Origin of the sequence: Alteribacillus persepolensis (assembly GCF_900099605.1) — a bacterium.
Lineage (GTDB): Bacteria > Bacillota > Bacilli > Bacillales > Marinococcaceae > Alteribacillus > Alteribacillus persepolensis.
The window spans coordinates 1-55,819 of record NZ_FNDK01000010.1; the positions used below are offsets into that span (position 1 = coordinate 1).

Genomic DNA, 55,819 nt, shown 5'->3' on the forward strand with positions numbered 1-55,819 from the left:
AGGAAGTGGTGACTTCAACGCCCGCCACAGGACGTGCTTCCACAGGAAGTGGTGACTTCTACGTTGCACACAGGACGTGTGCGTTCTTAGTAGAAGTCCCTTCCCGAAGTCCCTTCCCCATATCCGAATGTCCCCCTTGCAAGGCGCTTGCGCTTTTTGTCCGGCGGAAGCAGGAAATGAAAGGTAGCCTCATGAAAACAGACGGAGAAAAAGAGGGCTGATAAGGCCGCCGTATGTTGCATTTAGTACGTAAAGATGAAATAGCTGGACAAAAAGTACAAAACAACAAGCAGCGCTGACGGCCACGTATATAAACGAAACAGCTGTTTGCGTCCTCGCAGGATCGAAAACAATGCAATGGCTGCAAGCAGTGTGACAGCTGCTGCGGTAACTTGATGAGAATTATTAGAAGCTGCGATAATCGGTCCAGACCTGTAGGCAATATCACTCAATCCGAGCAAGATAATATTAAAGAGGTTGCTGCCAAGTATGGAACCCAGTGCTAAGTTATGGTTTTGCAGCTGCAATGCAATGAGTACAGCTATGGCTTCTGGAAGAGAAGTAGAAGCCGCAATCAAGAAGCTTCCAACAAAACTCGATCCTAATCCAGTAACAAGTGCGATTTGATCACCAGTGACTGTCAGGATGGAGCCAGCAATTAAAATGATAATGGCTGCAATCACAAAACCAATTTGAGCGTGTCGAAGAGACAGCGCATAGGCTGGACTTTTTTCAGAGACGGTGTCTTCTTCCTCGGAAACGGGTGCGGCATTAGGCTGTTTGTTAATCCATGCCATACCCAGCGCATAAACAGCTAGAATAATGATAGTGTCAATTCCTATTCCGAAAATGGCTGTATCGGTTTTAACCAGCATGGCAAACCAGGCCATGAGTGCTAGAAAGATGCCTAATGAAGCTGTATACGTATGAGATATAGAAGTGCGGGAAAACAGTTGTTCCTTACGGTAGCACAAGTCAAAGACTGCAATAATTAATAAGTTAAACATATTGCTTCCAAGAACGTTTCCAACCGCAATATCCGGATTGTTTAAGCTTACTGCGGTAACAGTTGTTGTTACCTCTGGAAGCGATGTGGCACCGGCCAGCAAAACCGTACCGACCATCATGCCTCCCCATTTGGACTTTTCACTAATGACATCAGCGTAGGTCGATAATTTAACAGCAGCAGCAACGGTAATCGCTGCAGCGATGAAAAAATAAACGAATAACACATTCATCTCTCCTTTATCATTGCACAATTGCCTCATGCTGCACACAAAAAAAGACCTTTTTATGAAAATCCTGCTGAAGATACAGCAAGGTTCTCATAAAAAGGTCTTGCGTGCTTTATATAGCATAAAGCTAAACGAGCCGAGCACAAAATGTGCTGTCATGACGACTCATTTATCCTATTGGACGCTACTCCCCTTTTCTATGAAACTAGCTTATCAAAAGGTGAGGAAAAAAGCAACTGTATGTTATCCAAACAAAAGGCTGTATGTACAAGCCAATCATTCGTATACTGTCTATGAAAGGAATATTTAGTGGCAAAGGAGAGGAAAGACATGCAAAACAATTATAGTCAAGTGCTGTTAAGGTTTTCAGCTGTTTTTGCCGTCATAGGTGTGGTGCTGGGCTCTCATATGGCTGGTGCTGGTTCATATGCATTTCGACCTATCCACGCACATATTTTAGTCGTTGGCTGGTTAAGTTTGTTTGCCTGGGCTGTTTACTACAAAGTTTTTTACCGCGGGCAGAGCACGCTTGCCGCTGTACACGTTTGGACAGCGATTATTGGTTCGATTGGCCTGACAGCAGGAATGTGGCTGCACATGGCTGCGCCAGTTGAGCTTCCTGAGTTGTTTACGCTGCTGTTTTACATTATTGGCGGCTCCATTTTAATGATTAGTTTTCTTATTTTTTTGCTGATGACCTTTGTGCATAAAGAAGAAAGTTAAATGTTTTTAGGTAAAGGAAGGAATTTGCTGTTTTTTGTTGAAAGATGTTAAGTGGTGTACAAATAGCTGCACAAATGCAGAAAAGAAAGGACGAGACATCGTATGAAATTTTTCGCTGTTATTTCTCATATGAAAGACCAAGAATTAAGTCAAAAATACCGTCCCGAGCATCTTGATTTTCTGAAAAAGCACTACGAGGAAGGAAATGTTGCTGCTTACGGGCGTTTTGAAGATGGTACAGGCGGACTAGTTATTTATAAAGGCTCTACATATGAAGAGGTAGAGGAGCTGGTAAAACAAGATCCGTATATTCAAGAAGGAGCACGCGAATACGAGATGCACGAATGGGGCACAAAGGCTGAACACTTCGCTTAAGGAGGTATCACCATGACAACATTGGGCTTTATTGGGCTGGGCAATATGGGTATGCCAATGGCACATAACTTACTCAAAGCAGGTTATGATGTAGTGGGATATAACCGTTCGAAAGAGAAAGAAAAGACATTTGAGCAGTTGGGTGGACGTGCTGGTTTGGAATTCGAAGAGCTCGTGCAAAGCTCTGATGTCATCATGACATGCCTGCCTATGCCAGAAGATGTAGAACAAGTCATTCTCGGCCAAAATGGTGTATTGGATTATGCCAAGGAAGGTGCACTGGTCATTGATTTCAGCACCGTATCGCCTACGCTGCATGTGCGGATAGAACGACAAGCGGAAATGTCTGGTGTCATGTACTTGGATGCTCCAATCAGCGGCGGCACGACAGGAGCCGAAGCCGGCACACTAGCCATTATGGTTGGCGGAAGAGAACAAACATTTGAAAAAGCGAAGCCATATTTTGATGTTGTTGGTGCCAACGTGACGCATTGCGGTCCAATTGGACAAGGAACGAAAGTGAAACTGTTAAATCAATACATGGTTGGCCTGCACACCGCTGCTGTCGGGGAGACATTGCATATGGCGGAAAAATCCGGGCTCGACCGTGATCTTGTCTATAACGTATTAAGCAATGGATTTGGACAAAGTAAAATCTTTGACCGCCACTACAAGCAGTTTATCGCAGAAAACAAAGACGAACCTGGTTTTGCGCTTGAGCTGCTGCTAAAAGATTTACGGCTGGCAGAGGAAATGGCAAAAGACGCTGATGCCAGGCTGAGCGCAGGGCCTATTGTGCTGGATTTATTTAAAGCAGCCGAAGAAAACGGCTATGGGTCCAAAGATATGAGTGCGCTTTATCAACATGTAAAAGATAAAGAATGATCAAACGGCAAAAAAAGTGTTTCCTATGCTTGCAGCACGGGAAACACTTTTTATTTTTCTTATAAGGCGCATCTTCTAACAAACAAACTTTTATACTTCGCTTTTTTCATGCTCTTCGTTCACGGCTTTTGCTAATTCAGCATCAATCCATTCATCTAACTGTGCGATTTTTTTTCTCGCTTTCGTATCAGAAATTTTGCGGTAATGGTGCTTGCCAGAAGGCTCTTCATCCAGCTCATCAGCTTGAGCTACAATTTCTTGCAATGCATTTCGGTCAAGGTCTCCAGCAGGGAGATAAGAATCCGTATGCAAAAGAACGGCCAGAGCAATTTGTTTGGCGTTTTTTCTGTCTTCGCCAAGGCGAATGAGCAGTTTATGCGCTCGTTCTGCACCCTTAATGGCGTGAATATCATTCTCTTTATATAAATCAAAATCCCACTGTCCATTACGATACCATGTATAATGGCCCATATCGTGTAAAAAAGCGGCTTTGACAGCGAGATCTGGGTTAACTTGTTTTTGTTTCGCTAGCCGAAAGGCATGATAAGAGGTAGAAATCGCATGAGCAAGACCTGCTCTTTTTACATATTTTTGTGTAATCGGATGCTCAAACAACTGCATTAAGGTGACGTATCTCATTATCATCCCTCCTAGAATATCTATATCGAAATATATTCCCATTATTATAACGATTGTGAAAAAGAAAGACAAGAGGGATAATCGTCTATATTTGTCAATCCGCCGCTGCTGTCCTTGCTGAGAAGGATCTGTTTCCTGCTGTTATTTTTGTATAGTGCACTCGATGGATGCTGGCGGTGTCCTCAAGTCCCATTCCTTTTACACAAAGGATGCTCAAAGGTGAGCAGATAATACCGTTTTTTGCATACTGTTATTTATTATATGTCGAATCATCAGCTGCTGTTCTTTCACCTGTTGATAGGAGGATGCGTTTCTTTAAGAGAGTCTGGGGAAAATAATAAGATCATAGAGATACCTGCTTTATTTTTGCATAAGATGGTAATACATCCCTTTTTTAAAGGGAAATTCTTTTCCATTTTTTACTTGAAAGCTATTGGTGAAAATTGTAATGATATGTATAATTTAGATGTACTACATTGGTTTGGAAGGGCACATATATCTATAATGAAACGCTTTTTTACATATATAATAAAGAAAGAGAGCTGGGGGAAATGAAAAAATGGTTGGTGATGGGAGCTGCTGTTTGTGCAGCAGCCGGCGGTTTGTTATTTGCAGATGTTTCAGAAGGGGAAGAACATAAAAAGGTATCTTATCATTCGTACAAAGAAACGAGTGCTGAAACGAAAGAATTAGCAGATGGCCTCTCGCGTTTTTACTATGACTCGGGTTATGATTTTACATACCCAGAAGACGGGGTGAAAGGGATTTATGTCACGGGTCATTCGGCCGGTGGTGAACGTTTTCAAAGGTTAGTTGATTTAGTAAATGATACAGATTTAAACGCTATGGTGATTGATATTAAAGATGATCACGGTAATTTGACATTTAAGCCGACAGATGACATTGATCTTCCGGATATTGGAAAAAACATGATTGAAGATCCGGTGGAGTTAATGAATGCGTTAGAAGAAAATGATATTTATCCGATTGCACGTATTGTTGTTTTTAAAGATACTGTCTTAGCTGAGCAGAAACCGGAGTGGTCATTTACAGAAAACGGAAACGTTTGGAAAAATGGAAATCAAGAGGCGTTTGTGAATCCGTATGTGAAAGATGTTTGGGACTATAACATACAAATTGCAAAAGAAGCAGCCAAACTTGGGTTTAAGGAAATTCAGTTTGATTATGTACGTTTTCCAGAAGGGTTTGAAACACGCGATGAAAAGCTTGAATATTCGAGAGGGGACTTTGGCAAAGAAGGGAACAACGTACAGCAGCGGGTGAACGCAGTAACAAGCTTTGTTGAGCATGCTAGAGGAGAAATTCAGCAAACGTTTGATGTGGATGTCTCCGTAGATATTTTCGGCTATTCAGCTACATTAGATGAGGCACCAGGTATTGGACAGAATTTCTCCAAAATCGCCGATAATGTTGACGTGATATCATCGATGATTTATCCAAGCCACTGGACGCCGTATTTCGGTATTGATAAGCCTGACCTGCATCCATATGAACTGACGACAGAGTATGCGAAAGTTGAAAATGAAGTGCTGGATCATTTAGAAAATCCACCAACATCAAGGCCGTGGATTCAAGACTTTACAGCGAGCTGGCTCGGTTCGGGCAACTATAAACCGTATGGTGTGGCGGAAGTGGAAGATCAAATTCGAGCACTGCAAGAGCAGGACATTCAAGAATTTTTACTGTGGAATGCAGGTAATAGTTATACAGAAGGAGTCGACTATACACCGTAATAGAAAGAAGGCTGTCTTAAAAGAGGGGTTCCTGTTTCGACAGCCTTCTTTGCACGTTAGAAACGTTTTTCTTTGTTTATCGCCTCTGTTTAGGGGACCGCAGCAGGTTCTTTTCCAGTCAGTTGGAAAAATATTTTTAATGCTGTATTGCGATTGTGTCTGCATGCAATTAATAAAGGCAGGGAAAGCTAACAGTACATAATAGGACGAGACAAAGAGATACCCATTTATAAGAAGTGTTACAAATACCGGCAATCGTTTTATAATGAAAGAAAGCACAAAACGGAGGTTTGCATGACACACTTAAACTGGTACGAGAAGTTAAGCCAATACTTTCCGGTAGAAGAAATGAAATCTAAAGAGCACATGGATCTCTTATTAAAGGAAAAAGGCGATGTTTACCACAAAGATGAAGGGCCATACCACGTCGTAATGTATGTAGAAACAGAAGACTTTATTTTTATCGATTATTTATTTGTATCCAAAGAGGCACGCGGCAAAGGCATCGGCCAAAAGGTTATCGACCAATTTAAAGAAAAACAAAAGCCGGTTATTTTAGAAGTAGAACCACTCGACTATGATGATTCGGATTCGCAAAAGCGCATGCGTTTTTATGAACGCCATGGGTTTAAGCACGCAGCGTCGATTGGTTATACACGCCGGTCACTGGCGACGCAAGAAGAGAATACACTGGAAATATTGTATTGGTCTCCAGAAAATGAATCAGAAGAAAGTATTTATCAAAAAATGAAACACACGTATAAAAATATTCATACGTATAAAGATAAAGAACTATACGGCCAATCTTATCAAAAGGTCGATGAAGTATTGTCGTATGACAGTGAAAAAGAAGAGGTATAGAAATCCGCGTGTTTTCGCGTGTATGCAACTTATTTAAAAGGAGGGAGATCTTGTGAAAAACAAAGAAAGGCACAAGCGCAAAAAAAAGCGGGAAGTGTTAAAAGATCTGCTTCGCAAAAATTTAAAGGATTGGAATAAGTTGCCGACCCCTAACGGCTCTGCTTCATCTAAAACATCAGCATAGCAAAAACCTCGGCTTTATAAAGCCGAGGTTTTTGCTGTCGTATAGGTGGATAAGCCATGCGGCGGCAAGCAGTGCAAGTTTAAGAAGGCAGCCGCCTGCACCTGATATCACAGCGATGTCTGAGTTTTCTTTAGGCTAAAATCTATGTTTTGTTACAGCATAAAGAAATATGCTGGGTCAGCTGCTTGTTTGAATGCGCAGTCACAAATTTGTCATATTTTCAATCAAGATAGGCGTTTTATCAGTGAAAAATACAGGAATGAGAATGTTGAACCCAAAAGGTACGAAGGACAAAACATGCTAAGTGACAGGAAATACTTCTATATATTCGAACAAAGCGGATAAATGAGAGGCCGATAATTTGCGAATACATTCTTGAAAACTCTTTTCAAATTAGAATAATTATTGTATAATGAATGATGTGAATGAAGAGATTCATCTGATGTTACGTCAGGATAATGATAGATAGTTTTATGGGTTTGGATGAATGGGAAGGGAGAGAATGATTCATATGGTCAATTTGCTCACGTCTCCTAGCTGCACTTCTTGCCGGAAGGCAAAAGCGTGGCTGGAAGAAAACGATATTTCGTTTGTAGAGCGTAATATTTTTGCGGAGCCACTCAGCGTGGATGAAGTAAAAGAAATTATTAGGCTGACAGAAGACGGAACGGACGAAATCGTATCAAAACGTTCCAAAGTCTTTCAAGAATTAGATGTCGATCTTGAGAACCTTCCACTACAACGATTATTTGAACTAATTAGTGAAAACCCTGGGCTATTGCGTCGTCCAATTATTTATGATGAGAAGCGTTTGCAAGTGGGATACAATGAAGCTGAAATCCGCCGTTTTCTGCCGCGGAAAGTACGCACGTATAACTTAATGGAAGCTCAGAAGCTTGTAAATTAATCGACCGCTGATGATCACATGTGTATGACAGAAATATAAACTTCTACTCGCTTTATAGTAGAAGTTTTTCTATATTTTTTCATGTTTAATGCTTGTTATTCTTTGTATCGTATCATAAGATAGGATAAAACATGTATTTTTTGTTTAAGGTAAGGGGTAAGTTGTGCTATATGCTTGACAACATGCATGCTTTCCTTGAAAATGAACACTTAATAGCAGGAATAACCGCGTTTTCTCTTACGAACGCTCCGCTCCCTCAAAAATATTCGGCGGGATGAGCATTGGTCCTTAACAACCTTCATCTTATCGTATACAATGATAGTAATACCGACGATAAGATAATTGTTGCCCGTCTAAAGGGTATGTTTATAAAAAAAAGAGAGAACTTGGAAGCGGTATCCACCTTACCTTCAAAGGAGGGAGAAAATCGTGGAAATCGAAAGAATTAATGAGTCAACGGTCAAGTTTTACATTACCTACAAAGATATTGAAGACCGAGGCTTTGACCGTGACGAAATTTGGTACAATCGTGAACGAGGAGAAGAATTGTTTTTTGAAATGATCAACGAGGCGCACGATCGGGAAAACTTTGAGATTGAAGGGCCGCTGTGGATTCAAGTGCAAGCGATGGACAATGGCATGGAAATTGTTGTGACACGTGGACAAATTTCTGAAGGCAATGTCAAACTTGAAATCCCGGTTTCTCAAAAAGGAGAAGATTTGCCAGTTGATGATAATATCGTGGATATGCTGGATGAACAATTCCGTTCTTCGCAAAAGTCAAGACACAATCATGGGGACACAGAAGAACTTGAGATTGTTATTTCCTTCTCTGATTTAGAAGACTTATTATCACTTAGTCAAGCATTTGTCGTTGAACAGGTTAAAAACGAAATTTATCACTTTGAAGGTACCTACTATTTGTACCTGATGTTTGATGACTATTACAGTGAAGACGAACAAGATGATATGGTCAGCCATGTGTTAGAATATGGTGAAGAGTCAGATATGTCCATTCACCGCATTCGCGAGTATGGAAAAACGATTGCAAAAACAGACGGACTTCAAACGCTTCGTAAAAACTTCTCTTAAATAATAACACCAGCTTCCCTAAAGGGGCTGGTTTTTTGTTTTTGTATAAAACGTGCCCTTACATAAGAAGGATATTGTTGGCGGCGGGTCGAATAACGTTTCTGGAAAGGAGGTTCTCATGTTTACCGCCCGTACTCGAGATGGCCGCATCATTTCTCTTTTCCCTTCAAAAAATGAGGAAATTCCCTCCCATTATCCCCCGTATTTCTGTCCAGCCTGTTCCAAAGAAGTCATCCTAAAACAAGGCAAGCAAGTAAAAGCGCATTTTGCTCACAGGAAGAAACAAGCTTGTTCATACCAAGCAGAACCGGAGACAAATGAACATTTATCTGGAAAAGCTCTGTTATATGAATGGTTGTTAATGCATCACGTAAAGGCCAGAATGGAAGTGTATTTGTCTGCTATTCAACGTGTAGCTGACGTGTTATTTACATGGAGAAACAAAACATACGCACTGGAATTTCAATGCTCATCGATTTCCCCTTCTGCTCTTCTTTCACGCAGTTATGATTACCTCTCTATTGGTATTTTTCCTATCTGGATTTTTTCTTTCTCCCGGCTGCGTCCACGTGCTGGTGGTTCATTTTCCGTTCATGCATTGGAATGGGAAGGGATGCGAAATCGAAAAAGTGATGCTCGTTACGTACTCACTTATTTCGATGCAGAGAAAGCATCGTTTTATTATTTGTTTCCAACCGCATATGTTTCGCCACAGCATACGTATGCTGATTTGTATCAAGCCCCTTTATCCCGCTCCCATGTATCGCAGCTCGTGAATATACCAAGCACGTATGACAGTAAGAAGCGGCTGCGAACAGCTTGGCTGTCTCACAAACGAACGTGGCGTTTTTCCAAGAATCAGTGGAGACAGAATCCGGATAAAACGTATATGCGCCAAGTCTTTGCAAGCAAACGCTCCGATCTGCCGTTTTTCCCAATAGAAGCAGGCTGGCCGTCTTATGGAATGGAAGTGTTTTACAGTCCGGCTTATATATGGCAAAGCTGGTTTTTACTTTGTTTTCTCGAAAATATTTCGCTGTATCAACGCTTTTCAAATGCTGCATTAGAACAGGAGTCTGCGCTGTTTGCTGAAAGAAGAGTGTTAGGAACAAGAACCTTTCCGCTCATTACACAGCCGTTCGAACGTGCTTTATGGAATTATCTGGAATGGCTTGAGCGTCTTGGTGTCGTAAAATGGACCAATTGGGGCTGGCAAAAGCGAAAAGATATTCACTTGCCTGTATCGTTAGAGCAGGCTGATGCGATGGATAAAAAATGGGGGAAACACATATTGTAAGAGGAAATATATATCAATGATTGGTGTTTAGTGGGGAAGTTCGGTAAAATTGGCAGTAACAGTTGGAGGTGTTGTTATGAGTGAAAAAGAAACAAAACAAGTCCCAAAAAGAGATGAGATTTCGAAGGAATACACATGGAATTTAGAGGATATTTTTGCAACGGATGAAAAATGGGAACAAGAATTTAAGCAGATTCAAGAGCTGGTGCCGGAATTAACTGCGTATAAAGGGACATTAGCAGATTCCGCAGACACGCTGTATCAAGCGTTAAAAAAGCAAGATGAAATTGGAGAACGGTTTGGCCGTCTGTTCAGCTATGCTCACATGCGCTATGACCAGGACACCAGCAATTCCTTTTATCAAGGGCTCGAAGACAGGGCATCTGGTCTTGCAGCAAAATTAGGCCAGGCCATGGCGTTTTTGGTTCCAGAAATTTTATCCATACCAGAGGATAAGCTCGAGCAATTTTTGAATGAACACGAAGATTTAAAGCAGTACCGGCATGCGCTGCGCGAAATTAATGAACAGCGTCCGCACGTATTAAATGAATCGGAAGAATCGATTTTAGCGCAAGTGTCTGAGGTCACATCCAATCCAAGCAATACATTTGGCATGCTTAACAATGCCGATTTAGCTTTTCCGAGTATTAAGGATGAAGAAGGGAATGAAGTACAAGTTACGCACGGCCGCATTCTGCGCTTTTTTGAAAGCGATGACCGCCGTGTGCGCAAGGATGCATTTGAAGCTGTGTACGGAACGTATCAACAATATCGAAACACCCTTGCCAGCACATTGAATGGGCAAGTGAAAAAGAACTTGTTTAACGCCAATGTAAGAAAGTACGATTCTGCTCGTCAGGCTGCTCTCAGCAAAAATCATATTCCAGAAGTCGTCTATGACCAGCTTGTGGAAACAGTAAATAAAAACTTGCATTTGCTGCACCGCTACGTGCGTTTACGTAAACGAGTGCTCGGACTCGATGAAATCCATAATTATGATTTATACACGCCGCTTGTCAAAGACGTTGATATGAAAGTGACGTATGAAGAAGCACAACAATATGTTTTAAAAGCGGTGGAGCCGCTCGGAGAAGAATACAAACAAACCGTGCAAGAAGGCTACAACAACCGCTGGATTGATGTTTATGAGAATAAAGGGAAACGAAGCGGTGCTTACTCTTCTGGTGCGTATGGAACGATGCCTTATATTCTGATGAACTGGCAGGATAACGTAAACAACATGTTTACATTGGCTCACGAACTCGGCCACTCGATGCACAGCTACTTGAGCCGCAAGCACCAGCCTTATCACTATTCAGACTACACGATCTTTGTCGCCGAAGTAGCTTCCACTGTAAACGAAGCATTGCTTAACGATTATTTGCTGCAAACAACCGAAGATAAGAAAAAGAAAATGTACTTGTTAAATCATTTCCTTGAAGGTTTTCGAGGAACAGTTTTCCGTCAGACGATGTTTGCGGAATTCGAACAGCTCATCCATGAAAAAGCGGCAGCAGGAGAAGCACTCACGCCAGATTTGTTAGAAAAAGAATACTACGCGCTAAATGAAAAATATTTTGGTGAAGATATTACATTAGATGAGGGCATTGCTTTAGAGTGGTCGCGTATTCCGCATTTTTATATGAATTTCTACGTGTATCAATACGCAACCGGATACAGTGCAGCGGCGGCACTATCCAGGCAGATTTTAGAAGAAGGAGAGCCGGCGGTAAACCGTTATTTAGGGTTCCTAAAGTCTGGAAGCTCGGATTATCCGATTGAAATGCTGAAAAAAGCAGGTGTGGATATGACATCAAAAGAGCCTGTCCAGGAAGCCATGGCATTGTTTGAACAAACATTAGAGGAAATGGAGCAGCTGTTAGAACAATAAAGCAGCATGTTCTGTAAAAAAGCAGCAGTGTGATGTGGATACGTCTCAGTGCACTGTGCAAAAAGCGCCCCCGTCGTGTGAGAAAAGCAGCAGCTGAAAGCCAAAAGTGCTGCCCGCGGCAAGCAGGGCTGTCAACTGAAAAGAAGGAGCAGGAGTTACCTTCGACATATACTATAGAGCCTTTTTCATCATAAAAAAACCCGCCGGATGTGACGTGACATTCGAGCGGGTTTTGTATTGCTGTTATGAATGAATGCCTTTGAAACGTTTGCGTTCACTAAACGATAAAACAGTGAAAAAAATGGATAGAAACATAAACAAACCGCCGATGAAAACAGGAAGAAATTTCATCAGCCCAAGCATAAATAAAATAAAGCTAACGAATGTACAAAGGATACCGATAAGCACCTTTTTCACACCGTATACCCTCCCACCAGACGAGATAATGTTTATACCATCGTATGGAAGGAGGGACAGGTATATACCTTACTCGCCAATATAACGCCAAAAGGTGCCGTATTTGACAGGAATGCGTTTCAGTTTTCGCTGCAGCACTAACTTTTTAAGCTGTGCCTCTGCGTCCCGTTCCGCTAAGTCATACACAACGGCCACTTCTTTTGTCGCGACAAATTCATATTTTCTCAAGAAATTCTCCAATGGCAGTTTTGCAGATGGCTGTGGAACTTCTCCTAACATCTCTTTTAATATATCGACATAGACTTCATAAGGGTACACACCAGATATTTTTAAGCCGCCGTCTTCTACACAATCATTAAAAAATACAAACGTTGGTGCGCTTTCTACTTCCATTTCTTTCGATGTTTTGATATCACATTGGAGCGCTTTGGCCGTACAGTGGGAATGAATATCCTTTTTAAATTCATGAATATCAAGCCCGACTGTTTCTGCGCATGCTACTAAAACTTCTTCATTCGCAATGTTTTTCTTGTGGACAAACAGCATTTCACGAAGCCGGCGGAAAAATACACCAGCCAGCTGACGCCCTTGCATTTCGGCGGCTTTCATTGCGAGAGAAGGAAGGTAGGCCGAGGCAACGGGATTTTCCAGCCAGACATCACCATCACAACTCATCCCTGTGCGGCTGGCAGTTGCTTCGTATAGTTCAGCTAAATTCTTTTGTTCTTTGTTTTGGCGGGCTTCACCTTTGTTCCACGCTTCCAGATCTGCTGCTACAAAAAAGCGCATGGAAAAATAATGTCCATATTCCAGCACAAGTTTTTTCAGTGTCGGTTCAAACGCCCAGCATTCTGGACAGAGTGGATCAGTAAAAATATATAATTCTAATTTCTTTTTATATCTAGGATGTGTTAATGAGTCTTCAGGAGAAAGGCCGCAGATTCCCAGCTCGTCATCGCAATGTAGCTGTTTATCTTCTTTTGTCATCGTCCAAACTCCTTTCTACGTTAATCTTCTGGTGTGTTGACCATATGCTGTGCGGTAAAAGTCAGTCGTTGAAAGAAATTTTCACGCACTTCTCCTTCAAGTCCAATGTCATCCATTGCTTGTTCCATACAGGACAGCCAAGCTTTTGCTCTTGTCGGTGTGATTGGAAACGGGAGGTGTCTCGCACGCAGTCTTGGGTGGCCGTGTTCTTCTGTATAAAGAGCAGGTCCGCCTAAAAATTGAGTAAGAAACTGCTTTTGTTTACGGGCGGTTTCTGTTAAATCATCCGGGAAAATAGGATACAAATCAGGGTGTTCTTTAACATAGGAATAAAAGGTATCAACAAGGCGGTTTAGTACATCGTGTCCGCCTAATGCTTCAAAAGGGATTAGGTCTTTGTTCATCGATGCGTGCTCCTTTCTTTGCACATACGTTCGATCGAGTTCTTTATCATTCGCTTGATTTAACATAAACGAAAGAAGCGGAAAAATGCAAGAAAAAAGAGTTATCGTTCGTGTTAAGAAAGCTTTCTTTCATTGTAGCAACGCTGTTTTAGAACAGCAAATGTTTTGGTTTACCAGTCCAGTTGTTTCTTCCCAATGCTTTCCCTTGAAAAAAACTCCCAGCGAATCTGCTGAGAGTTACACATAGGTTTGCATTTTATTTAGAACACTTGGCACGTACTGTTCTGTTTCGGCAAACGGGGGAATTCCTTGATACTTCTCGACGTTGCCTGGTCCTGCATTATAAGCCGCTAATGCAAGTGTCTTGTTGCCATCGAAACGTTCAAGCATCTCTTTTAAGTATTTGGTTCCACCTTCAATGTTTTGGGCAGGATCATATGGATCATAAACATTCAAGTAATTGGCGGTAGCCGGCATTAACTGCATCAGTCCCATGGCACCGGCATAACTTTTTGCATGAGGGTCAAAGTTTGATTCCTGCTCAATAACGGCAGTGATGAGCGCAGAATCAACGTTGTATTTGTCCGCTGCGGCTTCAATCATCTGCTTGACATCGTTTTCGACAAGCGGAGGCTGTTGTTCAAAAGAAGCAGCAGATGCTGGTGTATGGTTTACTTGGTGATTAGGTTGAAAGTAAGAAGATGCAAGCGCTGGATATAAAAACAACGATTCTTTGTTTTCTTGAGAAGAACTGCTGATATTTGAGCCGCTCGTATGCAAGGGTGTGTTCAATTGGTTGTGAAGAATAGAGGCAAATGATGAACGAGCAGGCGAGGAGCTGTAATTCTCGTGGGCGGGCCAATAGTTCACCGCCGTAGAAGATAACAATGGAAAGTAAGAAGCAAAATTCAATTTGAACACCTCATCTATGTAACATCTGAAACTTTTGTCTGTTTCTCAGGTAGTTAAAATATACCAAAGAAACAGCGAAGCGGCAATCTCCGCTTCGCTCAATTTCTTTTTGCTTGGATTTCCTCTTGGCGCGTAAAAAAACGCTTGATTTTGTTCGGTGTCGTACGTGTGGGGATATGAAATTGGCTTAACAGCTCTTCTAGCCAATTGTTTACTTGTTCAAGAGAAGGTCCTTCCATTTCCACCTCATAATCTTCCACGTCTAAATATGTGCTGTGATCTAAAAATAACAGCCCTTGCCGATAAGGATGCTGTGTGCGCTTGGTCTTCAGTGTACCAAGGGGGGTGACTTCTTCAATGGAAAGATGTAACGACGTCTTCAGTTGTGTTTTTACTTCTCCGTCCGGAAAACGGGAAGCAGTGAGGGCGCTTTCTGCGGTTTCTTTTGATAGTGCCTGGTTCGTTTCAAGCAGCCCTTTACTGGCAGGTTGTTTTAACGTTAGTTCGTATTGGCCGTTTTTTTCACGGATACGAAGCGCCGCGCCTTTTTGTTTCAGCGCAAAATCCTTTGTGTCAAAATATGTATTCGCCTGCCAAAAGAAATCGTTTTCCTTTATATGAAATGCATCACATAACGCATCAAATTCCGTTTTCGTTAACAGGTTTTTTTTCTCCATTTCTATTTCCTGTCCCAAAGCAATCTTCCTTTCGCGGTGAATTTCTAAAAAATAAAAGACGGGCATTGTGGTTGTATGATACCATATCGTTTGGGATTCGTTTAGTAGTGAAATATCCAAGGTATGGTAAGATAGAGAAAGAGAAAGCAGGAAAAATGAGGTGTCAATATGGAACATATACTTACAGTAACGGAAACAAAAACAGATCATCACCATTTGTACTTAGTACCGATTGAACAGTGGCCGCAATCAGAATGGAATGCGCTCGAAGACGGCATGCGCATGCTGGCCGATTCAGATGCTTTAACGTTTGTGTATGTGCTCGACTCAGATGATGCGTTTGTACAGCTGCGTTTGCCAAAACAAGTATGGCCCGCTTTAAAAGAAGCTTATGAAAAGCAGTGGAACGTAAGTGTGCTTGGTCCATCGGAATTGCCGCTAGAGCACTTTCACACAGAAATGGCGTATATGCTTGATAACATTCCAGGCAACGGCAATTACGGCTCTCTGATGGTGGAAGCGGTCGAAGAGACGTTTGATGTCAAAGCATAACGTTTGTTTCACCGTTCGAAGGAAAGAATGAAATGCATACAGTTGACATCCACTGTATACAAATGAAACAGGTGGTGGCTTTTTATGAGTAATTGGGATACATTTTTGTCACCCTATAAACAAGCGGTGGAAGAGTTAAAAGTAAAATTAAAAGGGCTGCGTGAACAATATCAGCGTTCATCCAAGCATACGCCGATTGAATTTGTCACAGCCCGGGTAAAGCCTGTTACAAGCATTCTCGAAAAAGCTCAGCGGAAAAACATTCCTTTAGACCGCATCGCAAGAGACATGCAGGATATCGCCGGCGTACGGCTGGTCTGCCAGTTTGTGAATGATATTGATACGATTGTGGAACTTATTCGTTCGCGAAGTGATTTTGAAGTATTAGAAGAACGAGATTATATTAAACAGAAAAAAGAAAGCGGCTATCGTTCGTATCATATGGTGATCGTTTACCCTGTACATACGATAGACGGCAAAAAAGAGGTATTGGTTGAGGTGCAGGTTCGTACGATGGCAATGAACTTTTGGGCAACCATCGAACATTCATTAAATTATAAATACAGCGGTGAAATCCCTGCTGATATTAAAGAACGTCTGCACAGTGCTGCAGAAGCCGCTTTTAAACTGGATGAAGAAATGTCAAAAATTAAAGGGGAAGTGCGAGAAGCGCAGCAGATATTAATTAGAAACCGGGAACAAAACAATTCCAAATAACTGGAAATTCGTTGAAAGGAGGCGCTTCCCATGCATTTTGCGGTAACGTCGCGGGGAGATGATACATCCAACGCCCTGCAAAAAAAGATCATCGACTACTTGCAAGAATTTGGTCTTACTCATAACGAACAAGACCCGGAAATCGTTATTACGGTTGGCGGAGACGGTACGCTTTTGCATGCATTCCACCATTATTATGACCGGCTGGAAGAGACGAGTTTTGTCGGGGTTCATACTGGCCATTTAGGCTTTTATGCTGACTGGAAACCAGAAGAAGTGGAAAAACTGGTGATTCATATCGCAAAAACACCGTTTCAAGTAGTGGAATATCCGCTCCTGGAGGTCGTTGTCCGCTACCATGATGACATCCATTCAGAGCGCCACTTGGCATTGAATGAATGTACCGTGAAAACGATGGAAGGCTCACTCGTTTGCGATATCGACATCAAAGGAGATAAGTTTGAAACGTTTCGTGGAGACGGACTCTGTATTTCTACGCCATCCGGAAGCACCGCCTACAATAAAGCGTTAGGAGGCGCCATTCTGCATCCGTCTTTAGCATCTATGCAGTTATCGGAGATGGCATCCATTAATAACCGTGTCTATCGTACGGTCGGTTCACCACTGATTTTGCCGCAGCACCACACATGTTTGTTAAAGCCGTTAAATGACGTAGAAATGCAAATAACAATCGATCATAAATCAATGGTGAATAAGTCGGTAAAATCCATCCAGTGCCGGGTGGCTGAAGAAAAGGTGAAATTTGCCCGGTTCCGTCCATTTACGTTTTGGAAGCGGGTGAAAGAGTCGTTTGTCGGCGAATAACATGCACAAACTCCACTGGATAGTGCCCTTGCTAAAACATCCCAAGACACTGAAAGAGTTTTTGCGAGATGATAAAGGGATGTCATGGACGACGTTAAAAACAGCTAAGTTTGACGGCAGACTGCTTTGTGATGGAGAGGAAGCAACTGTGCGCCGCAAGCTTTATGGGAACGAAACCCTGCAAGTGGAACTGCCCCCAGTTTCGTTTCCAGCTGCCATTCCGCTGTATCCTCTTCCGTTAAATATTTTATTTGAAGATGAACATCTGCTGATCGTTAATAAACCACCCGGTCTCCCCACACTTCCTGGAAGACAACAAGAAGAACTTTCACTAGCCGGTGCTGTCGGGGCGTATTACAAAGAACAGGGAATTTCGGCTTCTTTTCATGCGGTGTCAAGGCTTGATAAGCACACGAGCGGAGTGCTGCCGATTGCCAAACATCCATATGCCCACCAGCGGCTCACTGCTTTTTTTCAGCACGGCAAAGGAGAAAAGCGTTATCTAGGAGTAGTATGCGGACAGTGGGAGCAGCAAACAGGATGCATTGATGCGCCGATTGCCAGAAACCCAAACAGCATTGTCGAGCATTGTGTTGCAGTACATGGAAAACCGGCTGTCACCGCGTATGAGAAAGTGAAAACTGTTCACGGCAATGACGTCACGCGTTTTACATTATATACCGGCCGGACCCATCAAATTCGGGTGCACACTGCTTATTGCGGGCATTCGCTGGTCGGCGACAGCTTATACGGAAAAGCGAGCACGTTGATAGAGCGGCAGGCGCTGCATGCAGACATGCTTTCGTTTTGTCACCCGGTCACCGAACAGCGGCATAATATTTATGCAGATCTCCCTCAAGATATCAAGCAGCTGGTTCAGGAAAAGTAAAAAAGAAGGCGTACAGATCAGCCTTCTTTTTTTGTGTCTTTTTGTGTATGTTCATCGTCAAACGTTCGGAATTTTTCTTTGACAAAAGGCATTGCAGAAGGTGTGTCGCTAAATGTCATTTCTGGATAATGAAGTGCAGTCAGTTTGCCGCCAAAGACACAGCCGGTATCAATATTAATCGTGTTGTTTTTTATACGCGGTTCATGTACAGGTGTATGTCCATAAACAATAGTGCGTTTTCCATTGTAATGAAGCGCCCAGTCTCGCCGAACGGGTGTCCCGTCTGAATGTTTTTCGCCGGTAATATCTCCGTACAATACAAATGTTTTGACGGCTTTGTTTTGTTTTCCAATGAGGTCACTGCGAATACCGGCATGAGCGGCAATGACTTGATCATGATCCAAGTGTTGGTACCAAGGTGCATGATCATAGAGCTCCATAAAAGCATGGCGGATTTTTTTATACTTTCGGTTTGGCAATGCTTCTAGTTCTGCCACGGTCGTTTCTAGTCCGTGTTTGATTTGGACATTGCGCCCGAGAAAATAACGATACAGCTTATCACAGTGGTTTCCAGGCACGTAATAGGCTGCCTTTTGCGCGACCATTTTGCTGACCAGTTCCATGACGGCAACCGATTTTGGCCCCCGGTCGGTAAGGTCTCCAATAAAAACCGGGATTCTGCCGGATGGATGTGTATAAATGGATTGGTCTTTGTGGTAGCCGATGTCTTTGAGTAATGTCGTTAACTCATCAAAACAACCATGAATATCTCCAATAAAGTCATATGCTGCTGTCATGACTATACCCCCTCCACCTAACAAACACTTATACTACTAAGCATCATACCAAACTGTGACAGAAAATAATAATGTCTGCCTGCTGATCAAGTTGGGTTCTTTATCACAGCATGATATAATAGGCACATTACTTGGTGATAAAAGGAAATAATACGCAGAAATGGATAAAAGGGAGCGATTAACATGAATTTATCGTTAGAAGGCCGTACATACGTTGTAATGGGGGTGGCCAATAAGCGAAGCATTGCCTGGGGCATTGCTCAAAGCTTAGCGAAAGCGGGAGCCAGGCTTGTGTTTACATATGCAGGGGAACGATTAGAGAAAAACGTGCGCAAACTTGCCGATTCTCTGGACCGCGACGATTCCATCGTCTTGCCATGTGATATTTCAGACGATGAAGCGATTCATACAGCATTTCGTCAAATAAAAGAAGAAGTCGGTGTAATTCATGGGCTTGCTCATTGTATCGCGTTTGCTAAAACGGAAGAGCTGGATGGAGATTATATGAACGCAACAAGAGACGGTTTTTTACTGGCTCATAATATCAGCTCTTACTCTCTTACAGGGGTGGCAAAAGCGGTCCATGAGCTCGGCCTAATGGCAGAAGGCGGATCGATTGTTACGATGACGTATCTTGGCGGCGAGAAAGTGGTGAAAAACTACAACGTGATGGGGGTAGCCAAAGCTTCTCTTGATGCAAGTGTCCGTTATTTAGCAAATGACTTAGGAAAAGAAAGTATTCGTGTGAATGCCATCTCAGCAGGGCCGATTCGAACCTTGGCTGCCAAAGGTATTGGCGGATTTAACGATGTGTTAAAAGAAATTGAAGAAAAAGCTCCGCTTAAAAAAGCAACAACCCAAGAAGAAGTCGGCGATACCGCCCTCTTTTTAATGAGTGATTTATCCAGAGGAATCACAGGAGAGATCATTCACGTCGATGGCGGCTTTAATACCATTGGCATGATGTAAGGGTGGCTTCAAAAACCGTGGTGTGAAAAAGCACCACGGTTTCATTTTTTGATGACAGACAGTATAAAAGTCAGCTCTCTTTTGACGCTGGGGAAAAGTATTAAGCTAAAAGCTCTTCCTTAGCCGGCCTTTCTTCTTTTAGGGAACCAGTATGTTTGCTTTAAAGCAGAATTAGTTGACGCTTGTTTAGATATTTCGTTAAGATGATAGACTGAAGCCACGAAAAAGTTGGGGTTAAGATATGGTCGTAAAAAAGGTTCTAAACAACAACGTGATTATCGCAGATGACAATGGAAATGAAGTGATTGTGACAGGAAAAGGCTTAGGGTTTGGGAAAAAGCAAGGAGAAACGGTAGATGAATCAGGCGCAGAGAAATTTTTTGTGCTTCAGGATAAAAAGGAACAAGAGCAGTACAAACAGCTTTTAATCGAAGTGGACGAAGCGTTTATCGGGTGTATGAATGAATGTATGACCATGTTAGAAAAACGTTTTCATGTCAAGCTTTATGAGCATATTCACGTCGCATTGACCGACCATCTATATTATGCCGTTCACAGGCAGAAGCAAGGGTTAGAGGTGCGTAATCCGTTTTTAACAGAAACAGAACTTGCCTATCCAGCGGAATTTCAAGCTGCGAGAGAGCTGCTTTTGCATGTCGAAAAGTGTACGAGTACCCCGATGCCAGAAGGGGAAGTCGGCTTTGTTGCGTTACACATTCACAGCGCGCTTACCAGCCGTTCGTTAGAAGAAGTGAATCAGCATACAAAGCTTGTATCGACATTGGCTGGTGTGATCGAGGACAACCTTGGTTTAACAATGAATGCAAAAGAATTGGATCATCAACGGCTGCTGCGCCATCTGCATCAAGCGATTGAAAGAATTCAATACAATGACGATAAAGAAGAGCCGGAGTCCTTAAAAAAAGTCTTGAAAGACGAATACCCGCTGTGCTACAATCTTTCATGGAAATTGATAAAAATCATGCAGCACGCACTGAAAAAGCCGGTTCCAGAGAGTGAAGCGGTTTATTTAACCCTTCATTTGCAAAGGCTTGCAAGACAAAGAAATGAATAATAACGGACCATCATATTCCGTGTTACTGGTAATGCAGGCATGAGAGAACAGAGTGGTTTTGCTGAAAGGGCCTAGGTGTGTTCAGACATCTAGTGTTTTTCGGCGAACCTGTTTCTCTCATGTCTTTTTTTATGGAGGAGGGTCTGTTGAAGGAAATAGCTGTTTTTCTGGAACCATACCTGCATGCAGCAAGATGCCTGCTTGACAGAACAAGCCATGACAACAACTGCAGCATGTAAAGGGTGCTGGATTATGACGGCGGCATCCAATGTGTGCGGCGTAACGAAAAAAGGGGGAAAACACAATGTTTAAAAAAGCGTTTGGTATACTGCAGCGTATAGGCCGGGCATTGATGCTTCCGGTAGCGCTGCTTCCGGCTGCCGGACTGCTTCTTGCGATTGGAACGGCTATGCAGGAGGACAATATGATTAATATCCTGCCATTTTTGGAAGCGGCACCAGCTCAGTTAATATCTGAACTGATGATGGAAGCAGGCGGGATTGTATTTGATAACTTACCCGTTATTTTTGCGATTGGTGTAGCACTTGGTCTGGCAAATGGTGACGGTGTAGCTGGTCTTGCAGCACTTATCGGATATTTTATTATTAATGTGACAATGGGCGTTATCGTCGGCGTGGAGCCGGAAATGGTGCAAGGAAACCCGGCGTATGCAGAAATGTTGGGTGTGCCGACACTGCAAACCGGGGTGTTTGGAGGTATCATCGCCGGGGCGCTCGGTGCATTTATGTATAATCGTTACTTTAACATTGAGCTGCCCCAGTATTTAGGTTTTTTTGCCGGAAAACGTTTTGTTCCTATCGCAACAGCATTTGGGGGACTTATCGTCGGGGCGCTTTTAACCATTGTATGGCCGCAGGTGCAAGAGATGCTAAACGCCATGTCTTATTTAGTGACTGAAGCGAATACGACGATTTCTGCTTTTGTATTCGGAGTGATTGAGAGAGCGCTTATTCCATTTGGGCTGCATCACGTTTTCTACAATCCGTTCTGGTATGAATTCGGTTCTTATGTTAATGCTGCCGGCCAGACGGTGACAGGAGATCAGCAAATTTTCTTTGCTCAGTATCGTGATGGTGTAGAGGAATTTACAGCTGGTACGTTTATGACGGGTAAATTTCCATTTATGATGTTTGGACTGCCAGCAGCAGCACTTGCTATCTATCATTGTGCAAAACCGGAAAACAAAAAATATGTAGCTGGTATTATGGGATCCGCTGCATTGACATCCTTTTTAACAGGAATTACTGAACCGCTCGAATTTAGTTTCTTGTTTGTAGCACCGCTTTTGTTTGCAGTTCATACAATTTTTGCCGGATTGTCATTTATGGTGATGCACCTGCTGGATGTAAAAATCGGCATGACATTCTCCGGCGGTGTGATTGACTATTTCTTATTCGGGATTATTCCAAATGCAACGCCGTGGTGGCTCGTTATTCCGGTCGGGCTCGGTTTCGCTGTTATCTACTATTTCGGCTTCCGGTTTGCCATTCAGAAGTTTAATTTAATGACGCCGGGGCGTGAAGAAACAGCGGATGTTGAGGAAAATTCAACAGCCGGAAGCGGCAGTGCCGGCGACTTGCCTTACAATGTTTTAGAAGCATTTGGTGGAAAAGATAACTTGAAAAACCTGGATGCATGTATTACAAGGCTGCGGATTACTGTAAACAATAAAGAAGAAGTAGACAAAGGACGCCTGAAACAGCTGGGGGCTTCTGGTGTAATGGAAGTTGGAAATAACGTGCAGGCTATTTTTGGTCCGCAGTCGGATGCCATTAAAACACAAATGGAAGATATTATCGCGGGAAGAACACCGGTATCATCGCATGACAATACACCGGAAATTGATCCGCAAAAAGAAGCCGAGCCTGCTGTTCAAGTGGACTCCGCTGCTATTGCTGTTGGCAGCCCGGGAAACGGCCGACTTATTGCTATCGAGGAAGTTCCAGATGACGTATTTGCAGGCAAAATGATGGGAGACGGCTTTGCGATTCACCCGGAAAACGGAGAATTTGTATCTCCAGTAAGCGGAAATATTACGACAGTCTTTCCAACCAAACATGCTGTAGGTATTACCTCAGAGGATGGGCTCGACATTTTAGTTCATATTGGTATTGATACGGTTAACATGAAAGGGGAAGGCTTTGAAGTAATGGTCGAAGAAGGGGAGAAAGTGACGCAAGGTCAGCCGCTTGTAAAAGCAGATTTGTCTCTCATTGAAGAAAAAGCAAAATCAACCATTACACCGATTGTGTTTACGAACTTGAATGAAAATCAAACCGTGGCATTGAAAAAAGAGGGTGCTGTGACAGCCGCAGATAAAGAAGTGGCAGAAGTCACATCTTGATAAAATAGGGGCTGTATCAAAAGGTCATGAAAAATAACCTTTTGACAGCCCTTTTTCGATTCTATAAGGTTTGTTGTTTGGATGAAATTATACTCTTTCGTATGACTGGGGCTTTCGGCTCGCCTGCCTCGGGAAGCGCTTGACGCTCATTGGGTAACATCCCCCACGGCTCTATCGCTGCTGCTTTTCTCAGAGGCGTTTCGCAGACAAAACCCTATCTCCTGTTCGCCGTAACATTTGTATGAGGGCCTAAAAGACCTGCCCGAACAGCCATGGCCAGAATCCACCGCCGTGGCCGGGACCGCCAGGCCCATACGGTGGGCGGGGACGCGGCGGTTGCCCGCCTGGACGAGGAGGAGTCGGACCGAAATATGGACTGACACCAACTAAATCACCATGATACACTTGCACGTATTGCCGGCGGTAAAAAGGCGGCTGATAAATAAACATCGATACCATTCCGGTACGTCGATTATAGTCGAGGACATAAGCAATCACTCGGCCATAACCTGGTATAAATGTTTGAATCCACTGGTTTACGTACCCTTCGATGACAACCGGCGGAATATATTGTACAGAAGGTTCTTGTTGACGATAAGGACCCGGCATGTTGGGATCTTGACCGTAATGCACGTTCATCACCATCCTCATTAATATAAAAGGCATATACCCTGTAACATCTTATGGGAAAGAGGAAAATATGTGCATTTATCCTGGGACAAAGGAAGAGAATGGGTAAATAACTGATTTAGACAATCCAACGCACTTATCTGGGTAAAGAGCATATAGCTATCATGAGAAGGATTTCTCAATCTTCCTTAGAAAGGGAGGAAAGGCAAATGTCCGGTTACTACAATAGCTTTACGCTTATTGTTGTATTGTTTATTTTGCTTGTCATTGTGGGCTCTGCATATGTTTGCTAAAAAGCAGACAGAACGTTCTGGCTGGGTACGGCCAGAACCTTTTTTATGTAACAGTACGAAATAGTGAAAGAACAAGCAAAACTGCGGATGCCTCTGTAAGGATTTGACGGCATGCCGCAGTTTTCTTTTATCTTCGGTCCTGTTTGCACGCTGCCGGCGGTGCTGTCTGTCATTTGCCGCTCCATTGGCTGTTTCCATGCTGCATGCAGCGTAAGCAATCATTTTTCACAGGGGTTGTTGTGAAACATGTACATCGTTTGCATGAAAGCGGTGATATATACTGGGACGGTCATGGAGATGAAAAGCGGTGGCCGAAGCGAAAATAAAACAATAGCGTAAAGAACAATAATTGCGTAAACAGCAGCAAAAATGGCGAGCGTCCTGCCATCTCTCCAAGCATCGGTGCCATAATGCCGGCCATTAATCCATTGCAAGCACCAACCATGGCAGAATCAAATGAAAAGAGACTTCCGTACAAAAGCCCGCAGCCAATCCCAAGTACACCCGCAGCAATACTTGTTTCAATCACATAGCCCGGATGAATGTACGTAAATAAAAAGCCGGAACAAAGCGAAAAGACTGTAACAGGTGTCATGACAGCATTCATTATAAACGAAGAGGAATGATGGCGTTTGTCTTTTCGTTCGTGCAGATACATGTATAAAGCAACAATAAGTAAAATGTTCCCTCCAAATAAAAACCAGAGCATAACATCTCCCCCTGATATGATATGTATGCGTACCGGTCAAAAAGATTGCCAGGAAATGAGAAGAATGATTTATGGCTGGAAGCATATAATGGTGCAGGATGCATTTTCAGTGAAGGGAGGTAGAAAAATACATGGAGAAAAACAAAGAGAAACAGTCCGAGCCATTGTATTATATCGAACAGCCTTCTTTTTCGAATATAGGCGGGAAACTGCAGACGGTGTCTGTGAGAAAACGGATTGGCCAAAAGCCGGAAGGAAAGCAAAATAAGAAAGAAAAAAGAGCGAGGCAGAAAAATAAACAAAAAAGAGATAAAGACAAATCACTAGAACAAGGTGAAAATGAACAACATCAGCCTGAAACTGATAACGAATCAGTGCATGCCGAACAAAGTGCAAGTGATGAAGAGAAAGCAGCGATTAAAAAAGAGCAGCCTTCAAATAAAAACATTGAGGAAATGCTGTCGTATGTGCTGTCTCTTCCGCATTTTATCCAGCCGGTAATTGCTTGTGAAACCAATTCCAAGCGTTATCAAGGCACGCTTTTACACAGAGAGAACGGAGAGGTTGTCATTCAAAACAGTATTAGCATGAACAAGGAAACGATTGCTGAACAGGAGATTACAGATATTTATATCGTTAGTTTATAAAAGAAAAAGAAAGAGGGAACAGGGATGATCCATTCCCTCTTTCTTTTCATAGAGCGGCTATTAACGGCACTTATGCTTATCGATGTCCCCGACAAGATTTGGGTCAAGGCATTGAATAGCACAGAAGCAGTCAAGATCTACTTCAATGCAGTATCTCGTACGCTCAAGCTCATCAACGTCACACAACGATATAGGGTCTACACAACACTTATCAAAGTCCAGGTCTGCATCCGGGCGCAGCAAAGAAAGTGTCGCACAGCAATTCTTTTCGTCAATATTTTCTACGCGGAAGAAAACAGTTTGAAAGCAGTCATCTCGGCCAAGAGCACCTGTTGCAAAGAAGTATCCACCGCTTTTGCTTTGCAGTGTAAATGGAACCGTGTCTAAGCCATTATTGTTATTTGTCGGGCTTAATAAATTGTTAAAACAACTGTTTCTGCAATCCACTCTATCATCGACTTGATCCTGCGCCTCTTTAATCGCCGCTACCGCATCGCAAACGCAGTTGCCAGTATCACTGTCATGTTTTTTACAACCCATGTCTTTCACTCCTTTAGCTTCTTTTCTTTACTATCATATATACGAATGACTAAAATGGTGTTAAATAATCGGCTAAAGTTGAAGAAATGGGCGTATGTCTGAAAAAGATTAAAATATGAAAAACCGGGTATACATAGAATATAAGTAAGCACTGCCATAATATGTCGCACACAACTCTTTGCGAAAAGAGGTGGACGTGGATGGGGTATGTAGCACCGACGAAAAATGAGCAAGCTGTTCAATATGGCAGTCGTGACGCTGCCAAAACGCATGCTGTTCAAAAAGTGTCTCGGATTGAACCGGCCAAATGGCAAAGGCTGCAGCGGCAAGAAGAGCAGAATGCGTATAAGTTGGAAGAACAAGAAGCGCTGCTTCGAAAACGAAGAGAAATAGAAAAAAAGCTGTATGGAAAAGGACATCGTTTTGACAGGAAGGCGTAATACGGCTGGATTGCGTGATGTTTTGGTATCGTCTGCATAATGGTGCAGCGGTACCGTTTGTTTTTTGCTGCACATACATAAGCTGGCGTGCGTTTTATTTGGATTTCTTTGTTAACGGAACGAAAAATCGTTGTTTCAAATGTGTGTGCTCTTGGCATACGATGATGGAGGGATAGCAATGGAACTGATACATATTAAAGAAGAGATGTATTATCTTCATCAGGCTGTAAATATTGGATATATCAAAAATAACGAGCAAGGTTTGCTGATTGACACAGGAATTGACAAGCAGACTGCCAAAAAAGCTGCGAAGCTCCTGAAAGAACAAGGGCTGCCGGTAACAGATATTTTTATTACTCATGCACACACTGATCATTTTGGAGGTGCCGCTTGGTGGAGAGAACATCATAACGTAAGGATTCACGCTTCTCCACTAGAAAAAGCGATTATCGAACAGCCAAAACTCGAACCGATTTATTTGTTTCAAGGTGTGGATCCCGTCGATGATATTCGAAACAAATTTTTAGAAGGACCGCCGGTGACTGTGGATACACAAGTATATGAAGGGAGGCAAACCATCGCCGGCATCGAGGGCGAGATTCTCTTTTTGCCAGGACACAGCTATGAACAGCCGGTTTTTTGCCGCAAGGGAGTTGTCTATGCTGCTGACAGCTATTTTGCAGTGTCTTATTTAAAAAAACATCGTATTCCGTTTATGGTTGATATTGAAAAAGCGTGTGCTTCGCTTCAGCAGTTGCTCTCACTTGAAGCAGAAGGAGCAGTGCCAGGTCACGGGGAGTATGAGCAGCAATTTCAGCAAACGGTTGAGGCTAACTTGAACTGGCACCAGCAGCTGTTAGACGAAATGGAAGACGAGCTGCACAAGCATTCTGTACAAACAATAGATGCGCTGACGACAGCGTTTCTAAACCGCAAGCATATTTCCATTACGCAATTAAGCATGTTTTTGCTGTACCGTACTGCTGTGTTGGCGTACGTAAAAGCGCTCGCAGGGCAACACAAAGCGCAGTTTGTTATACAAGACAATCAATGGCTGATAAAGCCGCTGTAAAAAGCACAAGCACCCGGTTGCGGGGTGCTTGTGCTTTCTTTATGATAACTGTTTTTTCATTTCGACATGCGGGATGCCGGCGTCCATAAACTCACCCGATGTTACGTCATAACTAAGTTTTTCGTAAAAGCCCGCAGCTGTTGTTTGGGCATGTAATTTCATTTTCTCCGCGCCTTCTTGTTGCGCTTTTTGCTCAATCGCATCCATGATCAGCTTGCCGGCACCAGTGTGACGATGAGAAGCGAGTACACAGATGCGCTCTACTTTACCATAGCCGTCCAAAAAGCGGAGCCTGCCCGTGCCAATCGGCTGGTCGTCTTCATAGGCGGCAAAATGCCAAGCGGTATCGTCGTACTCATCGATTTCTTCAGCTTCCGGTACATGTTGTTCTTTTACAAATACTTCAAAGCGCACACGGAAACAATCGTTTCGAGCGACTTGATCTGAAGGTGAAATCTCTTTTACTTCAACTGCCATGTTATTCTTCCTTTCCTAACAAAAACGTTTCATAAACGGTCCAAGTTCCATCTTCTAATTGATACAGCCAGTGTATGCGGTCAATCGTTTCTTCATAGTGAATATCTTTCATGTTTAAACGGCCGAGCACGTCAAAATGTTCGTCGTCCTGCAGGTCTTGTCCAATCGTTATGTGTGGTGTGAACTCTGCTTTTTCTTTTTGACTTTTGTCTTCATTCAGCGCTTCATACAAGGACTGCAGTGTTTCATGCTGTTTTATTTTAAAAAATATTTTATTTTCTTTTGGATGAAAGGTGTCGACCTTATATGCTGTCACCGGAAAAGGCGGAGTGTGTGCAGCAATCGTGCGAATATGATTTCGTTTTACTTTCCATTCACTCTCTTCTACTGTATAGGGCGGTTTTAACGTAATATGGGGCGGTATTTTCGAATAGTGTGTATCGTAACGTTTGCGCAGTCGATTTGCTTTATCTTGTAACGGTTTTGAAGGAAAACATGCAATGCCGTATTTCATGATGACCCTCCATTATGGTGCAGGGGGCTTGCCACCCCGGATAATTTCGCATTTTTGCTACTTCTTATTCCCGTTTTTTGTCGATATCAAACATAAAACGAAGCGCATCAGGAATATCTTTCTCCCAGTATTTCCAAAAATGTCCGCCGGAAAATTCGTGATAGTGGTAACGCGCATTTCCACTTTTTAAGACAGCATGCAATTGGCGGTTCGGTGTAAGAAAATCCTCGATGTCTCCAGCGGTCGTTTTCACTTCGGTTTCATCTGTTCCGATCGCATGATACATCTCAAATGCATGCCAGCTGTCACTTTGCCGCACCGTTTGAAGGACGTGGTTATTGACGTAAGGAGAGTGCATCATGACACGGGAAAACGTACGCGGGTATGTCAAAGCGGTGTACAAAGAAATCGTAGCCCCTAAAGAATCTCCCATTAACATTCGGCCATGAGGAAGTCTCCACGTGGAGTACTGCTGCTCTAAAAAGGGGAGCAATTCTTGTACTAAACATTTCATGTATATCTTGTGCATATTGCTGCCGGGATGATACCACGTGCGGCGCGTTTGAACCGAAGGATACGGAATACCGGCGACAATCGTAGGTCTTGCGCCTTCTTCGATGGCCGCGTCCATTTTCCGCCCGATTTTTCCTAGTTGAAAGTAGTCGCGCCCGTCTTGAGCAATCGCAAGATGGTATGTATGAAGCGGATTATAGTGAGGCGGAAGGTACACGAAAAGATCGAAAGTATGTTCTAACAGTTTACTATAAAAAGAGACAGATGTCATGCTTCCGTTCATGATGTTTAGCTTCCTTTCTTCATGGTAATATCGAATACGTAACGTGCTACATATAATAAACAATCAAACTGAACTTTATTGTATCACATGCAGATATGAAACAAATATCACTCGCATATGATAGAATGGAAACAGGAGGAGGCTTTTAATATGAAAAAACCTGTACCTTGTGACGTAGTAGAAGATGCTGCTCGTCAAGCGTTAAAAGACAGAGGCGTGGACGTAAAGGATATCGCCGATATCGTGTATGACATGCAAGTGAAGTATGCACCGAATTTAACAAAAGAAGATTGCTATGAAAGTGCTGATGCAGTCTTATGTAAACGAGAAATTCAACATGCGATTTTAGTAGGAGTTGAATTGGATAAGTTAGCAGAAAAAAACATGTTGTCTGAACCTTTGCAATCTTTGGTCGACAGTGATGAAGGCTTATTCGGGGTCGATGAAACAGTTGCACTGGGATCTGTATTTGGGTTTGGCAGTATTGCTGTGACAACATTTGGCTATTTAGATAAAGAAAAACATGGAGTCATCAAAAAGCTTGATGAGAAAAAAGACGAAGTGCACACATTTATGGATGATTTGGTTGCAAGTATTGCTTCAAATGCATCCGCACGGTTAGCTCACCGCATGAGAGATAAAGAAGAAAACCGCCGCAAAGACCAAATTAAAAAAAGAGAAGATGAAGAATTGATTGGTTAGTGTGAAAAATATTCCTGGGAAAAAGGGGTGCTCTTTCATGAGGCCTCTTTTTTCATGGAAAAAGACGGAACAAGGAAAGGGAAATGGGCAGGGAGCAGATTTTCGTTGAAATTACACAGATACCGTGATTTTTTTTCAGAAATGGGATAAAATAGTAAGGAAAATCATGCAAAGGAGTAGGGGATGGAGTGATGGCTTACAAACCACGTTGGATTTATTGGAAACAGACGTTTCGCTCCAAGTTTCAAGCAGGATGCCTAAAGGCAAAACTGGAGGAAAACTGGCACAATGGCTATGAAATCGGTCCTTTTGTAGAGATTCGTAAATTAAAAACAAATAAATATGTAGTGCGCTATACATATGATGAAGCATAGCGCCAGCAGATAGAAAAAGCTGACCGGACGACAACGACATCCGATCAGCTTTTTTGATGCTAAAACCGCTGTATGTAGACAGCCGGCACTGATAATCCTCTTATTCTTGAGGGGAAACCATTTTTGATGGATCGACGACTTCTTCAAATTGCTCTTCTGTTAATAAACCGCTCTCTAATGCTGCTTCTTTGAGAGTTTGGCCTTTTTCGTGCGCTGTTTTGGCAATTTTCGCTGCGTTTTCATAACCGATGTGCGGATTAAGCGCAGTAACCAGCATCAAGGAGTTACGCAGATGCTCTTCGATTTTTTCGTGGTTTGGTTCGAGCCCAGCCGCACATTTATTATTGAAAGAGAGCATCGCATCAGCTAATAAGTATGAAGACTGCAAGAAGTTATAAATAATTACTGGTTTAAAGACGTTTAATTCAAAGTTTCCTTGGCTTGCAGCAACGCCAATAGTTGCGTCATTACCCATTACTTGTGTTGCTACCATAGTTAGCGCTTCTGATTGGGTAGGATTTACTTTTCCAGGCATGATAGAGCTTCCTGGTTCGTTGGCAGGAATAGTGATTTCGCTGAGCCCGCTGCGTGGACCACTGGAGAGCCAGCGTACATCATTAGCGATTTTCATTAAGTCCGCTGCCAACCCTTTTAGCGCTCCATGGGCATAATTGATTTCATCATGACTTGTTAAAGCATGGAACTTGTTCGGTGCAGAACGGAATGTTTTTTCTGTTAATTTGCTGATTTCTTCTGCTACATACTCCCCGAACTTAGGATGGGCATTAATGCCTGTGCCAACGGCTGTGCCGCCAATCGCAAGGTCTTTTACATGGTCAATGCTTTGTACAATCATCTCACGGCTTCTTTCAAGCATACGGTGCCAGCCGCTGATTTCTTGGCCAAGTGTGAGCGGAGTTGCGTCTTGAAGGTGTGTACGGCCAATTTTAATAACGTCTTCAAATTGTTGTTGTTTTTCTTTCAGCGTATTTTTTAATACATCAATAGCTGGCAGCACGTCATCTTCTACTTTTTGTACCGCTGCAACGTGCATCGCAGTAGGGAATGTGTCATTGGAGCTTTGCGAGCGGTTTACATCATCATTTGGGTGAATGGTAACGTCTTCATCTTTTTCTTTTAGTATTTCAGATGCGCGGCGAGCGAGCACTTCATTCATATTCATGTTAGATTGTGTGCCGCTTCCTGTCTGCCAGACAACAAGTGGAAAATGGTCATCAAGCTTGCCGCTTAATACTTCATCAGCTGCTTCAACAATCGCATCAGCTTTTACTGCTTCGAGGTTATCGAGACGTTTGTTCGCTAGTGCAGCGGAGCGTTTCAGCACTGCAAATGCATGCACAACTTCAATTGGCATGACTTCTTTGCCAATTTTGAAATTTTCCAAGCTTCGCTGAGTTTGTGCAGCCCAGTGTTTGTCGGCGGGAACTTTCATTTCTCCTAGTGTGTCTTTTTCCATTCGATAGTCCATAACAGATGCCTCCTGCTTTGTTTTTATGGATCCAACCATTATTAAGAATTCGAAAGAGCTGTCGAATTCCCTCTTTATAGATTAGAAAAAAAACACGAAAAAGAAAACCCCTGTAAAAATTATTTTTTTACTGGATATTAATGGAATGCTGTCTATACTGTTTTCAATAAATTGTTGAGACTATTCTGTGGTGCTGTACTTTTGTCTCAAATTCGTTTGATGCTGACTGAAATGTTTGTTCTCTGCTATAATGGATGTGGAAAAAATGAACAGAAAGAGAGGAAAACACTATGTCGAAGCCATATGTGTACCTCACACGAAAAATGCCGCAGAATATTACCGATCAGCTTGCTGCTGCTTGTGATGTAGGAATGTGGGAAAAAGCAGAAGAACCGGTGCCGCAACATATTTTAAAAGAGGAAATGAAAACAGCGGATGCTGTTTTTTGCAACGTATCCGATGTGATTGATAAAGATATGATTGATGCAGCAGAACAGCTGAAAGTGATTGCCACAATGGCAGTTGGATACAACAATATTGATGTCAAAGCAGCTCAGGAGAAAAACATCTATGTTGCTCACACACCAGGAGTGCTAACGGAAACAACAGCAGATCTTACGTTTGCACTGTTAATGGCATCAGCCAGGAGAATTCCAGAGGGGATAGATGTCATCAAAAACAATGAATGGGGCGCGTGGGCACCATTCTTTTTAACAGGACAGGATATTTATCAAGCAAGGCTTGGCATTATTGGAATGGGACGTATTGGAGAGGCCGTTGCAAAACGCGGAACAGGTTTTGATATGGATATTGTTTATCATAACCGTACTCCGAAAAAAGAGGCGGAACAACGTCTTGGTGCGCGTCTTGTAGATATGGACGAACTTTTACAGACGTCAGACTTTGTTTGTGTGATGACGCCGTATACGAAAGAAACGCATCACCTTATTGATAAGCAGGCGTTTGATAAGATGAAAAGCAGTGCGATTTTCATTAATACATCGCGTGGAGGCACGGTAGATGAAGAAGCGTTGTACAACGCTTTAAAAAACGGGGATATTCGTGGTGCCGGACTGGATGTGTTTGAGAATGAACCAATTTCAGCCGATCATCCACTATTGTCGCTCCCAAATGTTACAGCGCTTCCTCACATTGGCAGTGCGAGTGAAACAACGCGCAAAAAAATGGCGGAAATGACCGCCAACCATATTTTACAAGCACTCCGGGGAGAAACACCGGATTATATTGTGAAGGAATAAAGACAGAAAACGCAGAAAAACCCTCCCTCTTGAGTCAAGAGGGAGGGTTTTGTGATCGAAGAAAAACGACAAGACGCTCAATGACAGAATAAATATGGTTCAAAAAAGCAGGAGCAGTGCCTGTTATTCTCGTTCAGGTGCTCGTTTTTGTTCTTCTTCTTTTTTTCGCTGCAAAAAGAAGGCAGTTTCTGCTACGACGACACTAGAAAGTCCAAGCAGTCCAATTAAGTTCGGGGCAGCCATGAGTCCATTCATAATATCGGCAATAGACCAAACCATATTAAGCTCTATCACAGCGCCAAAGAAAATCGCAATCACAAAGATAATCCGATATATCATAATGGATGATGGGTGTTTCGTTAAATAATACATACAACGTTCTCCGTAATAGGACCAGCCGAGCATAGTTGAGTAGGCAAAGAAGACGAGGCCAATCGAGACGATAAAAGCACCAGCCGGGCCTAAAAATTGTTCAAACGTGTTGGATGTAAGGGCCGCGCCCTCTACATCGGACTGCGCATTCAAATACAACTCTCCCATGACCAGTGATATCCCGGTGATCGAACAAATAATAATCGTATCAATAAAAACTTGTGTCATCGATACGAGTGCCTGGCGGCCGGGATAATCCGTACGTGCCGAAGCTGCTGCAATTGGTGCAGAACCCAGGCCTGCTTCATTGGAAAACACCCCGCGGGCAACCCCCATTTGGATGACAGCGCCAATGGCCCCGCCAGCTACCGCCTGCCCTGTAAACGCATCCGTAAAAATCAAGCCAACCGCAGACGGCACAAGATCAATATTCATCATAATAAGGATAAGTCCAGCTGCGACGTAAAGAACCGCCATAATAGGTACGATAAATGAGACGACACGGCCAATTGATTTAATGCCGCCAATGATGACAATACCAGTTAAAATCATTAGAATAATACCGGTTGCTGCATAAGGGAAGTTCCAGTTTTCATGAAGAACATCTGCAACCGAATTCGATTGAACAGTGTTTCCAATGCCAAATGATGCGCCAATGGCAAAGATGGCAAATAATACTGCCAGCCATTTCCAGCCAAGACCTTTTTCGATGTAATACATCGGACCGCCGGCCATTTCCCCTCGTTCGTCTTTGACCCGGTACTTCACAGCGAGAATAGCTTCTGCATACTTAGTGGCCATCCCAAACAATGCAGAAATCCACATCCAAAAGACCGCCCCGGGCCCACCGACGACAACAGCTGTGGCGACACCGGCGATGTTACCGGTTCCTACTGTTGCGGCTAATGCAGTCATCAGAGATTGAAAGTGGGAAATATCCCCTTCAGACTGCTTATCTTGATCTTTGGTAAAAACAAGTTTTAATGCATAAGGCAGTGTGCGAAACTGCAAAAACGTTAAACGCAATGTTAAGTAAATACCAGTTCCGACTAATAAAATAAGAAATGGCGGACCCCATACAAAGTCACTAATTGTGTCAAGAACTGCCGAAATATTCAATAACAACCCCTCCCAAACGCGTTATCGCATCAAGTAAACGATAATAATAGAAATAAAATCTTCTTCAGTATAGCAGATTTATAGAATATTGAACAAAATGTGGCAGGAAAGGAAAGAATAGCGAGCGTGTTTGATAGAGGAGAAAAATGGGAAAATAAAGGAGAAACGACTAAAAAGCAGGTGGTATAAGATGACAAAGATTGCGGGTATTTCCGGGAGTTTACGAAAAGGTTCGTTTAATACTTCGTTGTTACACTATATCGCAGAACATAACCTGCCTGAATGGCAAATAGATACGTTAGGCTTGGAGGACATTCCGCTATTTAACGCTGATCAAGAAGAAGGTGGAGACCCAAAAGCAGCAGCAGATTTTAAACAAGCCATTTCGCGGGCAGACGGATTGATTGTCGTTACCCCTGAATACAGCCATGGCATGCCTGGTGTGTTAAAAAATGCGCTTGATTGGGCGGCGAGTGTTACAAATGAAAACGTCCTGGAAGAAAAGCCAGCCTTTGTGCTAGGAGCATCTCCTTCCCCGTTAGGAACGGCTTTTGCGCAGGCACAAGTAAAGCAAACCCTTGCTGCAGCTGGTGCGTACGTACTGCAGCAGCCAGAAGTTTACATTGGAACGGTACAGAAAAAACTGGATGAGAATGGCAAGCTGCATGATGAAAAAACAGCTGAAATGATAAAACAGTCGCTGGAAGCTTTTCAAGAATGGATACAGGCAATGCAGCCAGGCTCATGATGTTTTTAGCTGGAAGCACTGCATGTTGCAGCCACAAGGAAAGAGATGGTTATTTGTAATGTCCGCCGATTTTTTGCGCGCGCAGATGAGCTTGGCTGGCAGCGGTGAGCGAAGAAGCATAGAGAATCGTGCCGCTGCCAAAACGGTCCTCGATGTCATCGATAGTTTGATGGAGTGCTTCCCGCTCTTGAAGCGGGTGAAATAAGCTCAGCTGGCGAAACGTATCGTTTGTGAGTTGATGAAGCGTCACTCCGATGCTTCGCACTGGATAACCGTCCCAATGGTGGTGAAAAAGCCGTGCAGCGGCATCATAAATAACTTTGCCGTCATTGGTGTCATGATCGAGTGACACTTGACGATGGAACTTGGCAGGGACCTGAACGTTACGGCTGCTTGCTTCAGCAGATATAACTTTTCCGGTACAGCCGTTTTTGCGGGCCCTCCGTGCAACTTCTTCGGAGAGTTCGCGCAGTACAACGCGAATTTCCTTCCATGAGTAATAATCACGAGGAAGTGTCATATGATGGCCGATTCCTTTACGGCGGATATGCGTATCAGCTGTTACCGGAGAAGGATCCCAGCCGTGAGACGTCCGCCAAAGCAGTTCACCATTAATACCCCAGCGTTTTTTTAGCGGTTCGAGCGGGAAGCGGGCGAGCTGGCCGATAGTGCGAATTCCCATGTTACGAAGATGGCGCTCCATCTGCCTGCCGACACCAAATAGATGGTCAATGGAACGAGGCCACAATTGTTCGCTGATATTGTCTTGCGATAGAGTGAAAACACCTGCGGATGATTGTTTCGCAAAATGATCACAAGCCATTTTTGCCAGTACTTTCGTTGGGCCGATGCCAATGCGTGCATGTACACCAAGCATGCGTTGAATGTGGCGTTTTATGCGGACTGCGGCTTTTTGCGGATCGCCATGAAATGGTTTTAAGGAGTGAGTCATTTCCACAAAAATTTCATCGATGCTGTAAGGCTCGACCGCATCGCTGAACATCTCGAGCACTGCTGCGATTTCAACTGACGCGTTGATGTATACTTGCATGCGCGGCTTCGCGACAACCAAGTACGGACATTTATTTTCGGCTTCCCAAAGCGTTTCAGTCGTTTTCACACCCCATTGTTTAGCAAGCGGACAAGCTGCAAGAATAACACCATTTCGAATGTCGGGGTTACCGGCTACGACCACCGGCTTGTTCTCGAGTTCTGGCTGGAATACTTTTTCAACGTTTGCGTAAAAGGACTGCATATCGACTAAAAAAATAACCCGATCCATGGCTGTCGCCTCACATAAAAAGATACTGCCTTTATTATAAGCGAACGCATGTTCTTTTTTCAAGGGACTGGAATCCAAATGAAGGATTGTTCGGAGAGAGGGAACAAAGGAAGCAGGAGGGGGAGAACCTATCATGATAGATGCTCATATTCATCTAGAACAATACGAACATGCAGATACTGCGATAGAAAACTGGATGAAAGCCGGTGTTAAAAAGGTAGTAGCTGTTTCCAATGACTTAGCGTCCTCGTATCGAACACTAGAACTAAAAGAAAAATACCCAGAATTTATTTTAGCAGGGGTTGGTTTTCATCCGGAGAAAGGGCTGCCGCATGAACGGGACGTAGAGGAGTGGGAAAACTTAATTGCACAAGAACGTGATCAGATTGCTTGTGTCGGGGAAGTTGGCTTACCGCATTATAAATTAGAGCATCTTGGTGAGCCGTTTGAAGAGCACATTGCCTTTTTGACACGGTGTGTACACACGGCCAGCAAGTATGAACTGCCGGTTGCGCTTCACGCGGTGCATGACAAAGCAAAGACTGCTTATGATATCCTGCAAAAAGAAGCTCCTGAGCTTTCTGCACATTTTCATTGGTTAAAAGCAGAAGCTTCTGTTGTGCAAAGCATCACGGACGCTGGTTATTACGTGTCATTGACACCGGAAGTTTGTTACCGAAAACGCGACCAAGAGCTTGCTAAGCGTTTACCGCATCGGCAGCTGCTTATCGAAACCGATGGTCCTTGGCCGTTTCAAGGGCCATTTGCGAGAAGACAAACGACCCCCTTGTTTTTGAAAGAAGTGGCTGCGTGTGCAGCGGATACAATCGGAGAATCAGCCGATTTCTTTTATAAACAAACCGTACGTAATACGCTGCGGCTGTATGGGGGATAAATATTACTGCTCTGTTTGACGAAGTTGTTTAAACCAAATATTCATAGACTCAAATCGTCCGAAAATATTACGATTTCGCACCATTTTTCCGCCATATCGAAAATTATGCGACACATTGATGCTGTTCATTGGAAGAGAAAGCGACGGAGCATAGGAAAATAATGTCGTTATTTTCTTTTGCTGCATGAGCCGAATGAAAAAGGAGTATTGGTAAGAAAGCAAGCCTTTATGGCGGTGCTGTGGAAGTGTGGCACAATGATTGATTTCAGCCGATTGAAAAGAAGGCATCATTTGAGCAGAACAAGCACTGACGATGTGCCCCTTATATTCAATCACTGTAAAATAGACGTTTTTGTTCATAGCGTTTTGGATAAAAGCAGGGTCTTGCGTTGGAGTGGGATGCTTTTGAAAGGCGGTGCGGTACAATTGAGACATTGCTGGAGCATCTTTTTCCAATGCACGCCGCATCGTGTAAGAAACCGGCAAAATTGAGCGCTGTACCGCCTTTTTGTGCGTGAACGCCTGTTGAATCACCCGTTTCTCACGGTCGTGATGCACCGTTTGGCTGCGTGCTGATTGTAAAAAAAGGGAATAAATAAACGCATCCTCTCCTTGAAAAAAGCCTTTGATGGCTCCTTCTAATTGAAAGGGCGACAGCGACTTGCGCGTCCGGTCTTTTCTTTTGACGTACAAAATGAGTTTGCTGCAGTGATTTCGGCGGGCGAGTTTTTTAAGTGATTCGAGAAAAACAGGCATGGCTTCTTCTTTAGGAAGAGCATAAATTTTAATGCGCTCGTTGAACGGTTCTATTTGCATGTCATTGTGAAACAACTCTGGAAAGCGGTTGGTGATAGAATTCATGATGGTCCCCCTCCCGGATTTCCGTCAAAGTTCTTCAAATAAGCAGGTGCTGTACTATGTATACGACACATACGACGTTTTAGAATCGTAGATAAACAGCTGAGCGTATCTGCTTGTGAACCTCGGGGTGTTGGCGGCACCTCTCTGATGAATGCATGGTTTTGGGTTTGTAATTATGTGCTGCGAAGGGCAGGAAATGTTTTTTCTCTTTATCTGCATGAACAGCGGATCGATGAGATGCCGGGGAAGGCATCGTCTATCGCAAGTGAATGCAGGCAGGAGGGGACGAACATGTCTATGCTGATGTTTAGAGAGCGTTTTTGTCGGCTTTGATCATAATGAAAAGCGCTTCGAAATTTTTTTCGAAGCGCTGGACATACAAAGTAGTTAGCTGCAGTGCACTTTCATCGGTTCTGAATCCTGTTTGGCAGGTTGAACGACTGCGTAATGCTGGACGGTGATTCCATGTTTTTGCAAAAGGCGGATGCTTAAGTTTTTAGATACTTTATCCGGCGCAATGAGAAACACATTGTCTCCATCAATGGTATCCGCATACCGTTTTAAGTAAGGGTATGGCAGCGTGTATGCTTCACGCACAGGGCTGCGGTCGGCGTCCTGGTAATCCCGGATATCAAGAAGCACTGTGTTAGAAGGGAGCGGCTGATTCGGAAGTGACGCGCACTTCACGCCAAACACCGGCATCCACCTTTTATACGCGCCAGCTAGTGTGAAAAGAAGCAGTAATAAGAAGATAATCAACCATGTCAACGCAATTTCCCTCCTTCATGATGTTTATTGTTACATTTGTTAAAAAACGTTTGTATATGCTTCATTGTGGCATGGCTCTGTGACATATGGGCTGCTGCTTTGGTGCGGACTTTTTGTCCACGTCGCGGCTGTTTCCAAAAGCCCAGCAAACAGCGTGTTCCCGCGCAGGTTTCACGCAGACATTGTTGCCTGTCACGTATGGCACGAATAGCTGGGAATACTTCATTTATTGAAATGAATAACAATCATCTTGCATAAAAAGTACATGTCACATAACAAAAAATAGTATACTACAGAAACCGATGAATGGTATAGGGAAAAACATTAGAAATGTGCAAAACAATTTCGACAAAGAGAAATGTTTGTTACAGTGAGGATAAGAAGCAGGAGGTGATAGCGTGTCAGAGGAAAAACAAGAAATGGTTGACCGGGTCTATGCCGAATTAGAGAAAGTAATTGATCCGGAATTGGGCGTAGATATCGTGAACTTAGGGCTGGTGTATAACGTAGATCTTGACGAAGAAAACAATGTTTTTATCCGCATGACATTAACAGCTATGGGGTGTCCGCTTGCCGGAACGATTGTGAATGATATTAAAAACGCATTAAAAGATTTGCAGGAATTTGGAGAAATTAATGAAGTTGATGTGGATATCGTTTGGAATCCGCCATGGGATAAGAGCATGATGTCTCGTTATGCAAAAATTGCATTGGGAGTTCCAGAAAACTAAAAGAGAAGCTGTCCGGCCAGATGAGGCCGGACAGCTTTTTTGTAAGGTACGAAAGTATAAAAGTTTTGCGTTTTTAATGTCCAGCACAAACGCCTGCTCGCTCGAGGTTCCTTCGGTCCGGCCATGGAAAACAAAGGTCAGTTTTCCGCGTGCCGGCCCTCCAGGACTTGTCGCGGGCTCCCAGGACGGGAGTCAGTTCGGCGTTGTCACAGGATGTGACGTTCTTAGCCGAACGTCCCTTTTTTTAAGGCGCTTGTGCTTTTCTTGTCCAGCACAAACGCCTGCTCGCTCGAGATTCCTTCGGTCCGGCCATGGAAAACAAAGGTCAGCTTTCTACGTGCCGGCCCTCCAGGACTTGTCGCGGGCTTCCCAGGACGGGAGTCAGTTCGGCAGGATGTGAAGCTCTTGGCCGAACGTCCCTTTTTTTAAGGCGCTTGTGCTTTTCTTGTGAATGTTTAAGAAGCAGGAAAATCAGGAATAGTAGTCGGTAAAAGGAGGCATCTTGATGACAGACGATAACAAGTCACAAGAAAGCGAGAAAGAAACAACTGAAAACATAGAAAAAAGTATGCATAAATCTCACGGGATGACGCAGAAAGAATACGAACAGAGTGTCGAAAAGAAAATTGAAGTAGAAAAAGAACGGGAAAAAGATTACGAAAAGGACAAAAAACTGCAGTCAGAAATCGATCGTCAATTAAGAAAATAAGCACCCGAAAGGAAGGGGTGTCCGTTTGTTGAAAAGAATCATTAAGACAGCTGTTATTGGATATTTACTCAAAGCAGGTAAACGTCTGTTGCAGCGAAAAATGAAACGATAGCGGTATCGCACTTTGCTTATAAAAGCAGAGTGCGATTTTTTTTTCGATTAAAAAATGAATTAATACAGAAAATACATAGAGAAGGATGTAAATTAACGAAAGGGCTGTTTGTATTGAAAGTAGCGGAATTGCTCGTAAAGTGTTTAGAAAATGAAGGTGTTGAATATGTCTTTGGTGTACCTGGCGAAGAAAACATCGATCTTATGGATGCATTTTTAGACTCCAGCATTGAATTTATTGTAACAAGACATGAAACTGGTGCTGCGTTTATGGCTGGGACGTACGGGAGATTAACTGGTAAGCCGGGTGTTTGCCTAGCAACGCTGGGTCCGGGAGCTACTAATTTGCTTACCGGTGTTGCCAACAGCAATATGGATTTAAATCCAATTGTAGCAATTACGGGGCAGGCAGGGTTGTATCGCCAGCACAAAATATCACATCAATATTATGACCTTGTGAGAGTGTATGACCCGGTAACGAAGTGGAGTACACAAATAAAGGCCAAAGAAAGTGTACCTGAAATTGTCCGCAAAGCTTTTCAAGTAGCAACCCAGCCGAAGACCGGGGCTGCACATATTGATGTACCAGAAGATATTGCTAGTTTAACGATAGATGCTAAACCGCTTGCCGCGATGAGACAGGCATTGTCTACCGCAGATGAAACAATCATCAATCAAGCGAAAGACTTGATCGAAAAAGCCAAACAGCCGCTTATTCTGGCTGGAAATGGAATTACAAGAGGGCATGCCCAAGAAAGTTTTCGCACACTCGTGAAGAAAATAAATATTCCCGTGGTGCACTCGTTTATGGGAAAAGGTGCACTGCCTTGGAATGACGGGCTTAGCTTGCTTACAGCCGGTATAGGCGGCAAAGACTATATTACGTGCGGCTTTAGCAACGCGGATTTAATTATTTCTATTGGGTTTGATATGGCTGAATATCCACCACAGAACTGGAATCCAGACGGGGCTGTTCCGGTGTTGCACATCGATGTAGAAGAAGCGGAAACCGATGCGCATTACCCGGTGTCACTGCAAGTGATTGGTGATATTCGTGAAAACCTTGAAAAACTTCAGCAGAAGTTTCAGTCGGTCGAACGAGATAACAGCTGGGTGAGTACGGTACGTAAAGAAGCATTAGATGAGCTTGAAGAATTTAAAAACGATACTCATTTTCCGGTGAAACCTCAAAAAATTATTGCTGATTTACGCACGGTATTAAAAGAAGACGATATCGTTATCTCAGACGTTGGTGCGCACAAAATGTGGATGGCGCGTATGTATCATACGTATGAGCCAAACACATGCTTAATTTCAAATGGCCTGGCATCCATGGGGATAGCAGTTCCCGGTGCCATTGCAGCGAAAATGGTGCATTCGGATAAAACCATTGTGGCAGTGTGTGGCGACGGCGCTTTTCAAATGACAAGTGCCGAATTAGAAACGGCAAAACGTTTGAAGGTGCCGATTATCGTGCTGCTATGGAGAGACGGCGGATACGGTTTAATTGAGTGGCATCAAATGAAACATTTTGAACGCTCCGCTTACATTGAATTTGGTAATCCCGACTTTATGCAGCTGGCTCAATCATACGGATTTGAAGCTTTACAAGTAGAAAAAGCAGAAGAACTAAAACCGATATTAGAAAAAGCAATCGCCATGCAAAAGCCAGTACTGATTGATTGCGCTGTTGATTACAGCGAAAACATGAAATTAACAGAAAAACTTGGTGATATCATTTGCTGAAAACAGGCAGAAAGGAGGAATAGAATGAGGATAGGTTCGATTATTAACGGGGTAGAAAGAAACGAAGCTACAAGAGAAACAATGGAAGTGTATGATCCGTACAATCAAGAGAAAGTAACGGAATTAGCACTTGCCGAGACAGCTGACTTAGAAGAAGCGGTAGAAAGTTGTTATGACGCTTTTCATTCCGTGATGAACCGCATGCCAGCCCATGAACGCTCTGATATTCTGCGAAAGGCAGCAGATCTATTAGAAGAGAGGACAGAAGAGTTTGCCCAGACGATTGTAGAAGAAGCCGGCAAGCCCATTACGTTCAGCCGGGGAGAAATCGAGCGTTCGGTTCAGGTGCTGCGTTTTGCGTCTGAGCATGCAAAGCATATAACCGGTGAAGTATTGCCAATGGATGCAGCGGTTGGCGGAGAAAACCGCATGGGAATTGTCAAGCGCAGGCCGCTTGGGGTGGTGGGCGCAATTACGCCGTTTAATTTTCCTTTAAATTTGTCGCTTCACAAAATTGCTCCAGCAATCGCTGCGGGGAATACGATTGTGTACAAGCCCGCAGAAAAAACACCTGTTTCTGCATATAAACTAGTCCGCTTATTTCAAGAGGCTGGTTTGCCAGATGGTGTATTAAATTTGCTGCTTGGTACTGGAAAAGATGTCGGTTCTCCGCTTGTGGAGCATGACAAAGTACACAAAATTACGTTTACAGGCAGTTTGCCGGTAGGAAGGGATATTCGCCAAAATGCCGGATTTAAAAAAGTGACCTTGGAATTAGGATCGAATTCCCCAAACCTTGTGTTTGCTGATGCCGATCTTCAAGTGGCGGTGAAAGAGCTGGTAAGAGGTGCGTTTGCCTTTTCGGGGCAAGTGTGTATATCCGCGCAGCGTGTGTATGTACAAAAATCGATTTACGAGACATTTTTAAAAGCATATGTGGCACAAACGGAAGCCTTGAAAACGGGAGATCCACACAACGAAGATACAGATATCGGTCCAATGATTAACGAAGATGAAGCAAAACGAGCGAAGACATGGATTGATGATGCAAAAGAAAAAGGAGCAGTTATTGAAACCGGCGGTGAACGGATAGGAACGACGTTAACACCAACCATTATGACCAATGTCCAAGATAATATGAAAATCATTGCCGAAGAGGTATTTGCTCCGATTGTATCAGTGATTCCGTTTGAAACAGAAGAAGAAGCAATTCACGCTGCCAATGATTCCATTTACGGTCTTCAGGCTGGTGTATTTACAAAAGATATTGACCGTGCCATGCGAGTAGCGGATCAGCTGGAAACAGGAGGGGTATGGATTAATGAAATCTCGACATACCGCCAGGACAATCATCCTTACGGGGGAGTAAAGCAAAGCGGAATGGGGCGTGAAGGTGTGAAATATGCGATTGATGACATGACAGAGATGAAATTTATCGGTATTAAACTGCACCATGATAAAGAAAACATGTAACGATGGTGCCGCAAGACAGCAGCTGGCGGGAAAAATATGCATACAGATTAAAAAGCCAAAGTGCCGTATGAGACGACGCTTTGGCTTTGTTTATACGTTCGGTACGTTTTTTTTCAAGGCACTTGCGCTTTTCTTTGGCTATCTTTTATTGAGTGATTTAATCCAGCCGCGGGCCTCTAGTGCATGAGCGATATGCTTAATGCCGACAGTGTAGGCTGCATTTCGCATGCGGATGCCTCTTTCTTCTCGAATCTTTGCCACATTTTCGAAACCAAAAACCATGCGCTCTTCTAGTTTTTCGTTAACCTCATCTTTTTTCCAGTAATAATTCATTTCGTTTTGGACCCATTCAAAATAGGAAACGGTAACACCACCAGCATTACACAAAATATCAGGTATAACAAATATTCCGTTGTTTTCTAAAATCTTATCACCAGCTGGAGTGGTCGGGCCGTTTGCTGCTTCGGCCACAATTTTTGCTTGAATGGAAGGCGCTGTTTCTTCTGTAATTTGATTTTCAAGGGCAGCAGGAATCAAAATATCAACCGGCAAGCCGAATAATTCTTCGTTTGATAATGGATCTCCCTTTTGATAATCGGACAGGGACTGACCGCTTTTTGCGTGCTCTAAGAGTTCGGAGATATCTAACCCGTCCTCCTTATAAACGCCGCCTGTTGCATCAGTAATGCCAATGATTTTCACGCCCAGTTCATGCAGAAATTTAGCAGTCATGCTGCCGACGTTGCCAAAACCTTGCAGTGCGGCAGTGGCGTTTTCTAAATTAATATTTAATACTTTTGCCGCTTCACGAATAGTAATAACAACGCCTTTGCCGGTAGCTTCGAGCCGGCCTTTGGAACCGCCGATAATGAGTGGTTTTCCGGTTAACATGCCAGGGATATTGTAGCCGCGCAGCTGGTCATATTCATCCATCATCCAGCCCATGATTTCAGGACTTGTGTTTACGTCTGGAGCTGGAATATCTTTTTGCGGGCCGATAATCGGTGTGATTTGTCGGATGTATGTTCGGCTCAGCTCTTCGACTTCACTTTCTGACAACTCATCGGGGTCAACAATGACACCGCCTTTTCCGCCGCCAAGCGGCAAATCAAGAATTGCTGACTTGAGCGACATCCACATCGACAACGCTTTTACTTCATCGATATTAACGTTTGGGTGAAAGCGAATCCCGCCTTTTGTTGGTCCAATAATATCAAGGTGCTGAGAACGATAGCCGGTGAAATTTCGAATCGTGCCGTCATCCATGCGGACAGGCAGAGAAACTTCGAGTACCCGGTTTGGTTTTTTTAATATGTGGTAAATGTTTTCGTTCAAGCCAAGCTCAGCAACAGATTCTTTTAACAAATCTTTGACAATCTCATAAGGATTTTGGTCATGCGTGGTAATGTCCGCTTCCGCTTTATCGTTTCTGCGTGTCATTGTCATCCTCCTATCACCATTCCTGTGCATTTAGTCTTCCACAAAATGATGGAGCTATGTGCAGGAAACGATAGGAAGCAAGTTGAATTACTTAAAAAGTCTGCGCAGCAGTTTTCCAGTTTGGCGGCCAGCAGCGCGGCGTGCAATACGTTTTCCCATTGTCCCGCGCTTTGCGGCATTAATGTCGCCGAGGATGCGCGCTGTTTTATAAAGAATGCGGCGAAGCTGGTGAATGTTCACAGAATGTCCCTCCTTTTTGACCGGAAGTCGTTGGCATGATTGGTTTTCTGGCCATACCAGCATAGGTAAGTAATATTAGTGTAACATGTATTTTTATGGTTCGGAGCGCAAAAAAATCAGCAATAGTGCTGTTGATACTGATAAAGCCAAAGGAGGCAGAGGATGAACCGCTATCATTGCTGTGCTACGTGTAAGTGGTATGAAGTAAGAAAAGAAAACAACAAAAAGCCAAGCTTTCACTGCGTACGACTCGGTTATCAAACCGAGCCTCACTATGTGTTTCATTGCTGGAATCCAAAAGAGAATGTCCAGAAAAAAATGAACAAACAGCGAGAGGAGCGCTAGTTTAACCAGGTCGTCCGTTCGGTGATATCCGCTGCATTTATTTCGTTTAGCCAATCGTAAGCCGGAATTGTTTTTTTAGTGCTTTGCCGGCGTTTTTGCAGACGGCGCTTCGCTGCTTCGCGTTTTTCGTATTCTGCGAGCAGTGTATGTACGACTTTTTCCATATACGCAGAGCCGCAGCGTATCGTTTGATCTTTCCATTTGAGTTTAATTAATGTGCGGAAATGTTGTTCACTAATATTTCTTTTATTATCTTGTTTTATATTTTTTTCTAAAGAGACAGATTCGCTGCTTCGTTTTTTAGGGAGAGTTTCTGTTTCAGCACGGGATGTTGTGTTTGTGCGCCCGGACATTTGCGCCCGGTCACCCGAACCATGAGCTGATTCTGCAGGTAATATCACGAGCAAGTTGCTCGTGTTTCCACCGTTTGTTTTTTTCATAACAGGAACACGTTTAATAACATAATACTTTTCCAAGGCAGCTACCGTACGCCGAACGGTACGGATGCTTTTGTGCATTTTTTCTGCAATGGTTTGAAGCTTCAGCCAGCTGACTCCTGGATAGGTCAGTGAGTGCTGGGAGAGGATGCGCAGGATAAGATATTCGTTTGCTGTAAAACGGTGCGTTTGATGATGCAACATGAGATGGTGGTCCATCTCTTTGACAGAGGCAAATGCAACGTGCTGTTTTGCTGCTTTGTGATGAACAGCAGATAGGATGGCAGTCATGGGTATCGTCCTCTTTCTTCATTTATAAAATATTCGTCATATTCTATATGAAAAAGAAGAGAGAAAACGGAGGAGAAGGGGGATTTTCTTTTCGAGAAAATCTGCACACAAAAGCAAGGGCAGCCGTCTGCATCTGAGAATTTACCGTCAGCTGCTTTTCTTTGGAAAGCGCTCAGATATGGTATGATAACAATAAACGTACAGGAGAGGAGCTGTTTTATATGGAGACATATGCGATTGAATATCTCGCCGCGGGACGTCCGAAAATGCTGACCTATGCAGAGGGGAAGGAAATGGAAACAGGCATTGTGAAAAAACGTGCAGAGCGGCTGTACGCAGCGGAAAATGGCTGCCGGCATGATGATGTTGCTGATAAAAAAAACCACGGCGGCAAAGACCGTGCAATATGCATCTATCCGCATGACCATTATCCTAAGTGGGAAGAAGAGTTTTCGGTCACACTTGATCGAGCAGCCTTTGGTGAAAATATTACAGCAATGGGTATGACGGAAGAGAACGTCTGTATCGGTGACACGTATCGAGTAGGAGAAGCGGTTATTCAAGTGACACAAGGACGAATTCCGTGTGACACGATTAATAAACGGACTGGCCTCAATGGTTTGCTTGCGCGGATTATCGAGACGGGATATGCCGGCTTTTTATGCCGTGTCCTGCAGAAAGGAGAAATCCGCCAGACGGACAAGATACAATTAGTCGAGAGAGATCCGCATGAAGTTAGTGTTGCGTTTGCTCTGCATACGTATTTTCATCACCCGAAAGATCAAGAGGCTATGCAAACGATTCTAGCCGTTGATGCGTTAGCGCAAAGATGGCGTGACAAGCTGCAGGCAAGGCTGGCGCGTTTAACGGTCTAACTGCTGCTGCCGGTGCAAGATGGCATTTAATTCACCGCCTATAACGAGCGCAAGCCCAGTGAGAAATAACCACAGCATCAAAACAATCACACCGCCTAAACTGCCGTATGTGGCAGAATAATTACCAAAGTTGCTGACGTAAAAAGAAAATCCAAATGAAATCGCCTGCCACAAGATGGTAGCTGTAACAGCTCCGGGAAGTACGTAACGAAACGCAATCTTTTTGTTTGGAGCAAAATAATACAAACAGCAAAGAATGGTAATCATCACGATAACAGTAAGGACCCAGCGAGCAAATCCTGTAATTGCCTCGGTTTCAACAGGTACCATGAAGAAAGCAGAAGCAGCTTGAATGAGCACTTCCCCAAAAATAAATAAAGCAAAAATAAGCAAAAAGGAAACCATCAGCCCAATAGTAAACAAAATGGACAAAAGCCGATTCATAATAAAGGACCTGGGTTCGGGTGCATTAAAAGCTTCATTTATGGCACGTATAAAAGCATTTAATCCACTTGATGCCGACCATAATGTTCCAATAATACCAAATGTAAGCAGTCCACCGTTTGGAACGGTAATCACATCGAGGACATTTTCTTGCACCATTCGGGCAGTGTCTTGCGGAAGTGCCGATTCAATCAGCATCATGACTCGTTCTGCATCAATAGATAAATAAGGAAGAATCGATAACAGCAATATCATCATCGGAAAGAGCGCGAGCATATAAAAAAAAGCTTGTTCTGCTGCAAGCCCCGCCACACGGTCTTCTTTCATTTCTTCTTTTAAGGTTTTGCCAAACGTGACGATGTGTTTCCAGTCCATAAGTACCCATCCCCGCTATTCCAGTGATTGCATCGTACTACTCTTTTTCCCTTCTTTCTGCAGAAAAAACCTCTTTCTCCTAAAAGTTTCACGCTGAATGGTACATGGGAAGGATTCTTTTCGGTAAAAGTAAGAAAGAGGGGGGAGGAGCATTGGCAGACAAACAAGCGCAGCAGCAAAAACGAATCAAACGGCAAGTAGAGATTGAACACCCCGATATTCAAGAAATAGAAGAGCAAACACCTCATCCTGACACAGCCGCGGCAGAAAGCCAGGCGGAACAGCTTCGTTACCAAAACGCTGATCATATTTACGGATAACATGTTGCGCGAACTGTCCTGAAAATGACGGGGCAGTTCTTTTTACAATGTTTTGATTGCACATAACAGGGGAAAGGGACCGTTACAAAAAGAGGAGAGGATGATATCGATGATTCGTACCATTTTAATGATTATTGGACTAATTGTTGTTATCAGCGCGATTTTGAATTTAGCATTTTAGCAGAGCAAGGCGCCAGGCACATTGCTCTATGAAAAAGGAGGCCGCTTCTGTGACGGCCTCGTTTTTTTTAATGGGTTGCTTTTTCAAATGTTTTACAATCAGTTTCGTGTTCGTTTGACGCTTTTTCGCCTTTATGGCTGACAACGTAAATTTTATCAGCTGTACAGAGGTTGCCTTCTGCCCAATATTCACAGTTGTTTACTTCACAAAGGACATCTTGTGCCATCGTGAATCCCCCCTCACGGTTTAATTTCTGCAAAAACGAAAAAAACATACAGAGAAATCCACGGTGCAGATGTTTGAGATGATATGGACAGAAAGAATGGCATTTTTAGATGCTTGGGCCTTTCTTAACGATGACAACTTTCGTAAATGTCTGCGCTATCTATTTTTTTTTCGGCGAAAGCATGAGAAAATAAACGAAAGTAACAGTTGCTATCATAACAAATAGGAGTAGTGTGGAATGTATCGTCAATTAGAAGATTGTATTAATGATTTGGAACAAGCCGGCCACCTCGTCCGTATTAAGGACGAAGTAGATCCTGACCTTGAAATGGCTGCGATACATAGAAGAGTCAATCAACAAGACGGTCCAGCGCTCTATTTTGAAAACGTCAAAGGGTCACGTTATCCAGCGGTATCGAATATATTTGGCAACGTAGAGCGAAGTAAGTTTATTTTCCGAAAAACCTTGGATAAAACCCAGGATGTCATCCGGCTTCGAAATGATCCGATGGCAGCATTGAAAAGTCCGTTGAAGCATACACAAACAGCACTTGCTGCCTCGAAAGCATTGCCGTTAAAAAAAGGGAGAAGTGCCTTAAACGAGTTTGAAGAAGTAAATATCAGCGATCTGCCTTTGATTAAACACTGGCCGGAAGATGGCGGGGCATTTGTGACACTTCCACAAGTATACACAGAAGATCCAGATAGACCAGGAATCATGAACAGCAATTTAGGAATGTACCGCGTGCAGCTGACTGGCAATGAGTATGACATGGATAATGAAGTTGGCCTGCATTATCAAATTCACCGCGGTATTGGTGTTCATCAAGCCAAAGCAAACAAGCTCGGCAAACCGCTTAAAGTAAGTATTTTTATCGGCGGCCCGCCGGCGCATACGCTAAGTGCTGTCATGCCACTTCCTGAAGGATTAAGTGAAATGACCTTTGCGGGCCTTCTCAGCGGCAGACGTTTCCGCTATACATATGATGATGGCTACTGCATCAGCCTGGATGCTGATTTTGTCATTACTGGCGATATTTATCCGGAAGAAACTAAGCCGGAAGGCCCATTTGGTGATCATTTAGGTTATTACAGTTTGACCCATGAATTTCCGCTCATGCGTGTTCGAAAAGTGCTGGCCAAAAAGAATGCCGTCTGGCCATTTACCGTTGTTGGACGGCCGCCGCAAGAAGATACTGCGTTTGGCGAGATGATTCATGAATTAACAGGAGATGCCTTGCAGCAAGAAATACCAGGTGTCAAAGAAGTTCATGCTGTTGATGCAGCAGGGGTTCATCCACTATTATTTGCGATTGGAAGCGAACGCTACACGCCATTTGAAAAAGTGGAGCAGCCAGCGGAGTTATTAACGATTGCCAACCGCATATTAGGCACAGGGCAGGTCAGTCTTGCTAAATATTTGTTTATTACAGCAGAACAAGACAAGCCGTTAGATACGCATCATGAAGCAGACTTTCTTACGTATATGTTAGAACGAATCGATTTGCGTCGTGACCTTCATTTTCAAACGAACACAACAATCGATACGTTAGATTATTCTGGAGAAGGCTTGAACAAAGGAAGCAAAGTCATTATAGCGGCATATGGCGATAAAAAACGCAATCTGTGTGAAACAGTGCCGGCATCGCTTGAGCAGCACACTCATATCAGAAATCCACGTCTTGTCATGCCGGGCGTGATTGCATTTGAGCATGCCAGCTTTTCTAGTTACGAAGAGGCAGAAGACGACATGCAAGAAATTACGGCACAAATCGCGAAGAGCAGTGATATCCAAGGGTGTCCGCTCTTTATCCTAACCGATGACAGCAACTTTTTAGCGGAAACATTAGCCAATTTCTTATGGGTAACTTTCACACGAAGTAATCCATCACACGATATCTATGGAATCAACAGTTTCTATAAAAACAAGCACTGGGGCTGCGACAATATGATTATTGATGCCCGCATCAAAACACATCACGCACCGCCTTTAGTGCCGGATGACAATGTGGAAAACAACGTGGAGCGCTTTTTCCAAAAAGGAGCAAGCTTATATAATGTCGATGTTTAACATAGAAAAGGAGTTATTCGAGCTGTACAGCTCGAATAACTCCTTTTTAAGCATTTGCGCTTTTCGCGTGTATTACACAAACCTGCCGTGGTCGGGAATGGCGATTTCATCAAAGCGGCGGACAAGCGTATCCAATGCGCCGCTTAACTCTTCTCCTTCCATTGGCAGACCATGGCCGGTTACCGCTATGGCTGGATGGAGTGCCTGAAGTGTTTCTACCGACGTGCGGGCTTTTTCCCAATCCGTCGTTAAATAGCGCGGCGGTCCGCTGATTTCTTTTTCCTGCATCATCACTTTAAATAAAGATTCTTGTTTGACGGTCACAAATGCATCTCCAGCAACTAACAGCCGGTCCTGCTCATGAAAAAATGAAACATGGCCAGGTGTATGTCCAGGTGTGTGCACCCATTTCCAGCCTTCCATGAAAGGAACGCTTTCGTCTTCTGGCAAAGGTTGTACGCTTGTTCCAACGTCAATACCTTCATTTGGAAACATGCGCGACATTTTGGCAACGAGTCCGCCTTCGACACTGTTATCGGGCTCGGGATAATCTTTTTTGCCAGTGAGATACGGTAATTCTTGTTCATGTGCATAAACAGGGACGTTCCAAGCATCAATAAGTTCTTCCAGCGCACCAACGTGGTCAAAATGGCCGTGTGTTAACACGATTGCTTGCGGCTTGTGATCCTCTCCGAAGTGCTCTTTGGCAGTTGCTTGAATAATATCAGCAGAAGCCGGCATGCCAGCATCTATTAATATCCACTCTTTTGAGCGGTTTGGAATCTCATAAAAACAAAGGTTCACGACTTGGTTCGTCAAGAAAAACAAATGCTTGGTTACGTCTTTTTCCATTCCGTTGGTAACAGATGTAACAGGCAGTAATGTATCGGTCATAATCATCTCCTCCAACAATCAAGATAGTATTACTGTTTGTAGGAATGCATGGAATTAATCGAAAGCAGAAAAATAAATAAATGCGCCAAACTGGCACAAAGTAAAAAAGAGACATACAAAGGAGAGTGGTAAAAATGATACGACGTACATGGAAAAAAGGCATCGGGGCACTGCTTGCGGTTTGTCTTCTGTTCGGTGCAGCCGGGTACGCAGAAGCAAATGAAATGCATGGGGAAGTTAGAAATGTTGAATTAACCGAAGAGCAAAAAGAAGCACTTGCAGATTTGCACAAAGATATCATCGAAAAGAAAAAAGTGCTGATCGACAAATACGTAGAATATGGAATGATTCCAGAAGACAAACAGGAAAAGATAAAAGCTCATTTGGATGACCGATACAATCGTCTGTTAGAAAATAATTTTCAGCCGCTGCGTGTACGAAAGCATGGCTGAATGAAAAGCGAGCACGGCCGTTTGACGGTTGTGCCCGCTTTTTTTTAAAAGATAGGTAAAGCTATAAAAGTTCGGCGCCTTCATGGTCCAGAAAAAGCGCCTGCTCGCTCGAGGTTCCTTCGGTCCGTCCATGGAAAGCAAAAGTCAGCTTTCCATAAGCCGGCCCTCCAGGACTTGTCGCTCGTGAGTACGGCGCTTGCGCTTTTCGTTAGTCATCATATGAAATGACGATAATTTCTCCTGTTTGTGCATCCACTTCTACTTCAGCTTCGCCGCGTTCGGTATGAAGTTCTACTTCATAATAGAACATGCCATCATCTTCATCTCGTTCGATTTCATCAATAGTACCGCCGACTTCGTTTAGAGCAATTTGTTTTGCTTCTTCTATACTGATAGCAAACCGGCTTTGCAAAGAAGAACTTTCGTTTGCATCATCAGTCGATGACGTCTCGTTTTGGCTGTTTTGATCGGTTTCCCTTTGTTTGCTGGTGCGTATTTTTTCTTTTTCATCGAGTTTTAATACGTCGCCGCTGGCTGCATCAAGTTTTAATTCATATTTATATTCTTCACCGACGATCTCCATTTCATAGACGTCTTTTCCATTTTCACGTTCACGTTCAATTTCTGTCACTTCTCCAGGATATTGTGTTTGAATCTGTTGTTTTGCTTCTTCTACATTCAAATTGCTGCCGCTTTGATGTGCATCGTCCGCGGAAGCAGAAAACTGCTGCACACCAACCGCCACGAGTCCGAGTACCGTCACACAAGCCGTTGCAATAACAAATTTTTTCATGGGGAGCTCCTCCTTTATTGTGTACAGCTTCATCATACCCGTGCGAGATGAAAAGCTTCTTAAACGAAGATTAACATTTGATGAGAAAATCATAAAAAACGGATTATTTTGGGAGGTCGATAATAAATGATGTGCCGTTAGGCGGTTCGCTTTCAATTGAAATAGTCCCTTGATGCGCATGAATGATTGCCCATGCGATGGAAAGGCCTAGGCCAGTGCCGCCGGTAGTGCGGCTGCGTGCTTTATCCAAGCGGTAAAAGCGGTCAAAAATTTTGGGCTGTTCTTCTTTTGGAATGCCTGGTCCGTGATCGTCCACCGACAGCTCGATGTTCGTATCACCTTCCATTACCCGAACGGTCACGTCACTATCGCTGTATTTTAACGCATTATCGAGCAAAATGTATATTACTTGTTTTAATTTTTCTTTATCCCCATGATAAAGAAGAGAGTCTTCACGGCTTTGTACGGTGATATGACGCTCATACGAACGAGAAAACGAGGTAACAGCAGTTCTTGCCATAGCAATGACATCAAAAGTTTCTCGTTCCATCGCTCCGGTGGATTCGTCTTTAGCAAGCATCAGCATCTGTTCGGTGATTTTTTTCATGCGCTCACTTTCTGATAATATCGCTTGTATCGCTTCTGCCATAACGTCTGGTTTGCTCGTTCCCCAGCGTTTTAACAACCGTGTATAGCTGTCAATAATAGACAACGGTGTTTTCAGTTCATGGGAAGCGTCTGACACGAAGTGTTGCTGTTTTTCAAAGTTTTCTTCCAAGCGGTCAATCATACGGTTAAATGTTGCATTCATTTCATATATCTCATCTTTAGACATATCTTCGATGTTTATTTTTTTCAATTCACCGCGCTGTTCAATGTCTTGCATAGTACGGGCAGTAGATCGGATAGGCCGCAAAAATAATTCACTCAATAACCGCCCGCCCAGGAAAGTTGGCAGCAAAATAAATAACGAAGCCAAAAACAAGACGAGCTGCAGCGTTTCCATGTTATTTTCCAATGCTTCGAAATGTTCGCTTACCTCAAGTGTGACCACCTGCCCGTCACTCCAAATGACTGGCTCGTATATAATGCCAAATCGTTCCCCTTCATCGGTTTGAACGAGACTGGCTTGTGCTTCTGTGGTGAATGTATAAGAGATTAATGAGGGGAAGCGGTTTTCTTTTGTCAATGTAAAAAGTGTCGTTTCATCCCTTGTAATTACCCGGATCATCCCATTAGAGGGTAAATAGGCATTTAAAAGATTTTCCACATCAACATGTTCATCTGTTTGGTGCAGAGCCTCAACTAACGCATTCGTTTGTGTTTGCAGTCTGTTTAACTCTGAGTCAGAAGAAACTTGGTTAAAGAGAACATAAATAGCTGTGTTCGCAGCCATTAATACGAAAAACATAGCAATGGCCGCATACAGCTGCATTTTTGTTTTAATTTTCATGTTATGTACCTTTCATTTGATAGCCGACGCCGCGAACCGTATGAATTAAGGGAGTAGAAAAACCGGTGTCGATTTTTTTGCGCAAGTAGCGAATATACACGTCAACAACATTTGTATCACCTGCATAATCAAAACCCCAAACACTTTCAAGCAGCTGATCACGGGTTAACACTTGATTTTTATTTCGTAAAAAATATACTAAAAGGTCAAATTCACGCGGGGTGACTTCAATGTGCCTGTCTTCGCGTATAATGTCACGCGTGTTGACATGGACGGTCAACGTGTCGATTGTCAGTACTTCCACCTTTGCTGAGTGGGCTGTATTTGCAGTATTTGTGCGAAGCTGGGCACGAATGCGTGCGAGCAGCTCCTCGGTTTCAAACGGTTTTGTTACATAGTCGTTGGCACCAAGGTCAAGGCCGCTGACTTTATCGGACACTTCATCTTTAGCGGTCAGCATAATAACTGGCGTATGTTGATGGCGGCGGCGAAAACGGCGGAGGATTTCCATTCCGCTCATTTCGGGAAGCATCACATCTAAAAGCAGCAAATCATATGAACCAGTTAGCGCTTCTTCTAAGCCATCTTTTCCGTTGTATGCAGCCTGAACGGCATACCCTTCATATTCAAGCTCAAGCGTTAACACACGAGCCAGTTTTTCTTCGTCTTCGATAACGAGAATGGTGTGTTCTGGCATCTTTCTCCCCCTTATAGTGAATACAATTGTTACCCATATCTTACAAGAAATTCATTTGCTTGAGTATGGAAAAACAAAAGCAGGAAAGGAGTTTTTTCTA

Annotated in this window: 63 protein-coding genes; 35 read left to right on the top strand and 28 right to left on the bottom strand. The window is 43.4% G+C overall.

Annotated elements, in window-relative coordinates; genetic code table 11:
- Positions 1–242: 242 nt before the first annotated feature.
- Positions 243–1,232 carry a sodium:calcium antiporter gene (locus tag BLT18_RS09285; protein ID WP_091273325.1) on the bottom strand — a complete coding sequence of 330 codons (990 nt, stop codon included), beginning with the start codon at positions 1,230–1,232 and terminating at the stop codon, positions 243–245.
- A gap of 333 nt (positions 1,233–1,565) precedes the next feature.
- Between BLT18_RS09285 and BLT18_RS09290 the strand changes: the two genes are divergently transcribed.
- From BLT18_RS09290 to BLT18_RS09300, 3 genes are all read left to right on the top strand, one after another.
- Complete coding sequence (locus BLT18_RS09290; RefSeq protein ID WP_091273338.1) at positions 1,566–1,958, top strand: hypothetical protein; 393 nt, start codon at positions 1,566–1,568, stop codon at positions 1,956–1,958.
- Between the two features lie 102 nt (positions 1,959–2,060).
- Positions 2,061–2,333, top strand: coding sequence for a YciI family protein (locus BLT18_RS09295; RefSeq protein WP_091273339.1), 273 nt, complete (start codon positions 2,061–2,063; stop codon positions 2,331–2,333).
- Between the two features lie 12 nt (positions 2,334–2,345).
- Positions 2,346–3,218 carry an NAD(P)-dependent oxidoreductase gene (locus BLT18_RS09300; protein WP_091273340.1) on the top strand — a complete coding sequence of 291 codons (873 nt, stop codon included), beginning with the start codon at positions 2,346–2,348 and terminating at the stop codon, positions 3,216–3,218.
- Positions 3,219–3,308: 90 nt separating this feature from the next.
- Here BLT18_RS09300 and BLT18_RS09305 read toward each other — a convergent pair whose 3' ends face one another.
- Positions 3,309–3,857, bottom strand: coding sequence for an HD domain-containing protein (locus BLT18_RS09305; protein ID WP_091273341.1), 549 nt, complete (start codon positions 3,855–3,857; stop codon positions 3,309–3,311).
- A 551-nt stretch (positions 3,858–4,408) separates the two neighbouring features.
- Here BLT18_RS09305 and BLT18_RS09315 point away from each other — a divergent pair.
- The 7 genes from BLT18_RS09315 to pepF all read left to right on the top strand — a co-directional run bounded on the left by BLT18_RS09315 (position 4,409) and on the right by pepF (position 11,843).
- The gene (locus BLT18_RS09315) at positions 4,409–5,611 is read left to right on the top strand and encodes a putative glycoside hydrolase (protein WP_091273345.1); all 1,203 of its coding nucleotides are present in this window, start codon (positions 4,409–4,411) and stop codon (positions 5,609–5,611) included.
- Between the two features lie 294 nt (positions 5,612–5,905).
- A complete protein-coding gene (locus BLT18_RS09320) occupies positions 5,906–6,472 on the top strand; it encodes a GNAT family N-acetyltransferase (RefSeq protein ID WP_091273347.1) in 567 nt (188 codons plus the stop codon).
- A 52-nt stretch (positions 6,473–6,524) separates the two neighbouring features.
- Positions 6,525–6,656 carry a hypothetical protein gene (locus tag BLT18_RS18665; protein WP_281242350.1) on the top strand — a complete coding sequence of 44 codons (132 nt, stop codon included), beginning with the start codon at positions 6,525–6,527 and terminating at the stop codon, positions 6,654–6,656.
- Between the two features lie 511 nt (positions 6,657–7,167).
- Positions 7,168–7,563 carry a transcriptional regulator SpxA gene (spxA, locus tag BLT18_RS09325; RefSeq protein ID WP_091273524.1) on the top strand — a complete coding sequence of 132 codons (396 nt, stop codon included), beginning with the start codon at positions 7,168–7,170 and terminating at the stop codon, positions 7,561–7,563.
- Between the two features lie 429 nt (positions 7,564–7,992).
- On the top strand, positions 7,993–8,655 hold the full coding sequence (gene mecA / locus BLT18_RS09330) for an adaptor protein MecA (protein ID WP_091273348.1): 663 nt from the start codon (positions 7,993–7,995) through the stop codon (positions 8,653–8,655).
- Positions 8,656–8,773: 118 nt separating this feature from the next.
- On the top strand, positions 8,774–9,952 hold the full coding sequence (locus tag BLT18_RS09335) for a competence protein CoiA (protein ID WP_091273350.1): 1,179 nt from the start codon (positions 8,774–8,776) through the stop codon (positions 9,950–9,952).
- 76 nt (positions 9,953–10,028) lie between these two features.
- Positions 10,029–11,843: an oligoendopeptidase F gene (pepF, locus tag BLT18_RS09340; protein WP_091273351.1), complete on the top strand. Its 1,815-nt coding sequence runs from the start codon at positions 10,029–10,031 to the stop codon at positions 11,841–11,843.
- Between the two features lie 243 nt (positions 11,844–12,086).
- Here the strand turns inward: pepF and BLT18_RS18185 are convergent, their stop codons facing one another.
- The 5 genes from BLT18_RS18185 to BLT18_RS09360 form a co-directional block, all read right to left on the bottom strand.
- Positions 12,087–12,260: a hypothetical protein gene (locus BLT18_RS18185; protein WP_175487447.1), complete on the bottom strand. Its 174-nt coding sequence runs from the start codon at positions 12,258–12,260 to the stop codon at positions 12,087–12,089.
- A 69-nt stretch (positions 12,261–12,329) separates the two neighbouring features.
- Complete coding sequence (locus BLT18_RS09345; RefSeq protein ID WP_091273353.1) at positions 12,330–13,247, bottom strand: ClpXP adapter SpxH family protein; 918 nt, start codon at positions 13,245–13,247, stop codon at positions 12,330–12,332.
- A gap of 20 nt (positions 13,248–13,267) precedes the next feature.
- A complete protein-coding gene (locus tag BLT18_RS09350) occupies positions 13,268–13,651 on the bottom strand; it encodes a globin domain-containing protein (RefSeq protein WP_091273354.1) in 384 nt (127 codons plus the stop codon).
- Positions 13,652–13,888: 237 nt separating this feature from the next.
- Positions 13,889–14,563: a lytic transglycosylase domain-containing protein gene (locus BLT18_RS18545; RefSeq protein WP_245705232.1), complete on the bottom strand. Its 675-nt coding sequence runs from the start codon at positions 14,561–14,563 to the stop codon at positions 13,889–13,891.
- A gap of 98 nt (positions 14,564–14,661) precedes the next feature.
- Positions 14,662–15,258: a CYTH domain-containing protein gene (locus tag BLT18_RS09360; RefSeq protein ID WP_091273356.1), complete on the bottom strand. Its 597-nt coding sequence runs from the start codon at positions 15,256–15,258 to the stop codon at positions 14,662–14,664.
- 150 nt (positions 15,259–15,408) lie between these two features.
- Here BLT18_RS09360 and BLT18_RS09365 point away from each other — a divergent pair, with 150 nt between their 5' ends.
- From BLT18_RS09365 to BLT18_RS09380, 4 genes are all read left to right on the top strand, one after another.
- A complete protein-coding gene (locus BLT18_RS09365) occupies positions 15,409–15,792 on the top strand; it encodes a UPF0738 family protein (protein ID WP_091273357.1) in 384 nt (127 codons plus the stop codon).
- A gap of 84 nt (positions 15,793–15,876) precedes the next feature.
- Positions 15,877–16,509 (top strand): GTP pyrophosphokinase, encoded by a 633-nt coding sequence (locus tag BLT18_RS09370; RefSeq protein WP_091273359.1) that lies wholly within the window; start codon positions 15,877–15,879, stop codon positions 16,507–16,509.
- Between the two features lie 30 nt (positions 16,510–16,539).
- Positions 16,540–17,334 carry an NAD kinase gene (locus BLT18_RS09375; protein WP_091273361.1) on the top strand — a complete coding sequence of 265 codons (795 nt, stop codon included), beginning with the start codon at positions 16,540–16,542 and terminating at the stop codon, positions 17,332–17,334.
- A 79-nt stretch (positions 17,335–17,413) separates the two neighbouring features.
- Positions 17,414–18,223 carry an RluA family pseudouridine synthase gene (locus tag BLT18_RS09380; RefSeq protein ID WP_175487448.1) on the top strand — a complete coding sequence of 270 codons (810 nt, stop codon included), beginning with the start codon at positions 17,414–17,416 and terminating at the stop codon, positions 18,221–18,223.
- A gap of 17 nt (positions 18,224–18,240) precedes the next feature.
- Here the strand turns inward: BLT18_RS09380 and prpE are convergent, their stop codons facing one another.
- Positions 18,241–19,020 carry a bis(5'-nucleosyl)-tetraphosphatase PrpE gene (prpE, locus tag BLT18_RS09385; RefSeq protein WP_091273365.1) on the bottom strand — a complete coding sequence of 260 codons (780 nt, stop codon included), beginning with the start codon at positions 19,018–19,020 and terminating at the stop codon, positions 18,241–18,243.
- A 183-nt stretch (positions 19,021–19,203) separates the two neighbouring features.
- Between prpE and fabI the strand changes: the two genes are divergently transcribed.
- From fabI to ptsG, 3 genes are all read left to right on the top strand, one after another.
- Positions 19,204–19,989, top strand: a complete 786-nt coding sequence (gene fabI / locus BLT18_RS09390) for an enoyl-ACP reductase FabI (RefSeq protein ID WP_091273367.1) — start codon at positions 19,204–19,206, stop codon at positions 19,987–19,989.
- Between the two features lie 241 nt (positions 19,990–20,230).
- On the top strand, positions 20,231–21,064 hold the full coding sequence (gene glcT, locus BLT18_RS09395; RefSeq protein WP_091273369.1) for a glucose PTS transporter transcription antiterminator GlcT: 834 nt from the start codon (positions 20,231–20,233) through the stop codon (positions 21,062–21,064).
- A 304-nt stretch (positions 21,065–21,368) separates the two neighbouring features.
- A complete protein-coding gene (gene ptsG / locus BLT18_RS09400) occupies positions 21,369–23,429 on the top strand; it encodes a glucose-specific PTS transporter subunit IIBC (RefSeq protein WP_091273371.1) in 2,061 nt (686 codons plus the stop codon).
- A 249-nt stretch (positions 23,430–23,678) separates the two neighbouring features.
- Here ptsG and BLT18_RS09405 read toward each other — a convergent pair whose 3' ends face one another.
- On the bottom strand, positions 23,679–24,068 hold the full coding sequence (locus BLT18_RS09405) for a hypothetical protein (RefSeq protein WP_091273373.1): 390 nt from the start codon (positions 24,066–24,068) through the stop codon (positions 23,679–23,681).
- A 200-nt stretch (positions 24,069–24,268) separates the two neighbouring features.
- Between BLT18_RS09405 and BLT18_RS09410 the strand changes: the two genes are divergently transcribed.
- Entirely contained in the window at positions 24,269–24,352 is an 84-nt protein-coding gene (locus tag BLT18_RS09410) for a YjcZ family sporulation protein (RefSeq protein WP_139184729.1), read from the top strand.
- A gap of 289 nt (positions 24,353–24,641) precedes the next feature.
- Here BLT18_RS09410 and BLT18_RS09420 read toward each other — a convergent pair whose 3' ends face one another.
- Complete coding sequence (locus BLT18_RS09420; protein WP_091273379.1) at positions 24,642–25,061, bottom strand: hypothetical protein; 420 nt, start codon at positions 25,059–25,061, stop codon at positions 24,642–24,644.
- Positions 25,062–25,192: 131 nt separating this feature from the next.
- Here BLT18_RS09420 and BLT18_RS09425 point away from each other — a divergent pair, with 131 nt between their 5' ends.
- Positions 25,193–25,708 carry a CotO family spore coat protein gene (locus BLT18_RS09425; protein ID WP_091273381.1) on the top strand — a complete coding sequence of 172 codons (516 nt, stop codon included), beginning with the start codon at positions 25,193–25,195 and terminating at the stop codon, positions 25,706–25,708.
- 60 nt (positions 25,709–25,768) lie between these two features.
- Here the strand turns inward: BLT18_RS09425 and BLT18_RS09430 are convergent, their stop codons facing one another.
- Positions 25,769–26,248, bottom strand: coding sequence for a CotY/CotZ family spore coat protein (locus BLT18_RS09430; protein WP_091273383.1), 480 nt, complete (start codon positions 26,246–26,248; stop codon positions 25,769–25,771).
- A 200-nt stretch (positions 26,249–26,448) separates the two neighbouring features.
- Between BLT18_RS09430 and BLT18_RS09435 the strand changes: the two genes are divergently transcribed.
- Both BLT18_RS09435 and BLT18_RS09440 read left to right on the top strand, forming a co-directional pair.
- The gene (locus tag BLT18_RS09435) at positions 26,449–26,688 is read left to right on the top strand and encodes a hypothetical protein (protein WP_091273385.1); all 240 of its coding nucleotides are present in this window, start codon (positions 26,449–26,451) and stop codon (positions 26,686–26,688) included.
- Between the two features lie 178 nt (positions 26,689–26,866).
- Positions 26,867–27,760, top strand: coding sequence for an MBL fold metallo-hydrolase (locus BLT18_RS09440; RefSeq protein WP_175487449.1), 894 nt, complete (start codon positions 26,867–26,869; stop codon positions 27,758–27,760).
- Positions 27,761–27,799: 39 nt separating this feature from the next.
- Here the strand turns inward: BLT18_RS09440 and BLT18_RS09445 are convergent, their stop codons facing one another.
- The 3 genes from BLT18_RS09445 to BLT18_RS09455 form a co-directional block, all read right to left on the bottom strand.
- On the bottom strand, positions 27,800–28,237 hold the full coding sequence (locus tag BLT18_RS09445) for a GNAT family N-acetyltransferase (RefSeq protein ID WP_091273388.1): 438 nt from the start codon (positions 28,235–28,237) through the stop codon (positions 27,800–27,802).
- A gap of 1 nt (position 28,238) precedes the next feature.
- A complete protein-coding gene (locus tag BLT18_RS09450; RefSeq protein ID WP_091273390.1) occupies positions 28,239–28,751 on the bottom strand; it encodes a 2'-5' RNA ligase family protein in 513 nt (170 codons plus the stop codon).
- A gap of 64 nt (positions 28,752–28,815) precedes the next feature.
- Complete coding sequence (locus tag BLT18_RS09455; protein ID WP_091273392.1) at positions 28,816–29,547, bottom strand: alpha/beta hydrolase; 732 nt, start codon at positions 29,545–29,547, stop codon at positions 28,816–28,818.
- A gap of 150 nt (positions 29,548–29,697) precedes the next feature.
- Between BLT18_RS09455 and BLT18_RS09460 the strand changes: the two genes are divergently transcribed.
- Positions 29,698–30,249 carry a phosphatidylglycerophosphatase A family protein gene (locus tag BLT18_RS09460; RefSeq protein WP_091273395.1) on the top strand — a complete coding sequence of 184 codons (552 nt, stop codon included), beginning with the start codon at positions 29,698–29,700 and terminating at the stop codon, positions 30,247–30,249.
- Between the two features lie 191 nt (positions 30,250–30,440).
- Complete coding sequence (locus BLT18_RS09465; protein WP_091273397.1) at positions 30,441–30,623, top strand: hypothetical protein; 183 nt, start codon at positions 30,441–30,443, stop codon at positions 30,621–30,623.
- 100 nt (positions 30,624–30,723) lie between these two features.
- On the opposite strand, the gene fumC is transcribed toward BLT18_RS09465, so the two are convergent.
- Positions 30,724–32,112 carry a class II fumarate hydratase gene (gene fumC / locus BLT18_RS09470; RefSeq protein WP_091273399.1) on the bottom strand — a complete coding sequence of 463 codons (1,389 nt, stop codon included), beginning with the start codon at positions 32,110–32,112 and terminating at the stop codon, positions 30,724–30,726.
- 290 nt (positions 32,113–32,402) lie between these two features.
- On the opposite strand from fumC, the gene BLT18_RS09475 reads away from it, so the two are divergent.
- Complete coding sequence (locus BLT18_RS09475; protein ID WP_091273401.1) at positions 32,403–33,371, top strand: 2-hydroxyacid dehydrogenase; 969 nt, start codon at positions 32,403–32,405, stop codon at positions 33,369–33,371.
- Between the two features lie 123 nt (positions 33,372–33,494).
- Here BLT18_RS09475 and BLT18_RS09480 read toward each other — a convergent pair whose 3' ends face one another.
- A complete protein-coding gene (locus BLT18_RS09480) occupies positions 33,495–34,856 on the bottom strand; it encodes an alanine/glycine:cation symporter family protein (protein ID WP_091273527.1) in 1,362 nt (453 codons plus the stop codon).
- 196 nt (positions 34,857–35,052) lie between these two features.
- Here BLT18_RS09480 and BLT18_RS09485 point away from each other — a divergent pair, with 196 nt between their 5' ends.
- A complete protein-coding gene (locus tag BLT18_RS09485; RefSeq protein ID WP_091273402.1) occupies positions 35,053–35,610 on the top strand; it encodes an NADPH-dependent FMN reductase in 558 nt (185 codons plus the stop codon).
- A gap of 49 nt (positions 35,611–35,659) precedes the next feature.
- Here the strand turns inward: BLT18_RS09485 and BLT18_RS09490 are convergent, their stop codons facing one another.
- Positions 35,660–36,892, bottom strand: a complete 1,233-nt coding sequence (locus BLT18_RS09490; RefSeq protein WP_091273529.1) for a DNA polymerase IV — start codon at positions 36,890–36,892, stop codon at positions 35,660–35,662.
- A gap of 133 nt (positions 36,893–37,025) precedes the next feature.
- Here BLT18_RS09490 and BLT18_RS09495 point away from each other — a divergent pair, with 133 nt between their 5' ends.
- Positions 37,026–37,787, top strand: coding sequence for a TatD family hydrolase (locus tag BLT18_RS09495; RefSeq protein WP_091273404.1), 762 nt, complete (start codon positions 37,026–37,028; stop codon positions 37,785–37,787).
- A 3-nt stretch (positions 37,788–37,790) separates the two neighbouring features.
- Here BLT18_RS09495 and ablB read toward each other — a convergent pair whose 3' ends face one another.
- On the bottom strand, positions 37,791–38,648 hold the full coding sequence (gene ablB / locus BLT18_RS09500) for a putative beta-lysine N-acetyltransferase (RefSeq protein WP_091273406.1): 858 nt from the start codon (positions 38,646–38,648) through the stop codon (positions 37,791–37,793).
- 387 nt (positions 38,649–39,035) lie between these two features.
- Positions 39,036–39,416, bottom strand: a complete 381-nt coding sequence (locus BLT18_RS09505) for a hypothetical protein (RefSeq protein ID WP_091273407.1) — start codon at positions 39,414–39,416, stop codon at positions 39,036–39,038.
- Positions 39,417–39,835: 419 nt separating this feature from the next.
- Here BLT18_RS09505 and BLT18_RS09510 point away from each other — a divergent pair, with 419 nt between their 5' ends.
- From BLT18_RS09510 to BLT18_RS09525, 4 genes are all read left to right on the top strand, one after another.
- A complete protein-coding gene (locus BLT18_RS09510) occupies positions 39,836–40,147 on the top strand; it encodes a metal-sulfur cluster assembly factor (protein WP_091273530.1) in 312 nt (103 codons plus the stop codon).
- 505 nt (positions 40,148–40,652) lie between these two features.
- Positions 40,653–40,856, top strand: a complete 204-nt coding sequence (locus tag BLT18_RS09515; RefSeq protein WP_091273409.1) for a hypothetical protein — start codon at positions 40,653–40,655, stop codon at positions 40,854–40,856.
- A 225-nt stretch (positions 40,857–41,081) separates the two neighbouring features.
- On the top strand, positions 41,082–42,713 hold the full coding sequence (locus BLT18_RS09520) for an acetolactate synthase large subunit (RefSeq protein WP_091273410.1): 1,632 nt from the start codon (positions 41,082–41,084) through the stop codon (positions 42,711–42,713).
- Between the two features lie 24 nt (positions 42,714–42,737).
- Positions 42,738–44,186, top strand: a complete 1,449-nt coding sequence (locus tag BLT18_RS09525) for an aldehyde dehydrogenase family protein (protein ID WP_091273412.1) — start codon at positions 42,738–42,740, stop codon at positions 44,184–44,186.
- Positions 44,187–44,324: 138 nt separating this feature from the next.
- Here BLT18_RS09525 and BLT18_RS09530 read toward each other — a convergent pair whose 3' ends face one another.
- Complete coding sequence (locus tag BLT18_RS09530) at positions 44,325–45,626, bottom strand: Glu/Leu/Phe/Val family dehydrogenase (protein WP_091273413.1); 1,302 nt, start codon at positions 45,624–45,626, stop codon at positions 44,325–44,327.
- A gap of 87 nt (positions 45,627–45,713) precedes the next feature.
- Positions 45,714–45,866 (bottom strand): hypothetical protein, encoded by a 153-nt coding sequence (locus BLT18_RS18190; RefSeq protein ID WP_175487450.1) that lies wholly within the window; start codon positions 45,864–45,866, stop codon positions 45,714–45,716.
- A 162-nt stretch (positions 45,867–46,028) separates the two neighbouring features.
- Here BLT18_RS18190 and BLT18_RS09535 point away from each other — a divergent pair, with 162 nt between their 5' ends.
- Complete coding sequence (locus BLT18_RS09535) at positions 46,029–46,211, top strand: hypothetical protein (protein WP_091273415.1); 183 nt, start codon at positions 46,029–46,031, stop codon at positions 46,209–46,211.
- On the opposite strand, the gene BLT18_RS09540 is transcribed toward BLT18_RS09535, so the two are convergent.
- Positions 46,208–46,939: a hypothetical protein gene (locus BLT18_RS09540; RefSeq protein ID WP_091273416.1), complete on the bottom strand. Its 732-nt coding sequence runs from the start codon at positions 46,937–46,939 to the stop codon at positions 46,208–46,210. The two genes, BLT18_RS09535 and BLT18_RS09540, sit on opposite strands and share 4 nt — an antisense overlap.
- Before the next feature lie 221 nt (positions 46,940–47,160).
- On the opposite strand from BLT18_RS09540, the gene BLT18_RS09545 reads away from it, so the two are divergent.
- Entirely contained in the window at positions 47,161–47,814 is a 654-nt protein-coding gene (locus BLT18_RS09545; protein ID WP_091273418.1) for an MOSC domain-containing protein, read from the top strand.
- Here BLT18_RS09545 and BLT18_RS09550 read toward each other — a convergent pair.
- Complete coding sequence (locus tag BLT18_RS09550) at positions 47,803–48,633, bottom strand: YihY/virulence factor BrkB family protein (protein ID WP_091273420.1); 831 nt, start codon at positions 48,631–48,633, stop codon at positions 47,803–47,805. The two genes, BLT18_RS09545 and BLT18_RS09550, sit on opposite strands and share 12 nt — an antisense overlap.
- Positions 48,634–48,785: 152 nt before the next feature.
- Between BLT18_RS09550 and BLT18_RS18195 the strand changes: the two genes are divergently transcribed.
- Positions 48,786–48,953, top strand: a complete 168-nt coding sequence (locus BLT18_RS18195) for a hypothetical protein (protein WP_175487451.1) — start codon at positions 48,786–48,788, stop codon at positions 48,951–48,953.
- 248 nt (positions 48,954–49,201) lie between these two features.
- Here the strand turns inward: BLT18_RS18195 and BLT18_RS09555 are convergent, their stop codons facing one another.
- Positions 49,202–49,360, bottom strand: a complete 159-nt coding sequence (locus BLT18_RS09555) for a DUF1540 domain-containing protein (RefSeq protein WP_091273422.1) — start codon at positions 49,358–49,360, stop codon at positions 49,202–49,204.
- A 237-nt stretch (positions 49,361–49,597) separates the two neighbouring features.
- Between BLT18_RS09555 and BLT18_RS09560 the strand changes: the two genes are divergently transcribed.
- Positions 49,598–51,430 (top strand): UbiD family decarboxylase, encoded by a 1,833-nt coding sequence (locus BLT18_RS09560; RefSeq protein WP_091273423.1) that lies wholly within the window; start codon positions 49,598–49,600, stop codon positions 51,428–51,430.
- Positions 51,431–51,502: 72 nt separating this feature from the next.
- Here the strand turns inward: BLT18_RS09560 and BLT18_RS09565 are convergent, their stop codons facing one another.
- Positions 51,503–52,324 (bottom strand): MBL fold metallo-hydrolase, encoded by an 822-nt coding sequence (locus BLT18_RS09565; protein WP_175487452.1) that lies wholly within the window; start codon positions 52,322–52,324, stop codon positions 51,503–51,505.
- A gap of 134 nt (positions 52,325–52,458) precedes the next feature.
- Between BLT18_RS09565 and BLT18_RS09570 the strand changes: the two genes are divergently transcribed.
- Positions 52,459–52,776, top strand: a complete 318-nt coding sequence (locus tag BLT18_RS09570; protein WP_091273425.1) for a YckD family protein — start codon at positions 52,459–52,461, stop codon at positions 52,774–52,776.
- 208 nt (positions 52,777–52,984) lie between these two features.
- Here the strand turns inward: BLT18_RS09570 and BLT18_RS09575 are convergent, their stop codons facing one another.
- The 3 genes from BLT18_RS09575 to BLT18_RS09585 all read right to left on the bottom strand — a co-directional run bounded on the left by BLT18_RS09575 (position 52,985) and on the right by BLT18_RS09585 (position 55,719).
- On the bottom strand, positions 52,985–53,569 hold the full coding sequence (locus BLT18_RS09575; protein WP_175487453.1) for a PepSY domain-containing protein: 585 nt from the start codon (positions 53,567–53,569) through the stop codon (positions 52,985–52,987).
- A gap of 103 nt (positions 53,570–53,672) precedes the next feature.
- Positions 53,673–55,022 carry a sensor histidine kinase gene (locus tag BLT18_RS09580; protein WP_091273428.1) on the bottom strand — a complete coding sequence of 450 codons (1,350 nt, stop codon included), beginning with the start codon at positions 55,020–55,022 and terminating at the stop codon, positions 53,673–53,675.
- Between the two features lies 1 nt (position 55,023).
- Entirely contained in the window at positions 55,024–55,719 is a 696-nt protein-coding gene (locus BLT18_RS09585; RefSeq protein WP_091273429.1) for a response regulator transcription factor, read from the bottom strand.
- Between the last annotated feature and the right edge of the window lie 100 nt (positions 55,720–55,819).

Excerpts from the sequence above, each read along its gene's own strand:
- BLT18_RS09445 (WP_091273388.1), bottom strand. The coding sequence starts at position 28,237 with ATGGCAGTTGAAGTAAAAGAGATTTCACCTTCAGATCAAGTCGCTCGA.
- glcT (WP_091273369.1), top strand. The coding sequence starts at position 20,231 with ATGGTCGTAAAAAAGGTTCTAAACAACAACGTGATTATCGCAGATGAC.
- BLT18_RS09365 (WP_091273357.1), top strand. The coding sequence starts at position 15,409 with ATGGAACATATACTTACAGTAACGGAAACAAAAACAGATCATCACCAT.
- BLT18_RS09305 (WP_091273341.1), bottom strand. The coding sequence starts at position 3,857 with ATGAGATACGTCACCTTAATGCAGTTGTTTGAGCATCCGATTACACAA.
- BLT18_RS09490 (WP_091273529.1), bottom strand. The coding sequence starts at position 36,892 with ATGGATCGGGTTATTTTTTTAGTCGATATGCAGTCCTTTTACGCAAAC.
- fumC (WP_091273399.1), bottom strand. The coding sequence starts at position 32,112 with ATGGACTATCGAATGGAAAAAGACACACTAGGAGAAATGAAAGTTCCC.
- BLT18_RS09435 (WP_091273385.1), top strand. The coding sequence starts at position 26,449 with ATGGGGTATGTAGCACCGACGAAAAATGAGCAAGCTGTTCAATATGGC.
- BLT18_RS09545 (WP_091273418.1), top strand. The coding sequence starts at position 47,161 with ATGGAGACATATGCGATTGAATATCTCGCCGCGGGACGTCCGAAAATG.
- BLT18_RS09525 (WP_091273412.1), top strand. The coding sequence starts at position 42,738 with ATGAGGATAGGTTCGATTATTAACGGGGTAGAAAGAAACGAAGCTACA.
- BLT18_RS09575 (WP_175487453.1), bottom strand. The coding sequence starts at position 53,569 with ATGAAAAAATTTGTTATTGCAACGGCTTGTGTGACGGTACTCGGACTC.
- BLT18_RS09540 (WP_091273416.1), bottom strand. The coding sequence starts at position 46,939 with ATGACTGCCATCCTATCTGCTGTTCATCACAAAGCAGCAAAACAGCAC.
- BLT18_RS09485 (WP_091273402.1), top strand. The coding sequence starts at position 35,053 with ATGACAAAGATTGCGGGTATTTCCGGGAGTTTACGAAAAGGTTCGTTT.
- BLT18_RS09495 (WP_091273404.1), top strand. The coding sequence starts at position 37,026 with ATGATAGATGCTCATATTCATCTAGAACAATACGAACATGCAGATACT.
- BLT18_RS09550 (WP_091273420.1), bottom strand. The coding sequence starts at position 48,633 with ATGGACTGGAAACACATCGTCACGTTTGGCAAAACCTTAAAAGAAGAA.
- BLT18_RS09560 (WP_091273423.1), top strand. The coding sequence starts at position 49,598 with ATGTATCGTCAATTAGAAGATTGTATTAATGATTTGGAACAAGCCGGC.
- BLT18_RS09460 (WP_091273395.1), top strand. The coding sequence starts at position 29,698 with ATGAAAAAACCTGTACCTTGTGACGTAGTAGAAGATGCTGCTCGTCAA.
- BLT18_RS09345 (WP_091273353.1), bottom strand. The coding sequence starts at position 13,247 with ATGACAAAAGAAGATAAACAGCTACATTGCGATGACGAGCTGGGAATC.
- BLT18_RS09535 (WP_091273415.1), top strand. The coding sequence starts at position 46,029 with ATGAACCGCTATCATTGCTGTGCTACGTGTAAGTGGTATGAAGTAAGA.
- BLT18_RS09515 (WP_091273409.1), top strand. The coding sequence starts at position 40,653 with ATGACAGACGATAACAAGTCACAAGAAAGCGAGAAAGAAACAACTGAA.
- BLT18_RS09320 (WP_091273347.1), top strand. The coding sequence starts at position 5,906 with ATGACACACTTAAACTGGTACGAGAAGTTAAGCCAATACTTTCCGGTA.
- prpE (WP_091273365.1), bottom strand. The coding sequence starts at position 19,020 with ATGACAGCAGCATATGACTTTATTGGAGATATTCATGGTTGTTTTGAT.
- BLT18_RS09300 (WP_091273340.1), top strand. The coding sequence starts at position 2,346 with ATGACAACATTGGGCTTTATTGGGCTGGGCAATATGGGTATGCCAATG.
- BLT18_RS09420 (WP_091273379.1), bottom strand. The coding sequence starts at position 25,061 with ATGCTCTGGTTTTTATTTGGAGGGAACATTTTACTTATTGTTGCTTTA.
- BLT18_RS09380 (WP_175487448.1), top strand. The coding sequence starts at position 17,414 with ATGTCATGGACGACGTTAAAAACAGCTAAGTTTGACGGCAGACTGCTT.
- ptsG (WP_091273371.1), top strand. The coding sequence starts at position 21,369 with ATGTTTAAAAAAGCGTTTGGTATACTGCAGCGTATAGGCCGGGCATTG.
- BLT18_RS09350 (WP_091273354.1), bottom strand. The coding sequence starts at position 13,651 with ATGAACAAAGACCTAATCCCTTTTGAAGCATTAGGCGGACACGATGTA.
- BLT18_RS09335 (WP_091273350.1), top strand. The coding sequence starts at position 8,774 with ATGTTTACCGCCCGTACTCGAGATGGCCGCATCATTTCTCTTTTCCCT.
- spxA (WP_091273524.1), top strand. The coding sequence starts at position 7,168 with ATGGTCAATTTGCTCACGTCTCCTAGCTGCACTTCTTGCCGGAAGGCA.
- BLT18_RS09375 (WP_091273361.1), top strand. The coding sequence starts at position 16,540 with ATGCATTTTGCGGTAACGTCGCGGGGAGATGATACATCCAACGCCCTG.
- BLT18_RS09585 (WP_091273429.1), bottom strand. The coding sequence starts at position 55,719 with ATGCCAGAACACACCATTCTCGTTATCGAAGACGAAGAAAAACTGGCT.
- BLT18_RS09570 (WP_091273425.1), top strand. The coding sequence starts at position 52,459 with ATGATACGACGTACATGGAAAAAAGGCATCGGGGCACTGCTTGCGGTT.
- BLT18_RS09290 (WP_091273338.1), top strand. The coding sequence starts at position 1,566 with ATGCAAAACAATTATAGTCAAGTGCTGTTAAGGTTTTCAGCTGTTTTT.
- BLT18_RS09565 (WP_175487452.1), bottom strand. The coding sequence starts at position 52,324 with ATGACCGATACATTACTGCCTGTTACATCTGTTACCAACGGAATGGAA.
- BLT18_RS09440 (WP_175487449.1), top strand. The coding sequence starts at position 26,867 with ATGGAACTGATACATATTAAAGAAGAGATGTATTATCTTCATCAGGCT.
- BLT18_RS09530 (WP_091273413.1), bottom strand. The coding sequence starts at position 45,626 with ATGACACGCAGAAACGATAAAGCGGAAGCGGACATTACCACGCATGAC.
- BLT18_RS09465 (WP_091273397.1), top strand. The coding sequence starts at position 30,441 with ATGGCTTACAAACCACGTTGGATTTATTGGAAACAGACGTTTCGCTCC.
- BLT18_RS09315 (WP_091273345.1), top strand. The coding sequence starts at position 4,409 with ATGAAAAAATGGTTGGTGATGGGAGCTGCTGTTTGTGCAGCAGCCGGC.
- BLT18_RS09455 (WP_091273392.1), bottom strand. The coding sequence starts at position 29,547 with ATGAACGGAAGCATGACATCTGTCTCTTTTTATAGTAAACTGTTAGAA.
- BLT18_RS09555 (WP_091273422.1), bottom strand. The coding sequence starts at position 49,360 with ATGGCACAAGATGTCCTTTGTGAAGTAAACAACTGTGAATATTGGGCA.
- BLT18_RS09450 (WP_091273390.1), bottom strand. The coding sequence starts at position 28,751 with ATGAAATACGGCATTGCATGTTTTCCTTCAAAACCGTTACAAGATAAA.
- BLT18_RS09425 (WP_091273381.1), top strand. The coding sequence starts at position 25,193 with ATGGAGAAAAACAAAGAGAAACAGTCCGAGCCATTGTATTATATCGAA.
- BLT18_RS09410 (WP_139184729.1), top strand. The coding sequence starts at position 24,269 with ATGTCCGGTTACTACAATAGCTTTACGCTTATTGTTGTATTGTTTATT.
- BLT18_RS09295 (WP_091273339.1), top strand. The coding sequence starts at position 2,061 with ATGAAATTTTTCGCTGTTATTTCTCATATGAAAGACCAAGAATTAAGT.
- pepF (WP_091273351.1), top strand. The coding sequence starts at position 10,029 with ATGAGTGAAAAAGAAACAAAACAAGTCCCAAAAAGAGATGAGATTTCG.
- BLT18_RS09475 (WP_091273401.1), top strand. The coding sequence starts at position 32,403 with ATGTCGAAGCCATATGTGTACCTCACACGAAAAATGCCGCAGAATATT.
- BLT18_RS09510 (WP_091273530.1), top strand. The coding sequence starts at position 39,836 with ATGGTTGACCGGGTCTATGCCGAATTAGAGAAAGTAATTGATCCGGAA.
- BLT18_RS09370 (WP_091273359.1), top strand. The coding sequence starts at position 15,877 with ATGAGTAATTGGGATACATTTTTGTCACCCTATAAACAAGCGGTGGAA.
- ablB (WP_091273406.1), bottom strand. The coding sequence starts at position 38,648 with ATGAATTCTATCACCAACCGCTTTCCAGAGTTGTTTCACAATGACATG.
- BLT18_RS09405 (WP_091273373.1), bottom strand. The coding sequence starts at position 24,068 with ATGAACGTGCATTACGGTCAAGATCCCAACATGCCGGGTCCTTATCGT.
- fabI (WP_091273367.1), top strand. The coding sequence starts at position 19,204 with ATGAATTTATCGTTAGAAGGCCGTACATACGTTGTAATGGGGGTGGCC.
- BLT18_RS09430 (WP_091273383.1), bottom strand. The coding sequence starts at position 26,248 with ATGGGTTGTAAAAAACATGACAGTGATACTGGCAACTGCGTTTGCGAT.
- BLT18_RS09580 (WP_091273428.1), bottom strand. The coding sequence starts at position 55,022 with ATGAAAATTAAAACAAAAATGCAGCTGTATGCGGCCATTGCTATGTTT.